This window comes from Bacillus sp. sid0103, assembly GCF_019219025.1.
Genome location: NZ_JAHUWN010000001.1, coordinates 1 through 57,671, shown reverse-complemented (window position 1 = coordinate 57,671; position 57,671 = coordinate 1). Strand labels below are relative to the sequence as shown.

Annotated in this window: 53 protein-coding genes (1 of these 53 running past the window's edge); 47 read left to right on the top strand and 6 right to left on the bottom strand. The window is 39.6% G+C overall.

Features of this window, described 5'->3' with window-relative positions; translation table 11 throughout:
- The 10 genes from recA to KW850_RS00220 form a co-directional block, all read left to right on the top strand.
- Window positions 1-100 carry the end of a recombinase RecA gene (gene recA, locus KW850_RS00265; protein ID WP_218345589.1) on the top strand. It extends 944 nt beyond the left edge of the window, so only the last 100 of its 1,044 coding nucleotides appear in the window; its start codon lies off the left edge, out of view; its stop codon occupies window positions 98-100.
- Between the two features lie 389 nt (window positions 101-489).
- The gene (gene rny / locus KW850_RS00260; RefSeq protein ID WP_218345588.1) at window positions 490-2,049 is read left to right on the top strand and encodes a ribonuclease Y; all 1,560 of its coding nucleotides are present in this window, start codon (window positions 490-492) and stop codon (window positions 2,047-2,049) included.
- Between the two features lie 109 nt (window positions 2,050-2,158).
- Window positions 2,159-2,956, top strand: a complete 798-nt coding sequence (locus KW850_RS00255) for a TIGR00282 family metallophosphoesterase (protein ID WP_218345587.1) — start codon at window positions 2,159-2,161, stop codon at window positions 2,954-2,956.
- A 271-nt stretch (window positions 2,957-3,227) separates the two neighbouring features.
- The gene (gene spoVS, locus KW850_RS00250; protein WP_026566505.1) at window positions 3,228-3,488 is read left to right on the top strand and encodes a stage V sporulation protein SpoVS; all 261 of its coding nucleotides are present in this window, start codon (window positions 3,228-3,230) and stop codon (window positions 3,486-3,488) included.
- A gap of 482 nt (window positions 3,489-3,970) precedes the next feature.
- Window positions 3,971-5,707 carry a 2-oxoacid:acceptor oxidoreductase subunit alpha gene (locus KW850_RS00245; RefSeq protein WP_218345586.1) on the top strand — a complete coding sequence of 579 codons (1,737 nt, stop codon included), beginning with the start codon at window positions 3,971-3,973 and terminating at the stop codon, window positions 5,705-5,707.
- Entirely contained in the window at window positions 5,708-6,574 is an 867-nt protein-coding gene (locus tag KW850_RS00240; RefSeq protein WP_218345585.1) for a 2-oxoacid:ferredoxin oxidoreductase subunit beta, read from the top strand.
- Window positions 6,575-6,756: 182 nt separating this feature from the next.
- Window positions 6,757-8,301 carry a tRNA (N6-isopentenyl adenosine(37)-C2)-methylthiotransferase MiaB gene (gene miaB / locus KW850_RS00235; protein ID WP_218345584.1) on the top strand — a complete coding sequence of 515 codons (1,545 nt, stop codon included), beginning with the start codon at window positions 6,757-6,759 and terminating at the stop codon, window positions 8,299-8,301.
- Window position 8,302: 1 nt separating this feature from the next.
- Window positions 8,303-8,758, top strand: coding sequence for a YlbF/YmcA family competence regulator (locus KW850_RS00230; protein ID WP_218345583.1), 456 nt, complete (start codon window positions 8,303-8,305; stop codon window positions 8,756-8,758).
- A 253-nt stretch (window positions 8,759-9,011) separates the two neighbouring features.
- Window positions 9,012-9,557 carry an outer spore coat protein CotE gene (locus KW850_RS00225; protein WP_218345582.1) on the top strand — a complete coding sequence of 182 codons (546 nt, stop codon included), beginning with the start codon at window positions 9,012-9,014 and terminating at the stop codon, window positions 9,555-9,557.
- A gap of 271 nt (window positions 9,558-9,828) precedes the next feature.
- Window positions 9,829-10,029, top strand: coding sequence for a hypothetical protein (locus tag KW850_RS00220; protein WP_218345581.1), 201 nt, complete (start codon window positions 9,829-9,831; stop codon window positions 10,027-10,029).
- 13 nt (window positions 10,030-10,042) lie between these two features.
- Here KW850_RS00220 and KW850_RS00215 read toward each other — a convergent pair whose 3' ends face one another.
- Window positions 10,043-10,594, bottom strand: coding sequence for a GNAT family N-acetyltransferase (locus KW850_RS00215; RefSeq protein WP_218345580.1), 552 nt, complete (start codon window positions 10,592-10,594; stop codon window positions 10,043-10,045).
- 182 nt (window positions 10,595-10,776) lie between these two features.
- On the opposite strand from KW850_RS00215, the gene KW850_RS00210 reads away from it, so the two are divergent.
- From KW850_RS00210 to KW850_RS00065, 30 genes are all read left to right on the top strand, one after another.
- Window positions 10,777-11,436, top strand: a complete 660-nt coding sequence (locus tag KW850_RS00210) for a protein kinase family protein (RefSeq protein WP_218345579.1) — start codon at window positions 10,777-10,779, stop codon at window positions 11,434-11,436.
- Window positions 11,437-11,546: 110 nt separating this feature from the next.
- On the top strand, window positions 11,547-12,011 hold the full coding sequence (locus KW850_RS00205; RefSeq protein ID WP_218345578.1) for a flavin reductase family protein: 465 nt from the start codon (window positions 11,547-11,549) through the stop codon (window positions 12,009-12,011).
- Window positions 12,012-12,479: 468 nt separating this feature from the next.
- Complete coding sequence (locus KW850_RS00200) at window positions 12,480-13,679, top strand: MFS transporter (RefSeq protein ID WP_218345577.1); 1,200 nt, start codon at window positions 12,480-12,482, stop codon at window positions 13,677-13,679.
- 308 nt (window positions 13,680-13,987) lie between these two features.
- Window positions 13,988-14,833: an alpha/beta fold hydrolase gene (locus tag KW850_RS00195; RefSeq protein WP_218345576.1), complete on the top strand. Its 846-nt coding sequence runs from the start codon at window positions 13,988-13,990 to the stop codon at window positions 14,831-14,833.
- Between the two features lie 132 nt (window positions 14,834-14,965).
- Window positions 14,966-15,619, top strand: a complete 654-nt coding sequence (locus KW850_RS00190) for a GntR family transcriptional regulator (protein ID WP_218345575.1) — start codon at window positions 14,966-14,968, stop codon at window positions 15,617-15,619.
- 36 nt (window positions 15,620-15,655) lie between these two features.
- Window positions 15,656-16,849, top strand: a complete 1,194-nt coding sequence (locus KW850_RS00185; RefSeq protein WP_218345574.1) for an acyl-CoA dehydrogenase family protein — start codon at window positions 15,656-15,658, stop codon at window positions 16,847-16,849.
- A 108-nt stretch (window positions 16,850-16,957) separates the two neighbouring features.
- A complete protein-coding gene (locus tag KW850_RS00180) occupies window positions 16,958-17,911 on the top strand; it encodes a VOC family protein (protein WP_218345573.1) in 954 nt (317 codons plus the stop codon).
- A gap of 55 nt (window positions 17,912-17,966) precedes the next feature.
- Window positions 17,967-18,458 (top strand): flavin reductase family protein, encoded by a 492-nt coding sequence (locus tag KW850_RS00175; RefSeq protein ID WP_218345572.1) that lies wholly within the window; start codon window positions 17,967-17,969, stop codon window positions 18,456-18,458.
- 38 nt (window positions 18,459-18,496) lie between these two features.
- A complete protein-coding gene (locus tag KW850_RS00170; RefSeq protein ID WP_218345571.1) occupies window positions 18,497-19,279 on the top strand; it encodes a 2-keto-4-pentenoate hydratase in 783 nt (260 codons plus the stop codon).
- Window positions 19,280-19,386: 107 nt separating this feature from the next.
- Complete coding sequence (locus KW850_RS00165; RefSeq protein ID WP_218345570.1) at window positions 19,387-20,376, top strand: fumarylacetoacetate hydrolase family protein; 990 nt, start codon at window positions 19,387-19,389, stop codon at window positions 20,374-20,376.
- A gap of 27 nt (window positions 20,377-20,403) precedes the next feature.
- The gene (locus tag KW850_RS00160) at window positions 20,404-22,257 is read left to right on the top strand and encodes a XylR N-terminal domain-containing protein (protein ID WP_218345569.1); all 1,854 of its coding nucleotides are present in this window, start codon (window positions 20,404-20,406) and stop codon (window positions 22,255-22,257) included.
- A gap of 257 nt (window positions 22,258-22,514) precedes the next feature.
- Complete coding sequence (locus KW850_RS00155; protein WP_256358002.1) at window positions 22,515-23,750, top strand: MFS transporter; 1,236 nt, start codon at window positions 22,515-22,517, stop codon at window positions 23,748-23,750.
- 326 nt (window positions 23,751-24,076) lie between these two features.
- Complete coding sequence (locus KW850_RS00150; protein WP_218345568.1) at window positions 24,077-24,916, top strand: alpha/beta fold hydrolase; 840 nt, start codon at window positions 24,077-24,079, stop codon at window positions 24,914-24,916.
- Window positions 24,917-24,932: 16 nt separating this feature from the next.
- Window positions 24,933-25,886 (top strand): VOC family protein, encoded by a 954-nt coding sequence (locus KW850_RS00145; RefSeq protein WP_218345567.1) that lies wholly within the window; start codon window positions 24,933-24,935, stop codon window positions 25,884-25,886.
- Window positions 25,887-25,946: 60 nt separating this feature from the next.
- The gene (gene tcuA / locus KW850_RS00140; protein ID WP_218345566.1) at window positions 25,947-27,452 is read left to right on the top strand and encodes an FAD-dependent tricarballylate dehydrogenase TcuA; all 1,506 of its coding nucleotides are present in this window, start codon (window positions 25,947-25,949) and stop codon (window positions 27,450-27,452) included.
- Window positions 27,452-28,648 carry an acyl-CoA dehydrogenase family protein gene (locus KW850_RS00135; RefSeq protein ID WP_218345565.1) on the top strand — a complete coding sequence of 399 codons (1,197 nt, stop codon included), beginning with the start codon at window positions 27,452-27,454 and terminating at the stop codon, window positions 28,646-28,648. Before tcuA ends, KW850_RS00135 begins: the two co-directional genes overlap by 1 nt.
- 350 nt (window positions 28,649-28,998) lie before the next feature.
- Window positions 28,999-30,198 carry an acyl-CoA dehydrogenase family protein gene (locus KW850_RS00130; protein ID WP_218345564.1) on the top strand — a complete coding sequence of 400 codons (1,200 nt, stop codon included), beginning with the start codon at window positions 28,999-29,001 and terminating at the stop codon, window positions 30,196-30,198.
- A gap of 30 nt (window positions 30,199-30,228) precedes the next feature.
- Window positions 30,229-31,086, top strand: coding sequence for an FAD synthetase family protein (locus tag KW850_RS00125; protein WP_218345563.1), 858 nt, complete (start codon window positions 30,229-30,231; stop codon window positions 31,084-31,086).
- A gap of 28 nt (window positions 31,087-31,114) precedes the next feature.
- A complete protein-coding gene (locus tag KW850_RS00120; protein ID WP_218345562.1) occupies window positions 31,115-32,002 on the top strand; it encodes an isocitrate lyase/PEP mutase family protein in 888 nt (295 codons plus the stop codon).
- 16 nt (window positions 32,003-32,018) lie between these two features.
- Complete coding sequence (locus KW850_RS00115; RefSeq protein ID WP_218345561.1) at window positions 32,019-33,440, top strand: FAD-binding protein; 1,422 nt, start codon at window positions 32,019-32,021, stop codon at window positions 33,438-33,440.
- Window positions 33,441-33,459: 19 nt separating this feature from the next.
- Window positions 33,460-34,188 (top strand): SDR family NAD(P)-dependent oxidoreductase, encoded by a 729-nt coding sequence (locus KW850_RS00110; protein WP_218345560.1) that lies wholly within the window; start codon window positions 33,460-33,462, stop codon window positions 34,186-34,188.
- Window positions 34,189-34,226: 38 nt separating this feature from the next.
- A complete protein-coding gene (locus KW850_RS00105) occupies window positions 34,227-34,664 on the top strand; it encodes a GlcG/HbpS family heme-binding protein (protein WP_218345559.1) in 438 nt (145 codons plus the stop codon).
- A gap of 16 nt (window positions 34,665-34,680) precedes the next feature.
- Window positions 34,681-36,057, top strand: coding sequence for an FAD-dependent oxidoreductase (locus KW850_RS00100; protein ID WP_218345558.1), 1,377 nt, complete (start codon window positions 34,681-34,683; stop codon window positions 36,055-36,057).
- A 348-nt stretch (window positions 36,058-36,405) separates the two neighbouring features.
- Window positions 36,406-37,260, top strand: a complete 855-nt coding sequence (locus tag KW850_RS00095) for an aspartate/glutamate racemase family protein (RefSeq protein WP_218345557.1) — start codon at window positions 36,406-36,408, stop codon at window positions 37,258-37,260.
- A 31-nt stretch (window positions 37,261-37,291) separates the two neighbouring features.
- Window positions 37,292-38,086 carry an electron transfer flavoprotein subunit beta/FixA family protein gene (locus KW850_RS00090; protein WP_256358022.1) on the top strand — a complete coding sequence of 265 codons (795 nt, stop codon included), beginning with the start codon at window positions 37,292-37,294 and terminating at the stop codon, window positions 38,084-38,086.
- A gap of 15 nt (window positions 38,087-38,101) precedes the next feature.
- Window positions 38,102-39,082, top strand: coding sequence for an electron transfer flavoprotein subunit alpha/FixB family protein (locus tag KW850_RS00085; RefSeq protein ID WP_218345555.1), 981 nt, complete (start codon window positions 38,102-38,104; stop codon window positions 39,080-39,082).
- A 92-nt stretch (window positions 39,083-39,174) separates the two neighbouring features.
- Entirely contained in the window at window positions 39,175-39,381 is a 207-nt protein-coding gene (locus tag KW850_RS00080; RefSeq protein WP_218345554.1) for a hypothetical protein, read from the top strand.
- Window positions 39,382-39,383: 2 nt separating this feature from the next.
- Complete coding sequence (locus tag KW850_RS00075; RefSeq protein WP_218345553.1) at window positions 39,384-40,193, top strand: ABC transporter ATP-binding protein; 810 nt, start codon at window positions 39,384-39,386, stop codon at window positions 40,191-40,193.
- A 315-nt stretch (window positions 40,194-40,508) separates the two neighbouring features.
- Entirely contained in the window at window positions 40,509-41,393 is an 885-nt protein-coding gene (locus KW850_RS00070) for an SCO family protein (RefSeq protein ID WP_218345552.1), read from the top strand.
- A gap of 310 nt (window positions 41,394-41,703) precedes the next feature.
- The gene (locus KW850_RS00065) at window positions 41,704-42,621 is read left to right on the top strand and encodes a DMT family transporter (RefSeq protein ID WP_218345551.1); all 918 of its coding nucleotides are present in this window, start codon (window positions 41,704-41,706) and stop codon (window positions 42,619-42,621) included.
- 124 nt (window positions 42,622-42,745) lie between these two features.
- On the opposite strand, the gene KW850_RS00060 is transcribed toward KW850_RS00065, so the two are convergent.
- Entirely contained in the window at window positions 42,746-43,630 is an 885-nt protein-coding gene (locus KW850_RS00060) for a LysR family transcriptional regulator (RefSeq protein ID WP_218345550.1), read from the bottom strand.
- A gap of 170 nt (window positions 43,631-43,800) precedes the next feature.
- On the opposite strand from KW850_RS00060, the gene KW850_RS00055 reads away from it, so the two are divergent.
- The gene (locus KW850_RS00055; protein WP_218345549.1) at window positions 43,801-46,692 is read left to right on the top strand and encodes a 2-oxoglutarate dehydrogenase E1 component; all 2,892 of its coding nucleotides are present in this window, start codon (window positions 43,801-43,803) and stop codon (window positions 46,690-46,692) included.
- Between the two features lie 75 nt (window positions 46,693-46,767).
- A complete protein-coding gene (gene odhB, locus KW850_RS00050; RefSeq protein WP_218345548.1) occupies window positions 46,768-48,042 on the top strand; it encodes a 2-oxoglutarate dehydrogenase complex dihydrolipoyllysine-residue succinyltransferase in 1,275 nt (424 codons plus the stop codon).
- Between the two features lie 126 nt (window positions 48,043-48,168).
- Here the strand turns inward: odhB and KW850_RS00045 are convergent, their stop codons facing one another.
- The 4 genes from KW850_RS00045 to KW850_RS00030 all read right to left on the bottom strand — a co-directional run bounded on the left by KW850_RS00045 (window position 48,169) and on the right by KW850_RS00030 (window position 51,963).
- The gene (locus KW850_RS00045) at window positions 48,169-49,176 is read right to left on the bottom strand and encodes a FecCD family ABC transporter permease (RefSeq protein ID WP_218345547.1); all 1,008 of its coding nucleotides are present in this window, start codon (window positions 49,174-49,176) and stop codon (window positions 48,169-48,171) included.
- Window positions 49,173-50,174 (bottom strand): FecCD family ABC transporter permease, encoded by a 1,002-nt coding sequence (locus KW850_RS00040; protein WP_218345546.1) that lies wholly within the window; start codon window positions 50,172-50,174, stop codon window positions 49,173-49,175. The genes KW850_RS00045 and KW850_RS00040 overlap by 4 nt, the downstream gene beginning before the upstream one ends.
- Before the next feature lie 69 nt (window positions 50,175-50,243).
- The gene (locus KW850_RS00035; RefSeq protein WP_218345545.1) at window positions 50,244-51,167 is read right to left on the bottom strand and encodes an iron-hydroxamate ABC transporter substrate-binding protein; all 924 of its coding nucleotides are present in this window, start codon (window positions 51,165-51,167) and stop codon (window positions 50,244-50,246) included.
- Entirely contained in the window at window positions 51,118-51,963 is an 846-nt protein-coding gene (locus tag KW850_RS00030) for an ABC transporter ATP-binding protein (protein ID WP_218345544.1), read from the bottom strand. The genes KW850_RS00035 and KW850_RS00030 overlap by 50 nt, the downstream gene beginning before the upstream one ends.
- A 297-nt stretch (window positions 51,964-52,260) precedes the next feature.
- Here KW850_RS00030 and KW850_RS00025 point away from each other — a divergent pair, with 297 nt between their 5' ends.
- The 5 genes from KW850_RS00025 (at window position 52,261) to KW850_RS00005 (ending at window position 57,523) form a co-directional block, all read left to right on the top strand.
- Entirely contained in the window at window positions 52,261-53,028 is a 768-nt protein-coding gene (locus KW850_RS00025; protein WP_218345543.1) for a PD-(D/E)XK nuclease family protein, read from the top strand.
- A 30-nt stretch (window positions 53,029-53,058) separates the two neighbouring features.
- Window positions 53,059-54,108, top strand: coding sequence for an NAD(P)/FAD-dependent oxidoreductase (locus KW850_RS00020; RefSeq protein ID WP_218345542.1), 1,050 nt, complete (start codon window positions 53,059-53,061; stop codon window positions 54,106-54,108).
- Between the two features lie 191 nt (window positions 54,109-54,299).
- Window positions 54,300-54,734 (top strand): hypothetical protein, encoded by a 435-nt coding sequence (locus KW850_RS00015; protein ID WP_218345541.1) that lies wholly within the window; start codon window positions 54,300-54,302, stop codon window positions 54,732-54,734.
- A gap of 960 nt (window positions 54,735-55,694) precedes the next feature.
- Window positions 55,695-55,955 (top strand): hypothetical protein, encoded by a 261-nt coding sequence (locus KW850_RS00010; RefSeq protein ID WP_218345540.1) that lies wholly within the window; start codon window positions 55,695-55,697, stop codon window positions 55,953-55,955.
- Between the two features lie 65 nt (window positions 55,956-56,020).
- A complete protein-coding gene (locus tag KW850_RS00005) occupies window positions 56,021-57,523 on the top strand; it encodes a right-handed parallel beta-helix repeat-containing protein (RefSeq protein ID WP_218345539.1) in 1,503 nt (500 codons plus the stop codon).
- Window positions 57,524-57,671 lie beyond the last annotated feature (148 nt).

Here is a 57,671-nt window from a genome sequence, read left to right as displayed (position 1 = left end):
TCTTCAGATTCAAACGAAGATCCGTGAACATTATGGTTTAGACGGTGAAAAATTTGTAACTGAAACAGATGATGATGAACAATTTGAATTAATCGACTAAATGAGATGAAAGAGAGCAAAGCTATTTATGGTTTTGCTCTTTTCTTTACATAGACATTGTGATATTACACTATTACACTATGTGGATTGGAGCGGAAATCAACACAGCCTAAAGTATTTATATACAAGCATATACTCATAAATAGACGATAAAAGTCAGCCATTAGGAACATAAAATGATGTCCTATTCTAAATATTTAAAAAAGCCACTAGGACTAAGCCTTGACAATGAATATTCCCACCTTTACAATTAACATGTATATTTTACATTTTTGGTATTATTACAATCCGAAAAAGCCTTGGTGCTTGCTGTATGTTGAGTCTAAACAATGTACATGCCGACACTTAAAAAAATGTAACAAAAGTTCATAGCAAGAGGAGGTGTAACGATTGGATTTAATTACTATCATCTCCATTTTGCTTGGCCTTATCGTCGGTGCCGTTGTTGGCTATTTTGTTCATAAATCCATTGCTGAAGCAAAAGTAGCTGGTGCAAAGAATGCTGCAGAGCAGATTCTAGAAGATGCGAAACGTGATGCTGATTCATTGAAAAAAGAAGCTTTGCTAGAAGCAAAGGATGAAATTCACAAGCTTCGCACAGAAGCAGAGCGTGAGGTTCGTGAACGAAGAAATGAAATGCAAAAACAAGAAAACCGTTTACTGCAAAGAGAAGAGAATTTAGATCGAAAAGAGGAAACGTTAAATAAGCGTGAAAATCTTTTAGAAAAGAAGGATGATTCTCTAAACCAAAGACAACAGCATATTGAAGAGATGGAAAGCAAAGTGGACGAGTTGGTACGAAAACAACAAACTGAACTCGAACGAATTTCAAGCTTAACGCGCGAGGAAGCAAAAGCCATCATTATCGACAGAATGGAGCAGGAATTAACCCATGACACTGCCATAATGATTAAGGAAAGCGAGAATCGTGCGAAAGAGGAAGCAGACAAGAAAGCGAAGGAAATTCTTTCGCTAGCAATCCAGCGTTGCGCTGCTGACCATGTTGCGGAAACGACTGTCTCTGTCGTCAACCTACCAAATGACGAAATGAAGGGCCGAATTATTGGCCGTGAAGGAAGAAATATTCGGACGCTAGAAACGTTAACAGGAATTGATTTAATAATTGATGATACTCCTGAAGCTGTCATTCTATCAGGTTTTGATCCTATTCGTCGTGAAACGGCGCGCTTAGCCCTTGAGAAATTAGTTCAAGATGGGCGTATCCACCCAGCACGAATAGAGGAAATGGTAGAAAAATCTCGTCGTGAAGTGGATGAGTATATCCGTGAGGTTGGTGAGCAAACCACTTTTGAAGTGGGAGTTCATGGACTTCATCCAGATCTTATCAAAATTCTTGGCCGCTTGAAGTTCCGTACAAGCTATGGTCAAAACGTCTTAAAGCATTCAATGGAAGTAGCACAACTATCTGGATTACTTGCGGCTGAACTAGGCCAAGATGAAACCCTAGCACGTCGTGCAGGCTTACTTCATGATATCGGAAAAGCGATCGACCATGAAGTTGAAGGCAGCCATGTAGAAATTGGTGTTGAACTTGCAACCAAATACAAGGAACACCCGGTAGTAATTAATAGTATTGCATCTCACCATGGGGATACCGAGCCAACATCAATTATTTCTGTTTTAGTTGCAGCTGCTGATGCTTTATCAGCCGCAAGGCCTGGTGCACGTAGTGAGACGCTTGAAAATTATATCCGTCGTCTTGAAAAGTTAGAGGAGATTTCTGAGTCATATGAAGGTGTTGAGAAGTCCTTTGCAATTCAAGCAGGGCGTGAAGTGCGTATTATTGTTAGACCGGATTCGGTTGATGATCTTGCAGCTCACCGCTTAGCACGTGATATTCGGAAGCGCATTGAAGAAGAACTTGATTATCCTGGACACATTAAGGTTACAGTTATCCGTGAAACACGGGCTGTTGAATACGCAAAATAAAAGCGGTGCGCATGCACCGCTTTATTTTTTGGTGTGCTAGTTCGATTAAATCAAGTCTGTATGTGATACAATTTAAACATTAACAATTTTCTTGATGAAAGGAATAAAAATGAATCTACTTTTTATCGGTGATGTTGTCGGCTCTCCAGGCCGAGACATGGTGAAGGAATATCTACCAAAATTAAAAGAAAAATATCGTCCTCATTTTACGATCATTAATGGGGAAAATGCAGCTAGCGGCAAGGGAATTACAGAAAAAATCTACCGCGAATTTTTAGGGTATGGTGCACAGGCAGTAACACTTGGTAATCACTCATGGGATAACCGTGATATCTTTGAATTTATCGGTACTGCTAAAAATATGGTTAGACCCGCAAATTTTCCTGAAGGAACACCCGGGAAAGGAATGGCGTTTTTTAAAGTCAATGATTTAGAAATTGCCGTGATCAATCTACAAGGACGAACTTTTATGGCACCTTTGGATTGTCCTTTTAAAAAGGCAGACGAATTAATTGCCATCGCCAGAGAGAGAACCCCATATATTTTTGTGGATTTTCATGCGGAGGTTACCAGTGAGAAACAGGCAATGGGCTGGTACTTGGATGGCAGAGTATCTGCAGTAGTGGGGACACATACACATGTTCAGACGGCCGATAGCCGAATTTTACCGAATGGCACAGGATATCTAAGCGATGTGGGCATGACAGGGCCGTATGATGGCATTCTAGGCGTTGAGAGAGAAGCTGTCCTTAAAAGGTTCCTAACAAGTCTTCCTGTCCGATTTGAAGTGGCAACAGGTGAAAGAAATCAGCTAAGTGCGGTGGTTATTGAATTGGATCGGAAAACTGGCTTTGCCAAAAAAATTCAGCCGATCTTAATAAATGATGATCATCCGTTTTATTCTTAGCGGAAAGATAAGTGCCGGGAACGGAACTCAACAGGCAAGTTTGACAGTGCCATTTTTTAAAGAGCAAATTAATTTTGCTCTTTTTTATTTTTATCTAGTAACGCTGAACAGTGTCTATTCCAGCGTCTAGGGCTTTTGCTTTACGTATTTTTTTTGTCCAAGCCGGAATATGTTTTTTCACAACTGAATATAGTAGCAGTGGAATGTTATAACCTGATTTGTTCATGAAACTGCTCATGCGGGATCGGGATTTTCTAAGGAGGAGCTAGAAATGGATATATTAAAAGTTTCAGCAAAATCTAATCCTAATTCTGTAGCTGGTGCGCTTGCCGGGGTTCTGCGTGAAAGAGGTGCAGCGGAAATACAGGCAATTGGGGCGGGTGCATTGAATCAAGCCGTTAAGGCAGTAGCGATTGCTCGAGGATTTGTAGCACCTAGCGGAGTTGATTTAATCTGTATCCCTGCGTTTACCGATATTTTGATTGACGGGGAAGAACGCACAGCTATCAAACTCATTGTTGAACCGCGTTGAAAGAGATAGACTATTGACATGAAAAACCAAATTAAATTCATTCTACCTGCTTGTTAAACAAGCAGGTATTTTTTAGGTTAGGGCCTAAAAATGAATGGAGTTGATAATATTATTATTCTAAGATAAACTTTCGTGATTTCTAGAATATAAAAATAAAATATTCGTATGAAGAATAAATGTGAGAAAAACTGCCATAAAATGTGGAAAAACGTTGATTTATTTTGGTTCGACATTATCGGCCGAGAGTGTATTTTAAATAATAAAAAAATATTCATATTTTAGACAATATTTCACTTTAAAGGGTTGCAATTTTTAGTGCATAGGTCTAGAATTGTAAGCGTTTAGTATATATCTTAAGTTACTTTTTTTAGTCTTTTTATAATCATAGGCTAAATTCTAGTGAAATACTCGGAATAGTGCTAAACTAATAAATGGATCAATCTAAACTACTTAATTTTTACATATCCAAAGGGGTGTAAGTCATGATCAATCAACTTTCATGGAAAGTTGGAGGACAACAAGGGGAAGGTATTGAAAGTACTGGGGAAATCTTTGCAATTGCACTGAATCGCCTGGGATATTACTTGTATGGTTATCGTCACTTTTCTTCACGTATTAAAGGCGGTCATACGAACAATAAAATCAGAGTGAGTACGACAGAAGTTCGTTCTATTTCTGATGACCTAGATATCCTGGTAGCTTTCGACCAAGAAACTATTGATTTAAACTACAAAGAACTACACAGTAAGGGTGTAATCCTTGCAGATGCGAAATTCTCTCCAAAGAAACCAGAGGATACTGAAGCATCATTGTATGCGGTACCATTTACTGAAATTGCCACTGAACTTGGAACTTCTTTAATGAAAAACATGGTTGCAATCGGTGCAACATCTGCCGTATTGGACTTAGATATTAATGTATTTGAAGTAGTAGTCCGTGAGATTTTTGGCAAAAAAGGCGATCAAGTAGTTGCAAAAAATATGGAAGCAATCAAAGCTGGCTTTGAAAAAATGAAAGAAAATCTTGCTTCTGGTATCCAAACAATGGAACTTGAAAAGGCTGACGGTAAAAAAAGGATGTTTATGATTGGAAACGACGCAATCGCTCTTGGAGCAATTGCAGGCGGATGCCGTTTTATGGCAGCATACCCAATTACACCAGCATCTGAGATTATGGAATATTTGATTAAAAAGCTGCCTGCATTAGGTGGTACAGTTATTCAAACAGAAGACGAAATTGCTGCTTGTACAATGGCCATTGGCGCTAACTACGGCGGTGTACGTACGATTACTGCTTCTGCTGGACCTGGATTATCCTTAAAAATGGAAGCAATCGGACTTTCTGGTATTACTGAAACACCGCTTGTAATTGTTGATACACAACGTGGCGGTCCTTCAACAGGATTACCAACTAAACAAGAACAATCTGACCTTATGGCAATGATTTATGGAACACATGGTGAAATTCCGAAAATTGTTATGGCTCCAAGTACAGTTGAAGAAGCGTTTTATGATACCGCGGAGGCATTCAATTTAGCTGAAGAGTATCAATGTCCAGTCATTATTTTATCTGACCTTCAATTATCTTTGGGTAAACAAACAGTTGAACCATTAAACTATGGCAAGGTTGAAATCAGACGCGGGAAATTGGTAACAGATGAAATACCTGCTAACGAAAATAATGCATACTTCAAACGATATGAAGTAACAGAAGATGGAGTTTCTCCACGTGTAATCCCTGGTATGAAGAATGGTATTCACCATGTAACAGGTGTTGAGCACGATGAGACTGGTAAACCATCTGAATCTGCTGCAAACCGAATTGCACAAATGGATAAGCGTTTCCGTAAAGTCGAAAATATTCGTTTTGATACACCAGTTTACAAAAATATTAAGCACGAGGATGCAGATGTTTTATTTGTAGGATTTAACTCCACTCGCGGTGTTATTGAAGAAGCAATGACACGTTTAGAGAATGATGGCTTAAAAGTAAATCATGCACACATCCGTTTAATTCATCCATTCCCAACAGACGAAGTTCTTCCACTTGTTCGCTCTGCTAAGAAAGTTGTTGTTGTGGAAAACAATGCAACTGGACAATTAGCGAATATTATGAAAATGAATGTTGGACATGCTGAAAAAATTACGAAGCATCTTAAATATGACGGAAATCCGTTCCTACCACACGAAGTTTATACAAAATGCAAGGAGTTGTTCTAAATGGCCACTTTTAAAGACTTTCGAAACAATGTAAAACCGAACTGGTGCCCTGGCTGTGGCGACTTCTCTGTACAAGCGGCAATGCAACGTGCGGCAGCGAATGTAGGCTTAGAGCCAGAAAACTTAGCTGTTATTTCGGGAATCGGATGTTCTGGACGTATTTCCGGTTATATTAATTCATATGGCTTCCATGGTATTCATGGCCGTTCACTTCCAATCGCACAAGGTGTTAAAATGGCTAATCGTGATTTAACTGTTATCGCTTCTGGTGGTGACGGTGACGGATATGCAATTGGTATGGGTCATACGGTACATGCCATTCGCCGTAATCTCGATATTACTTATATCGTAATGGATAACCAAATATATGGTTTAACAAAAGGTCAAACATCTCCACGTTCTGCAGCAGGATTTAAAACAAAGTCCACGCCGCAAGGTTCGATCGAACAATCGATTTCTCCAATGGAAATGGCTTTGACTGTTGGAGCAACATTTGTAGCTCAAAGTTTCTCTACTGATCTTAAAGATTTAACTGCTTTAATTGAAGCAGGAATCAAACACAAAGGATTTTCTTTAATCAATGTGTTCAGTCCTTGTGTTACTTATAACAAGGTAAACACATATGATTGGTTTAAAGAAAATCTAACAAAACTTAGTGATATTGAAGGTTATGACCCTTCAAATCGTGAAGAAGCCATGCAGACTTTAATGAAGCATAATGGTCTTGTAACGGGACTTATTTATCAAAACACTGAGCGTAAGTCTTATCAAGAACTAATCACTGGCTTCTCAGAAACACCTTTATCCAAAGCTGACCTAAACCTAGATCAAAATTATTTTGATAAATTAGTTTCTGAATTTGTTTAAACTGAAATAGAAAATCCCGTGGCTTTAGCCTACGGGATTTTCTATTGTTTTCAAGTCAGTTAACCTTTATACTATAATAATGTGCGGATACTGTCTGGAATCCCCAACTGTTTGCACAAATGAAAATTTCAAATTTTTAATAGATGAATGGATAAAATGGAAAGAAAGGGGCAATTGAACAAATGAATGAAAAACAACGTTTAGAAGGTACACAAGTCGAATCTGTTAATTCTTCGGACAAAAAATCCGATAAGGATTACAGCAAGTACTTTGAACAAGTGATTACTGCACCATCTTTGAAAGACGCTAAGAAACGTGGAAAAGAAGAAGTAAAGTACCACAATGATTTTGCGATTCCAGAGAAATTCCGTGGAATGGGTGAGGGTCGAAAGTTCTATATCCGTACCTATGGCTGCCAAATGAATGAACATGATACGGAAGTTATGGCAGGGATATTTTTAGCTCTAGGCTATGAACCGACAGACAGAACCGAAGACGCAAATGTCATTCTATTAAATACATGTGCCATTCGGGAAAATGCAGAAAATAAAGTGTTCGGTGAACTAGGTCATTTAAAGTCATTAAAATTGGAAAAGCCTGATTTACTTCTTGGTGTTTGTGGATGTATGTCACAAGAAGAATCGGTCGTTAACAAAATCCTAAAAACCTACAATCAGGTTGACATGATTTTTGGTACCCATAATATTCACCGTTTACCACAAATCTTGAACGAAGCATACATGTCAAAAGAAATGGTTGTCGAAGTTTGGTCTAAAGAAGGGGATGTAATTGAAAACCTTCCTAAAGTCCGCCGCGGGAAAATTAAGGCATGGGTAAACATCATGTACGGCTGTGATAAATTCTGTACCTATTGTATTGTACCATACACCCGTGGGAAAGAAAGAAGCCGCAGACCAGAAGAAATTATTCAAGAAGTACGTCATCTTGCTGCACAGGGGTACCAAGAAGTTACTTTACTTGGTCAAAATGTAAATGCTTATGGAAAAGATTTAGATAACAATTCCTATGGACTTGGTGAATTGATGGATGAATTACGAAAAATAGATATTCCAAGAATCCGCTTTACAACAAGTCATCCGCGAGATTTTGATGACCGGTTAATTAGCGTGCTTGCAAAAGGTGGAAACCTTATGGATCATATCCATCTACCAGTTCAATCGGGTTCAACTGATGTGTTAAAAATTATGGCAAGAAAGTATACAAGAGAACAATATTTAGAACTTGTTAGAAAAATTAAAGCGGCCATTCCTAATGTTGCGTTAACCACTGATATTATTGTAGGTTACCCAAATGAAACAGATGAACAGTTTGAAGAAACAATGTCCCTCTATCGTGAAGTTGGATATGAATTGGCCTATACCTTTATTTATTCACCACGTGAAGGTACTCCAGCTGCAAAAATGGAGGATAACGTTCCAATGGAAGTGAAGAAAGCACGCTTGCAGCGCTTAAATGCTCTTGTTAATGAGCTTTCATTAGAAGCTATGAAAAAACATGAGGGCCAAATCGTCAATGTGCTTGTTGAAGGGGAAAGTAAGAACAATCCAGATGTACTTGCAGGTTATACCTCAAGGAATAAACTTGTAAACTTTGCAGCACCAAAATCAGCGATTGGCAAAATTGTAAAAGTCAAAATTACTGAAGCAAGAACATGGTCATTAAACGGAGAAATGGTCGAAGAACTAGAACCAGCAGAGGTGAAGTAAAGTGGCGAAATATACAAAAGATGATATCGTTGCACGTGCGACAGACTTAGCACGGATGATTGCTGAAACAGAAGAGGTTGACTTTTTTAAGCGGGCAGAAGCACAGTTAAATGAAAACAAGAAAGTTCATACCTTAATTTCTGACATTAAAGGATTACAAAAGCAAGCTGTAAATCTTCAGCATTATGGAAAACCTGAAGCTTTAAAGAAAGTGGAAGATAAAATTGCTTCTATTGAACAAGAGTTAGATGAAATTCCTGTTGTACAAGAATTCAAACAATCACAAATAGACGTGAACGAATTACTGCAAATTATTGCTTCAACCATTTCAAATACGGTTACCGATGAAATCATCATGTCAACGGGCGGCGATGTATTGTTAGGAGAAACTGGTTCAAGCCTGAAAAATGGCGGCGGCTCTTGTGAAGGTCACGACGATTGCGATCACGAACATTAATACTCCAAAGCCAGGCTTATTCCAAAGCCTGGTTTTGTTTTATGTATCCTAACTCCACCTTTATTTTCCCCTGTTTATTAAATCTTATTACTTCCCATTTTTTAAGTACAGGCATAGAAGGCACACACCTACAAATCCCGCATAAAATGAACTATGACTAAACTTTTATCCAGTACTCATCAAAATAAATATCACACTAGTCTAATATCTTGCATACGATGAAATGAAAATGAATGAGGAGGGTTCGCGCGAAATGGGAGAATATAGAGAGATAATTACGAAGGCCGTAGTAGCGAAAGGACGTAAATTCACCCAGTCCAATCATACGATTAGCCCGGCGCATAGTCCAACAAGTATACTTGGCTGTTGGATCATCAACCACAAATACAATGCGAAAAAGGTTGGCAAGACAGTAGAGATACATGGCTCTTACGACATCAACGTTTGGTATTCATTTAATGATAATACCAAAACAGAAGTTGTCACAGAACGTGTACAATATACAGATGTCATTAAGTTAAAGTATCGTGACCATGATTGCCTCGATGACAATGAAATTAGTGCTCGAGTACTTCAGCAGCCAAATTGTGTAGAAGCGGTCATTTCTCCGAATGGCAATCGTATCATCGTCCATGTCGAAAGAGAATTCCTTGTAGAGGTGATTGGCGAAACAAAGGTTTGTGTTCATGTCAGCACTGAGGGATGCAAGGACAGTGACGATGATTGGGGGATGGATGTAGACGATGAAGAATTCGAGGAGTTAAATCCAGATTTCTTAGTCGGCTCAGAAGAAGAATAACCATAACTAGGAGGTTTTTACTTCCTAGTTTTTTTCTTTATTATAGGCTATATTAAAGCTCATTGTTCATTTTGGCACCCTGTTGATTGGAGCCGAAGGCACGATACTCCTGAATGAAAGCGGGTTAAGGGAGACCCCGCAGGCGCTTAGTCCCTGGAGAGGAATTCAACAGGCCAGTTTAACAGTGCTTTTTTAAAAGAAAGGATGGAAAATTATAATTTTAGAATGAATAAATGACAAAATTAGCAAGCTATGATAAGGAGGTGGTAAAATGGAACCCAAACAGCCTGGAAATAAAAATATGCCTGATTTTGACCAATTAAATGACAGAATTATTGCAGAAAGTTCACCCTCACCAATGCTTGTGATCAAAACAAATCTCGACCCAAAAGAGGCAACTGAAAATAATCCGTATTATCATAATACGGAAGTGAATAGCGCTAAAAAAATCAAGGAATATTTTGAGGAATAACAAAGCCAGGCATTTATACCTGGCTTTTTAACCATTCTGGTTTTAATATGGACAAAACAGATGTGTCATGAAATTCCTCATTTTGATGGATATAGCTGCGAAGAATTCCTTCTTTTGTAAAACCCATTTTGATAAGTAGATTTATCGATGCTTCATTCTCAGGATAAACGATAGCTCCGATTCGACATAAATCTAATTGATTAAAGCTAAAGCGGATCACTTCATTTATTGCCTCTGATGCCAACCCTCTTCGCCAATAATCTGGATGGAGTTCATATCCAATCTCTGCTCGCTTATTTTTTAAATGTAAAGCATTAAGCCCGACGGTACCAATGAATTTCTGATTTTCTTTTAATTTGATACCCCAACGAATCCCGCGTTTGTCAACAAGATTCTTATGAAACATATCAATTAATCTTGAGGCTTCGACTGGTAACGTAAAGCGGTTAGTCCCATAATACCGAGTTACTTCTTCTAATGATAAAATTTCATATAGGTAGTCCACATGCTGATGGGTTATTTCAATTAATTTAAGCCTTTTTGTTTCTAGAATTGGAAATGTCATGGCAAACCCTTTCTATTAGCCTCTTGTGCCGCATATTTACATATTTGATATTAAGGAATTTCCAAATGAATTTTTCATCTTTCTATTAATTATTAGTGTATAATGGCATAAAAGAAATTTCCATTCTTTTTAGAAAAAGTCTCATAATTTCGGGATGTTTAATAGATTAGAAGGTGTGCCAGTTGGAAAAAGCAGAATATATACATTTAATAGAAACAGAATTATTACCGAACATACAATTAACGACAATCAGTCCATTTGACCCTATTATTGTGGAAAATCGTTCTCCAATATGGAACACAATCGGGAGCGGTAACTATGCAGGGGTATTTTCGCTTGATGCCCAGCCAGAATGGGTAGTAAAAGTATATGGACGAAATCCAGAGGAGCTTAAAAAGGAAATCGAAGTATATAAAAGACTAGGTAGCCATAAAAGTTATTCTTTTCTTTATGACTATGGGGAAAATTATTTAATCTTAAAAAGGCTTGAAGGGATTACCTTGTTTGATGCAGTGATAAAGGGGGTTCCTATTCCCGAAACTGTTATTAAAGATATTGATTCAGGCTTAGATTATGCGAAGTCGGTTGGATTAAATCCCTATGATGTTCATGGCAAAAATGTCGTTTTGTTTGAGGGGAGAGGGTATATCGTTGATATATCCGATTTTTATAAACAAGGATATTGCAGGAAATGGAAAGACTTGAAAAAGGCCTATTATAAGATTTATCTCCCGTATATTTATAAATATCATCCGCCCATCCCATTTTCTATCGTTGATGGAGTTCGAAAAGGATATCGAATGTTTCGACGTGTGAAAAAGAAAAGCTTGAATGATAAATAACTTTTTATCTCAAAGATTCTTCATAATTAAAAGGATTTTTTAAGGTAATTTGCGTCATTCCTCCTTCATATAATGGTTTTAATGCAATAAGAACTAAGTGAGGTGGAATTATGGATGACCGTCATTTTCGAAACGCAATGGGGAAATTTGCAACAGGCGTAACCGTGGTACTAACAGACGTTTCTGGAGATGTGCACGGAATGACTGCTAACGCCTTCATGTCTGTATCACTTAATCCAAAACTTGTTGTCATTTCAATTGCTGAAACAGCTCAAATGCTTGAAAAAATTAAACAAAGCAGAAACTTTTCGGTCAATATATTAGCCGCGGATCAGCAAGAATTATCAATGATTTTTGCCGGACAAACGAAAAAGCAACAAGAAATCGTGTTTGACCGTCTCGAAGGTTTACCGGTTTTACCAGAAACGGTGGCTCAAATTACATGCGAAGTAACTGCTGAGCATGTTGAAGGTGACCATACACTTTTTATTGGCAAAGTAACGAATATTTATCTCGAGGATTCTGAACCACTAATTTATTTTAGTGGAAAATATCGATTGCTTGCAGAGGAGTAAAGGAAGCTTAAAGAGGATTCGTAAGTTTTATATTATATTTAGGAATCATTTTAAGAAATAATCTCAATTAACACCGTGAATCAGTAAAATTTTACTTAATTAGGTTTTTATAAAAATGCGCTGAAATTTTCAGCGCATTTTTTGTGTGTTTGCACAGAATAATGATTACTAATCTAAAAATAAAAAATATTTTGAATATATTGACAAGTAATTATTACCTATGTAGAATTACAGTTAGTAAAAGTAAGCGCTTTTTTTACGTTTTTATACGTTAAAGAGAAAGAAAATGGATAATTAAAATTTTAGTTCGAGTGAATCTGAAATTTTAATCCTGTTGTTTTTGAGGGCCAACAAAAGCGGCAGAGCTCATTTGTTATTTTTAATTTTTGTGAAAGCGGATATATTTTTTGATCCCAATAAATTAGGTTTTCCTTTCAAATTAGTTTTATATTTAGGGGAGGTTTATCAATGGCAGTAAAAACAATCAGCAGAAATTTTCTTAAGTTTTTGGTTGTTATACTTGCATTCCAAGATGTTGCTGCAGGGGTAGCTGGATCAATCATGGCAGACATTATTAAGGCATTTCCACAATATGACCCCACTATTGTTATGTTAGTTGCGACCTTTCCGGGCTTAATTCAAATTGTTCCTGCACTCTTTTATGGTAAACTTTCCAAAGCGTTCAAGAAAAGAACACTATTATTTGTAGGTTTGAGTCTTTTTATCATCGGTGGAGTCCTTCCAACTTTTATGGATAATTTATGGCTGATTATTGTAATGAGAGGGATATTAGGTCTCGGAGTCGGAATTACAATGCCATTGTCGGTGGACGTGATTACAGATTTCTTTGAGGGTAGAGAAAGAGATTTCTTGATTGGATTTGGAACATCAACCATCGCGTGCATAGGAGCTATTTTCTTCCAATTAGTAGGTGGAATCTTAGCGGATGCGTATGGTTGGCACTATGGCTTCCTGACCTACCTGTTCCCAATCTGGATACTTGCGATAACCATCCTTTATCTGCCTGAACCTGAAAAGAAACAGGCTTCAGAAGCGGTTGGATTTCAATCCAGTCAAAAGGTAAAATTGCCAAAAGCCATCTATTGGGTATGTCTTGGCCAGGTATTTTATTCTGCATTAATTTTTGGTTATGTAACTAATATTTCCGTTGTCATTCAGGCAGATAAATTGGGGAATGCAACTGAAGCAGGTTTAGCCATATCGATTTTCACTTTTGGAACACTTATTGCAGGATTCCTGTTTGGAAAAATAAAACATAGACTTCCAAATGTCTATTTACCACTTGCAGTCTTAGTCACGGGAGCAGGGATGGCTATTTGTTACTTCTCGTCATCCTTAACAATGATCTTTATTGGTAGTATAGTCGGTGGTTTTGCAATGGGAATTGGTCTTCCTGGTGTTTTTACAAGAGTTTCCGAACTTACGCCGGCTGGATCATCTTCAAATGTAGGATTAGTAGTGGCTGGTCAAGGGATAGGCGGAATTTTAGGGCCGTTTGGATTCCAAATGGTACAAACCATATTTAACCAAGACATTGGGAGATTCCCACTAGCAGTTAGTGCGATTGGTTTAGTTTTACTAGCTCTAATTTGGGCATTTTCAGTAATGAAACCAAAAAAGGATATCGAGGCTAATCTTAGTCAATGACAAAAAACAGAAGCTAAAATGATGATAAGAACATTCGTCATTTTAGCTTTTTAAGTTAAAAAACAAAAAATCTTGGAAGTAACCAGGGATATTCGTCTTATGAAAAAATAATAGAAAACGCATCAATTTAAAATATTCAGAATTTGTTGACAAACGGAAATGAACAAGAGTAAAATTATAGTTAGTTAAAGAAAGCGCTTTTATTACTGGAATTATCACTATTTTCGTAGTAAAAACACAAAACTAAAATTTTAGTTCAAAAAGGAAATAACGTTTAACATTATTTTTAACAAAGTGAGGGTCATGAAATGACAGCGATTGAAACCAGGAAAATTCAAACAGGAAACTATCAAACATTTATACTGGAGGGTGGTGCTCACTCCTCTGAAGCGATTATATATCTACATGGGAGTGGGCCAGGGGTAAGTGCAAAATCAAACTGGCAGCATATATTACCACATTTTAGTGAGAAATTTCACGTAGTAGCACCTGATATTTTCGGTTTTGGAATTACGGATCATCCTGAGACCTATCCGAACAATGGAGTGGAGTGGATGAACGAGAGAATGAAGCAAGTCTTAGCATTAATGGATGAATTGGGAATTGAAAAAGCCCATTTAGTAGGAAACTCCCTTGGGGGTGTGATTTCCCTTCACCTATTAATGTACGCACCTGAACGATTTGATCGTGTCGTTCTAATGGGAGCAGGCAGCGGTTTAACAGAACCAACTCCTGAACTAGCCAAACTAGCAAACTTTCATAAAGATCCAGATCCTATATCCTTTAAAAATTTATTAAGCTGGTTTCTATTTGATAAAAGCATTCTTGAGGATGAACTGGATAAAATTGTTGCAGAAAGATTAGAGTTGTTTTTGAAACCGGAAGTGCGCAAGTCTTACGAAGAGAATTTTTCCAAGTCTCACCTATCTGATATGCTTGTCCCGCCATCGGCACTTAAAGGAATGAACCATTCTATCTTACTTATTCATGGTCATGAAGACCGTTTTGTCCCTCTCCAAAGCAGCCTGTACGTATTGGACTATTTGCCAAATGCACAACTGCATATCTTTAAGCGCTGCGGACATTGGGCTCAAGTAGAGCAAAAAGAAAGATTTATCAAACTAACATCGGATTTTTTTAATGGTGAATTATAAGTATCACAAGCTGCACCATTGATACCCCTTATTGAGTGAAAAATCTATTAATTTCGAATCGATGATAGACTTTCGCGAAAGGATTAACATATGATAGGGGTAACAAATCCTAGAAAAATGCAGGTGTATACGATGAAAATTGATAAGGCGTATCGTTATATTAAGAGATTAATTATTGAGGGGAATTTGGAACCCGAAACGGCGATAAATGTGAATGAAATTACTGAAAAACTAAATATGAGTCGAACTCCAGTACACAAGGCATTATCAAAGCTAGAACAGGAAGGCTTTCTATCGATCATTCCTCAGGTAGGTGTGTTTGTGAAAAGGCCGGATCCAGAAGAAGTTCTAGAACGTCTATTGGTTTGTGCCAATTTAGATGCCTTAATGACTGAACAGGCCGCTTTAAATCTGAACGAAGCAGAATTTTGTTCTTTAAAAGATATCTTAATAAAGATGGACGACCCAGGATTAACAGCTGATGAGTACTCAAGCTTAAATATTGATTTTCATCGGATCATTTATCAAGCCTCAAAGCTGACTTATACCTTTAATCTGGCTAAGCAGCTATGGGATTACCTGAATTTTGTTGGAAACCCGGAAGAATTATTCACAATTGAACGGAGAAAACAGTCTCAAAACGAGCATTGGATCATTTTTTATAGTCTTCAAGAAAATGACAGTAAGATGGCTAAACGATTAATGGAAAAACATATGCGCCGAGTTGCTAAGTTGGTAGGAGAAAAATATCAGGCTATTGATTTAAATCAGCATATGTTTAGCTAAAAAGAAACGACCATTTTGATTACTGGAGGTACTAAAATGGAACAAAGCGTCTTGGACACAAAACGAGAACTGGTTGAAAAGGCTCGGTCACTGATTCCAAAATTACGTGAATACGGGGAAGAAATTGAAAATACAAATTCATTACCTAAAACAATAATTGATGATTTGCAAAATGAAGGTACGTTAAAAGTCCTGCGTCCGCATCTATTTGGCGGATATCAAACAAATATGCGGACGTATACCGAGGTTGTCACCGAAATTTCTCGTGGGAACGGTTCGGCAGGCTGGTTTGTTGCACTTAGTAATATCAGGGACTATATGATTTCATACACGTTTGGAGAAAAAGCTTTAAGCGAAATTTACAAACCCGGGGAAGATGTGGTATTAGCCGGAAACTTTAAACCAATTAAATGTGACATCAAAAAGGTAGATGGCGGCTATTATATCGAGGAAGCACAGTGGCCGTTTGTTTCAGGCAGTCCACATGCTGACTGGTGTTACTTTGGTTTCCCAATTTTCGATGAAAACGGCGGAGTAGAAATGGCCATTATGGTTATTCCACGCGGCGAATTAGAGGTGCTTGATGACTGGTATGTAATGGGCTTAAAGGGGTCAGGCAGTAATAGCTGTAAAATTAAAAATGTGTTTGTGCCAGAACACCGTGTGTCACTAGATCGTTTAGCCAGTAAAGGGCATTACCTTATTGAGCCACTTAATGACGTTGCCTTATACAGATCATCGTTTGTTCCTTCTCTAACTTTATCTATTGTTGCACCTGCGCTTGGGCTCGCTAAGGCCGCAATGGATTTGTATATGGAAAGGCTTCCAAATGCAGGTATAGGGAATACATTCTATAACAAGCAAGCCGAAGCACCAGTTACCCATCACCAGGTTGCTCAAGCACAACTAAAAATTGATTCAGCAGAGATGCATCTTTATCGTGCGGTAGACAAAATTGATGCTTATGCTGAACGTGGACAGGTAATGGATAAAAATGAAATTGTTAAGGTAAAAGCGGACTTTGGTTATGTCAATCAATTATGTAAAGAGGCAATTGATCTGCTAGTTGCAGGCGTCGGCTCGATGTTCACATATGATACAAACTCGATTCAAAGAGTCTATCGTGATTTTCTAACGATGCATTTACATGGATTCATTACTCCTTCCAGTTTAATTGAAACTTATGGAAGAGTCTTGTGTGGACAAGAACCAAATACTTATTTTGTATAAACTCAAATTTGCTAATCTATAAAAATAGTCAAAGTGTATACTTAAAAATCTGATAATTAGCAAAAATTTTTCTAGAGGGAATTTTATAAAAATAGGAGGCGGAATAAAATGAGTTTACCTGAAATCGCAAAATTAGGTCACGTGGCGTTAGTATCAACTGATCTTGAAAAATCACTTTGGTTTTTTAAAGAACTGATTGGGCTTGAAGAAACAGAAGTAGTAAACGGAACTCATTATTTACGGGCATGGGGAGATTTTGAACATCATACGCTTTCCATTACAGCTGGCGATAAATCCTATGTCGATCACATTGCTTGGCGGACAAAACGTCCTGAGGATGTCGAGGGATTTGCCCAACTTCTAAAAGAAGCCGGAACAGAGGTAAATTGGATTGAAGCGGGTGTCGAAGCTGGTCAAGGAAGAGCAATCCGCTTTCAATTACCTAGCCAACATCGCTTTGAGATCTATTATGACATGGAAAAAACCTTAGCTGAACCGTCCAAACGTTCAGTATTAAAGAATCAGACCTATAAATCATGGGCACGCGGTGTCTCACCAAGAAGAATTGACCACGTCAATATCCTAACATCCTTGAAGGCTAATTTCATTTCTGATTATTTACAGGAAAAATTAGGCTTTAACATGCGTGAATGCGTGAAAGCACCAGATGAATCATTAATCGGTGCGTGGTTAAGTGTCACACCTTTGGTTCATGATATTGCGGTTAGCCATGATCCATTTTCCCCAACAACACATCAAATTCACCATATAGCTTACTGGTTAGATAATGCTCAAGACCTCCTTCGTGCTGCTGATATACTAGCTGAGCAGGGAATAAAGTTTAAAGGTCCAGGTAAACATGGTATCTCACAAGCGATGTACCTATATGTAGTCGACCCAGGCAGTGGCGTCAGAGTTGAGCTTTTTACAAATGGCTATTTAATCTTTGAACCAGATTGGGAGCCAATCGTATGGACTTTAGATGAAATGGATGTTGGCTTTACCTTCTGGGGCGACCAAACGGACACCATACCAGAAAATAACCCGACAATCGAAGCTTAATAGTTTAATAGATCTTATGCTTACACAATCTGAAAACGAGAAAGGGGTCAAAACGATGGATGATCGATTATTTCGAACAGCAATGGGAAAATTCGCCACAGGTGTAACCGTTATTGTAACGGACGTAGAAGGTGATGTGCATGGGATGACAGCTAATGCCTTCATGTCCGTGTCACTTAGTCCAAAGTTAGTAGTTATCTCTATTGCTGAAAAAGCTCGCATCATGGAGAAAATAAAACAAAGTCAAACATTTTCAGTCAATATTTTAGCTGCGGACCAACAGGAAATTTCGATGATTTTTGCTGGACAGATAAAAGAGCCACGGGAGGTTATTTTTGATCATCTTGATGGGAAACCAGTTCTGGCAGGGGCCGTTGCCCAAATTGCCTGTGTAGTATCTGCAGAACATGTGGAAGGAGATCATACCCTGTTTATTGGCAGAGTCACTGATATTAAGCTGGAAGATGCTGATCCTCTCCTATTTTATAGCGGCCGCTACCGTACCTTATTAGCGGAAACACACATTACATCCCCATTAAAAAATTAACCAAAGCATTTAAATTATGATATAAAGGAGCAATGGTAATGGATATTCAAAAAGCTGCTGCAGCACTAATGGAAGCAGAAAATGAGAAAAAGCCGATTGCTCCATTAACTTCATCAATAGAAGAAATTTCTGTTGATGAAGCCTATCAAATTCAATTACTTCAGATTCAAAACAAAGTGGACAACGGTGCCGTAATCGTCGGGAAAAAGATTGGCCTAACTAGTAAAGTAATGCAGGAAATGTTTAATGTGAATGAGCCAGACTACGGACACATTCTTAATGACATGGTTTATCATGACGGTGACACCATTTCACTGGACCGTTTCATTCAGCCTAAGATTGAATTTGAAATTGCCTTTGTCTTGAAAAAAGAGTTAAAGGGTCCAGGTGTAACATTGAATGATGTAATTGAAGCTACAGATTACATCGTTCCAGCACTTGAAATTATTGATAGCCGAATCAGAGACTGGCAAATTAATTTTGAAGATACGGTCGTCGACAATGGATCTTCAGCAGGAGCGATCATCGGCAAAAAAACTGCCAAGATAGATGAACTTGACCTGGCCATAATAGGAATGAATGTTTATAAGAACAATGAATTCTTGGATTCAGGTGTTGGTGCAGCTGTAATGGGGCACCCTGCTCAAGCTGTTGCCTGGCTAGCTAATGCACTTGGTAATTATGGAATATCACTAAATGCGGGGGAAGTTATTCTTTCAGGAGCACTTTCAAAGGCGATAGTAATAGAAGATGGGGATTCATTCACAGCAGAATTTGAGCAGCTAGGTGCCGTATCCGCGACTTTCAAAAATGGCAGATAAAATACACTTATATACGTAGTTTGAAGACTCCTTGTATGCGTTATGTGAGGAGTTTTTATGTTAATTTAGTCATTTATGCTTTATCTATTTGAAAGGGGTCATAAAAAATGGGAATACAAGTGGTTAGAGTTGAAAAGGATCAAAAGGAGCAATGGGGAGTGGTATCAGGTAATCAGATCCACCTCTTAACAGGTACATATAAAAATTTGGCTGATTTTTTGGAAAATGGGAAAGAAGAAGCCCGAGCTATTAAAGAACAAGAAAACGCAGAATGTGTCTCATTACATGAAGTGACTTTATTGAGCCCGGTTACAAAGCCAGCACGAATTATTTGTCAGGGAGTAAATTATTCTGCCCATCGATCCGAGACGGGAATGGGAGCAGAAAGACCCCCCTTTAATATGATTTTTAGCAAAACTGATAGTTCCCTCTGTGGAGCCAATTCCGAAATCATAAGACCGCGTGGTGTAAAATTATTGGATTATGAATTAGAGCTTGGGCTCGTAATCGGGAAGGATATCTCAGAGGCCGTTGAACTTACGGAAGAAAATCTTTATCAATACATTGCTGGTCTGGTTATAGCAAATGATGTTTCTGCACGAGATGTGCAACTTTCAGAGGGACAATGGTTAAAAGGGAAGAGTTACCGGACTTTTTGTCCAGTAGGTCCGTATCTATACTTGCTGGACAAGGAAGAACTTCCATTGATCAATGATTTACAATTAAAGCTTTGGGTGAATGAAGAATTAAGGCAATCTGCCAACTCGAGTCAATTGCTCTACAAGCCTGCCGAAACCATTACAGAGCTTTCGGAAATTATGGATTTATCGATAGGGGACGTTATCCTGACAGGTACGGCGGGCGGAGTCGCTTTAAACCTAACTCTAGAAGTAATGGAACAACTCTCAAACATGTCTGTTCCACATCATCAAAAGCTAAACTTACTAGAAGAAAAACAATTGAAAAGTGGAAAATACCTCAATGATGGCGATATCATTCGCTGCCAGATTCACAGTGCTAATGGATTAATCGACCTAGGCGAACAAATCAATAAGGTTGTCCCAAGTAAAGGAAGAAGCCTTGTAAACTCCCAATAACCGTTAGTTAGGAAGGGGTAAATAAAGTTGAGTAACTTGCTGAAATCATCCGATCTTGGTTCCACAGTAGATGGGAATAAAAAAATTCTATCAACATCTGCTGCTTTTGGGCTGCTAAGGAAAGGATTAATCGAAAATTTAGGTACAAGAAGAGCAAAAGGATTTCTGCTCCGTTATGGTTGGAATTTAGGTGTTAGTGACGCTGAGGAAGCAATGAAAACAACTTCATCCATCAATGACCTTCTCAATCAAGCGTCGATTCTCCATTTAAGTACTGGGCATATTAGAGACATCCAGTCTGAAAGAATCATTGAAATGAGTGATGGGGAAACGATAAAATCCATTCTTGGAAAGGGAAAATGGATTGATTCCTTTGAGGCTAATGAACATTTAAAGCATCATGGCCAATCAGAGATTCCCATCTGCCATACATTGACTGGTTATGCAAGCGGTTATATGTCAACCGTTTGTCGTAAGAGTGTCATTGTTAAGGAAATTAGCTGTATAGGCACGGGTGATGCTGAGTGCTGCTTTGAAGCAAGGATGCAGGCGGATTGGGGAATTGAAATCCAAGAGGAACTCAAGTTCTATTATGAGTCTAATATTATTGAAGAACTTGAGTTTACTTATGAGCAATTGCTAGAACAGCGGAATTATATCGAAACCGTATCAAAATTTCATAAGAAATTAACGGAAAGCGTCTCAAATGGAAGCAATCTCCAAGATATCGCTGACAGTTCATTTAAATTGCTAAATATACCAATTTCAATCGAAGATTTGGGTTTTCAAAAAATTGTCTTTTCCGGCATCAAGGAAGAGGAATATAGTAGACTAAATAAAAATCTAAAGGAGAATTTAATTCGTAAAAACAGGAAAAATCATAACTTACTGCCATTATTTAATGAGACGACAAAAATAAAAACTGAAAATCAGGAACGTCTCATTACGCCCATTGTTGTCCAAAAAAAAGTAATCGGGTACTGCACATTTCTTTATTTTAATAAAACAGCGAAAAGTGCTGAGAATGATATTATGTTTATTGAGAGGGTAGCTAATGCTGCCTCATTGTACCTCTTAAATGAAAAAACGAGTTTTGAAGCCCTTGAAAAAATGAAGGGGTATTTTTTGGAACAAATCCTGAAGGGGCAATATTCTTCCAAGGAGGAAATAATAAAACGAGGCCGGCATATGGGTTTCAATCTTGAGAATCCTTTTTATGTAGTGGCAATTGATTATAAAGAGAAGGGAAAGGCCACACAGAATAGCTTTGACCATTATGATCAAATGGTAGAGACCATTGCTAAGTATCTCGATATTCAAGGTTACAAAGCCTTGATTGGACAATATGAGGGCCAGATTATCATGCTGACTCCTGATACGGCAAACCTAGTAGCAAATATGGGGAAAATCCTTAAACATATGGAAACAACATATCCTTCCAACAAATATAAAATTGGGATTAGTGAAAAATCGGAAGAAATTGAACGTTTAGTTGATTGTTTAGAAGAATCATTAATGGCTCTTAGGATGTCAACAGAGAAAAGAATAACGGAGTTTAAAGATTTAGGAATTGTGGGTGCTTTGATTAATTCTAAAAATGTGAGTGGTATAAAGAAAATTGCCAAAGAGGAATTAGGACCGTTATATAAATTAAGCGAGGCCAAACAAAAAGAGTTACTAAGAACACTCTATGTTTTTTTGGCCAATGGCGGGAAACTACAGCAAACGATGGATGATCTTTCCTTATCTATGAGCGGCCTCATGTATCGAATTAATAAGATTGAAATGCTAATAAAGAAAGATTTGCGGGATTCTTCTCAAAGCTATCAACTCTTGCTTATTCTTGATTCGCTGTTGGCATTGGGAGAACTGGAAATATAGGCATCTTAGAGCAGTCCAATCGGATTGCTCTTTTTTATGGGGAAATCAAACGATAACCAACAAAAACCATTTGAAAATAGTGTAAATTTCAATGTTTTTTACTCTAGATACAGTATACGGAATTTTCTAAAATATAAAAATGTAAGCACTTTCAAATTAATTTTTAGGGAGGGATTTATTTGAATGAAACACAATCTGTCCATCTGATTGAAAAAAGTACTATTAAGAAAACCATGAAGTGAATTTTACCATTTATTTTGCTATTGTATGTGGTTGCCTTCTTAGATCGTGTCAATATGGGATATGCTGCCTTACAAATGAATGCCGATTTATCATTGACAGCTGAAGTGTTTGGTTTGTTGTCTGGTCTATTTTTTATCAGTTATTTCCTCTTTGAAGTTCCTAGCAACATGATTTTGCATAAAGTGGGGGCAAGGTTGTGGATTGCCCGTATTATGATTACTTGGGGAATAGTCGTTATTTTTCAGGGATTTATCCAATCAGCGACCCACTTATATATATTACGTTTTTTACTCGGTGCTGCTGAAGCGGGTTTTGTTCCGGGAATTGTTCTATATTTAACCTATTGGTTCAGGGCTCGAGAACGTGGCAAGGCTACATCTCTCTTTTTTGTTGCTTTACCATTAAGTGCGTTGATAGGAGCACCGCTGTCTACTTGGATCATGGATACAATCTCATGGAACGCTTTAGCTGGCTGGAGATGGATGTTTATCTTAGAAGGATTTCCAGCTGTGCTTTTAGGGATTGTGGTTTTGTTTTACTTAACTGATAAACCTGCCAATGCAATATGGTTGACTGCTGAGGAAAAAACATGGCTTGAAGGTGAATTAGACAAGGAACGAAAATTAAGTGCAAAATTAAATAAAACTTCTCATTTAGGTATGTTGAAAGAGTCAAAAGTATGGAAATTAGCTTTATTTAATATCGCTGGCTTTATTGCCGTCAATGCACTATCTTACTGGATGCCAACGATTATCAAGTCCTTAACTTCCTCATCAACAACTAACCTACAGATTGGCTGGCTGGCGATGATTCCTTCGATCATTGCAATCCCGTCGATTCTTTTTACTGGCTGGAATGCAGATCGAACTAACTCCCATAAAATGCATTTAGGCACATGTGTGTTTATTGCCATGGTCGGATTTATTGGTTGTGCATTAGTCTCGAGTGTTCCATTAATGGTCTTAATGCTATCCATTACTTCTGCCGGCTTATATGGAATCTCAGGTACTTTCTATGCCTATATCACCTTCTTCTTTTCAGAATCGACCGCACCTGTTGGGATTGCGCTAGTTAGCACCCTCTCCTCACTAGGCGGTTTCATTGGACCGTATATCATGGGTGTCTTCAATTTTACACAAGCGATGTACATCATTGCTGGTTTCTTGCTTATCAGTTTAATCACACTTACAACCCTTAAACTAGGGAAGAAGGAAATGGGAGATGAAATCGTCATAGAATTACAGAATTAAAACAGGAGGTTCAGAAAGAAATGAACAGATCCTTATCAGAAGGATCTAACTTTCTAATTATTTGTTAAGTGACCGGGCAATGCCCCGGTTTTCTTATGAAGAAAATGATGATAATAGCCGCAAATACAATCTAGAAATGGAGTTATTGGCTATAAAACCAATAAAAATCACCTAAAAATAGCCCGAAATCAGATGTTTTTTTCTCTAGAATTAAAATATCGAATTTTCTAAAATTTATATATATTTACCAATCTATAAAATGTAAAGGTTTTCATTTGGTTGATAATTGTAAGAAAGTTTTACTTTTAGAAGGAGGAAACGTTAAAATGGCATCCATTACTCAACAATTAGTTAAAACGGATCACTTTGAAACCTTTGTAAACCGGGCTGGGGAGGAACATACAGAGGCAATATTATTCTTGCATGGGTCGGGACCAGGCGTGTTCGCTTGGGCTAACTGGCGGTACGCATTGAATTCATGCGGTGAACAGTATGACTGTATTGCACCTGACCTTCATGGCTTTGGACAGAGTAGTCATCCTGAGTCCCTACCAAAGAATAGACAAGGATGGATGGATCTTTGGGTCAATCAGATGATTGAACTGCTCGATACCCTTGGTATTCAAAAGGCCCACGTGGTGGGGAACTCGTTAGGCTGTTCCATTGCCTTGGAATTATTACTTGAATATCCTGAACGATTTGACCGTGTTGTCTTAATGGGACCTGGCGGGACACCTAATACAAAGGTAAGTTTAGAGCTCGGTCGTGCGAAAGGCTTTTACGATAATCCATCCGAAAAGAAAATGCGTCAAATCATGGGCTGGTTTGTGTATGATGCGGAAAAATTAGCACCTGAAATCGACTCACTTGCTCAAACTAGATATGAGACAGCGATGCAACCTGATATTAATCGCTCCAACGAATCTATTTTTGCAACAGCCGCTGTGCCAGTGCCAGTAACTGCTTTACGACGAATCAAGAATCCTATTCTCCTGGTGCATGGTCGAGATGATTTGGTTTGCACAGTAGAATCTAGTTTCTATCTACTCTCGCATCTCCAAAATGTCCAATTACATGTATACGGTCAATGTGGTCACTGGACACAAATTGAGAATAAAGAAAGTTTTAATAATTTAATTCAAAACTATTTTTCTAGTTCGATTTAATAAAGGAGGCAGGATGATGACTTTACCAGAGATCGCAAAATTAGGACATGTGGCGCTAGTCACACCCAATTTGGAAAAATCACTTTGGTTTTTCCGTGATGTAATCGGTTTAGAAGTAACGGAAGAAAAGAACGGGACGTATTACTTACGGGCCTGGGGCGACTTTGAACATCATTCCCTTTCCTTAACTGCAGGTGAGAAAGGATATGTCGATCATATCGGATGGAGAACGAAACGTCCCGAAGATGTAGAAGGATTTGCTAAATTGCTTGAAAAAGCAGGAACAGAAGTCAACTGGATGGAAGCGGGAGAAGAGGCAGGCCAAGGTCGTTCGATTCGTTTTAAACTGCCCAGCCAGCATTCCTTTGAAATCTACTATGATATTGAAAAACCAAAAGCAGATGAAAAAAGACGTTCTGTTTTGAAGAATCAAACCTACAAATCATGGGCACGTGGTTGCTCGCCGCGAAGGTTTGATCATGTTAATATTGCCACCTCCATGGATGTTGGTGAAATCCTCGACTATTTAGGCAGTCAATTAGGGTTTAAGCTGCGCGAATATGTAAGATACCATAAAAAAACGACTGTCGCGGGCTGGATGAGTGTGACCCCGTTAGTTCACGATATTGCGGTTATTTCAAGACCACAAGCAGAAACACCGAATCAGCTTCACCATATTTCGTATTGGCTCGATAACGCCCAAGATATCTTGAGGGCAGCCGATATTTTAGCTGAAGAAAGAATTAAGTTTATTGGACCAGGTAAACATGGTGTTTCGCAAGCATTTTATCTTTATGTTATCGATCCAGGCAGCGGATGCCGGGTTGAGTTATTTAGTAATTCCTATTTAATTTTTGAACCAGACTGGGAGCCTGTCGAGTGGACGGAAGAAGAACATTCAATTGGAAACACCTATTGGGGAGATTCTGTGATGGATAAGGAAATGAATAAACCAACTATCGAAGCATGATTTAATAAAGCTGACTCAATGGTAGTTTGAGTCAGCTTTTTTGAAAGGAGGGACAATCTTGTGACGGAAAACAGAATCTATGAAACGGATGTTGTTATAGTTGGGGCAGGTAATGCTGCCATATGTGCGGCAATAGCTGCACGGGAGAATGGAGCCCAAGTCATGGTACTTGAAAAATCTCCTGAGGCTGAAAAAGGTGGTAATAGCACGTTTACGCACGGATCGATTCGCTTTGCTTATAACGGAGTAGAAGATCTAAAACAAATTATGCCCGACCTTACATCTGAAGATTTCGCAGTTACCGATTTTGGTACCTATACGGAGGAAGATTTTTATGATGATATGTGCCGGATTACTGATTATCGTACCGACCCGGAACTGGCATCCCTCTTAACGAGTAAAAGCTATGAAACAATGAAATGGATGCATTGTCATAAGGTAAGATGGGTCCCCATTTATGGCCGTCAAGCCTTTAAAGTAGATGGAAAATTCAAATTTTGGGGCGGAATGATTGTTGAATCTGTTGGCGGAGGAGCAGGGTTAGTCGGGGCACTACATGAAGAAGCAAAACAGTTGGGAGTACAAGTTTTATTTAATGCAATGGCAACCGATCTTATTCACGACGATGAAGGAGTACATGGGGTCATTTTTAAACAGAATGGAAAATCAACCAAAGTTCATGCCAAAGCAGTTATTTTGGCCTCTGGAGGCTTTCATGCAAACCCGGAAATGAGGACCCGCTATTTAGGTCCTAAGTGGGATTTAGCTAAAGCAAGAGGAAGCCGCTTTAATACTGGCGAGGGAATTCAAATGGCGCTAAATATTGGTGCTCAAGCAGCTGGAAATTGGTCAGGCTGCCATTCGGTTGGTGGAGATCGCTATCTCCCAGAATTTACAGAAGGATTTCAAAAACTCAGTTATCCGTTTGGAATCTTAGTCAATGCAGAAGGAAAGCGTTTTATCGATGAAGGAGCTGACTTTCGAAATTATACCTATGCGAAATATGGAAAATTAATCCTCGAGCAGCCAGGACAATTTGCTTGGCAGGTTTTCGATGCTAAAGTAGCCGGACTTTTACGTGACGAATATCGGGGAAGAAAGGTCACAAAGGTAAAGGCCAATACCATAGAAGAACTGGCGGAAAAGCTTGAGGGAGTAGATGGGGCAGGGTTTTTAAAAACGGTAAGAGACTACAATGAGGCTGTTCGAAAAGATATACCATTCAATCCAAATATAAAGGACGGTCGATGTACAGATGGGATTACGGTGCGGAAATCCAATTGGGCTAATACATTGGATGAAGGTCCATTTGAAGCATATGCCGTAACCTGTGGAATCACGTTTACATTTGGCGGCTTAAAAATAAACTCGAATACGGAAGTTCAAAACATTTTATCCCAATCCATTCCTGGATTATATGCGGCCGGTGAGATGGTGGGCGGGTTATTCTACTTTAACTATCCTGGTGGTGCTGGATTGATGGCAGGGGCAGTGTACGGGAAGATTGCGGGTGAAAATGCCGCACAATTTATTACTAGATTAAAAGAAAAAGAGGAGATGTTTTGATGACGAAAATAAAAGATTTTGACCGTACACTTGTAGAAAAAGCAAAATCGTTGATCCGAAAATTACGTGAAAGAGCAAAAGAAACAGAAGAAATCCGACGGATTCCAGAAGCAACAATGAAAGAACTTAAAGAAGCTGGCATGTTTACGCTATTGCGGCCGAAGCGATATGGCGGCCTGCAAACCAATATCAAGACCTATGCGGATTGTATTGTCGAGATTTCACGAGGATGTGCATCCACTGGCTGGATTGTAGCGCTGTGTGCGATTCGGGAACTGATGGTTGCTGAATCATTCACAGAAAAAACTCATTTAGAGATTTTTGGGGAAAAGGAAGAAAATGTCCTGTTTGCGGGAGTTTACGAACCTAGGAAATGTATTGCAAAAAAAGTGGATGGTGGATATTTAATTGAAGAAGGGTTATGGATGTTTTGTTCTGGCTCACTGCATGCAACTTGGGGATATTTTGGAATGGCGATTACAGATGATGACGGAAAGCTAGTAGATCAAGCATTAATGACGCTGCCATTTGATGAACTCGACATTATGGATGACTGGTATACGATGGGCTTAAAGGGCACAGGCTCTAACAGTGTTAAAATGAACAATGTTTTTATTCCAGAACATCGTTGTGTATCATTTTCTGAAGTGTTGAACGGAAATTTTAATTCTCAACATTTTCGTGATATCCCCTTATATAATACGGCACTCTTTCCTAGTCTAATTTTATCATTAGGACTACCTGGTTTAGGGTTGGTGAAAGCAGCTATGGATTTCTTCCAGGAATTCTTGCCAAATCGACGAGCTAGCCATATAGGGGTTGAATATTCAAAAGATGCAACCAGTACCCATCTCTTACTGGCAGATGCTACTTTAAAAATTGATACCGCTGAAATGCATTATTATCGTGTGGTGGATGATCTTGATACGTGGGCGTCAAGCGGGAAACACATGGACCGTCATGCAAGGGTCAAGACCTTGGCGGATATAGGGTACGCTAATCAGATGTGTAAAGAGGCTCTTGATATCTTGATGCTGGCCAGTGGCTCAGGTTTTGTTTATGAAGGTCACCCCTTGCAAAGAATTTTCCGTGATTTTTGGACTTTGTATTCGCACCGCTCCCTCTCACCAACCATTACAAAAGAAAACTACGGTCGAGTTCTAGCCGGTTTAGAGTCGAATGCACTTAGATACTAAGGTCAGGAGGCTTTTCGAGAGTAAAGGAATGCTATCCGAGAGTAAAGGAATGCTATCCAAGAGTATAGGGAAGTTATCCGAGAGTAAAGACTAGTCTATCCGTAAGTCCTGACACCTAAAGCGATTTAGGTGTTTTTTTATGGATAAATGCCGAAAAATGAAAGACAAGATTCCATTCAAAACTTTATAGGCACGAAAAAACCAATAAAAACTATCTAAAATCTACGTTAACTCAAACGATTTTTACTCTAGATTGAAGTTACCGAATTTTCTAATATTTATGTAAGAAATCAACATTCACTATATAAGCAGATATATAAATAAAATCAAATTGGAAGGGAAGAGATGGAATGGTGACAAGTGCAATTTTAGATGTCCAAACAGAACTTGTTGAAAAGGCACGAGCTATGGTCCCAAGATTACGTGAACGAGCAAAAGAAACAGAGGAGATTCAGAGAATTCCAGAAGCGACAATTAAAGAATTAAAAGAGTCTGGTCTATTCTATATTCTTCGGTCCCAAAAATATGGTGGTTATCAAACTAATATGAGAACGTATACGGATATTGTGACGGAAATTTCACGAGGCTGTGGTTCAACCGGCTGGATCGTTGCTCTATGTTGTCTTCGTGAGTTAATGATCTCTGAATCCTTTTCTGAAAAAACACATGATGAAATTTACGGTTCTAGTGATGATATTGTTTTTTCAGGTGTATTTGAACCAAGAAAAATTAAGGTGAAAAAGGTTAAAGGCGGTTACTTCATTGAAGAAGGTTATTGGCCATTTTGCTCTGGTTCCCTCCATGCAACCTGGGGATATTTCGGAATGCCGATTGTTGATGAAGATGGAAACATCGTGGACCAAGGCTTAATCACTTTACCAATGAGTGAAGTGGATATTGCTGACGATTGGCATGTAATGGGACTCCGCGGTACAGGAAGCAACAGTATTAACATGAAAGATGTGTTTGTTCCTCACCACAGAGTTGTGTCCTTCACAGGCGCCATTGACGGGAAATTCCAATCTAATCATTTTCGTGATATTCCCCTTTATAATACAGCACTCTTTCCGGCATTAGCGATGTCTATCGGTGTCCCTGGACTAGGAATGGCAAAGGCAGCTTTAGAATTTTTCATGGAAAAATTACCAAACCGGAGAGCGGCAAATTTAGGAGTGGAATTCCTAAGCGATGCCGTTACTACACATCATCAAGCAGCGAATGCAGCGCTAAAAATTGAAACCGCTGCCATGCACTTTTATCAAGTAGCGGATCGGCTTGACTCCTGTGCTGCAAGTGGAGAGTATATGAGTAAATTTGAAAGAGTAAAGGCATTGGCGAATATCGGATATGCGGTTCAATCCTGTAAAGAAGCGATTGATATATTAATTCTTGCAACAGGATCCGCCTATGTAGGAAATGGGAATCCGATGCAGAGAATTGGCCGTGATTTTTCAGCACTTTATACGCACAGAACAGTATCACCTATTACTTCAAAAGAAAACTTCGGACGTGTATTATGCGGTCTTTCCAGTAATACGAAAAATATTTAATAAAAAATAGGCGATAAAGGAGGGAGCTGCATGGAGACATTTTATTTGAATCCTGAAAATCTAGCGGACTTTCAACAAAATGCTACACCCAGTGTAATGGCCCTAGGATTTTTTGATGGTATTCATAATGGACACCGTGAAGTGATTAAAACCGCTTTTCAGAAAGCAAGTGAAATGAATATACCATTATCTGTGATGAGTTTCTTTCCACATCCGAAATCGGTTTTATCCAATGGAAAAACACAGATTGACTATTTAATGCCGCTTTCTGATAAGGAAAGAATCTTTAGTGAACTGGGTGTCGACATTTTCTATATTGTCGAATTTGACAAAGAATTCGCGGCGCTTTCCCCTGAAAAGTTTACTGCTAAATATTTAGTTGCACTAGGTGTAGTCCATGCAGTGGCCGGTTTTGATTATACCTATGGTTTTCGTGGTGAAGGCCGTATGGACCGCTTGAAAAACGATTCAGGCAGTGTCCTGGGGGTAACGAAAGTCAATAAAGTGGAATATCAAGGGGAGAAAATAAGTTCGACTTGTATACGAGAAAAATTAGCCAGTGGGAATGTCGAGGAGTTACCAGCATTTTTAGGGCGCCCCTACGAAATGGCATGTGATTGGGATGGAAGCACACTTAAAGTAAGGCCTCACTATACATTACCTGCTCCTGGGAGGTATGTCGTCACAGTAAAAGGGGCTTTTCAATCACATGTGATGGAAATGAAAGTAACGAAAGAAAAACATTTAATACCTCAAAGATCTGATTTAGAATTTGCAGCTATGCATAATGAAATTCTTTCAATAGTATGGCACGAGCGAATCCACGGGAATAGGAATGATTCTTTGTATAAAGATAATTGGTTTCAAGGATTTGTTCATATCGGATGAACCGTATGTTAAGAGGAGGCTGTAAAAAGTGAATAAAACGAAGGAATTTCAAAATCTATTGCATCAACCCGGGGCGTTTATTTTACCCGGTGCCTTCGATGCCATGTCTGCAAGATTAATAGAAGAAATCGGTTTTCACGCAATCTACGCAACTGGTGCCGGAATATCGAATGCCCAATTAGGCTGGGCAGACGTAGGCCTGACCTCCTTAAAAGAAGTCGTTGATATTGTAACTCGTATGGCCGATGTTACGACGATTCCGATTGTCGTCGATGCCGATACTGGCTTTGGCAACGCAATCAACGTTATCCGGACCGTTCGTGAGTTTGAACGAGCTGGTGTAGCTGCGATCCAACTGGAGGACCAGGTTTCACCTAAAAAGTGCGGTCATTTCAATGGGAAAGATGTGATTTCCAAGGAAGAAATGGTCGGGAAAATCAAAGCAGCAGTGGATACCAGGAAAGATGAAAATTTAGCCATAATCGCCCGTACGGATGCATTGGCCCTAAATGGGATGGAAGATGCATTGGAAAGGGCAAATGCCTATGCGGAAGCAGGTGCGGATATTATTTTTGTTGAAGCGCCGACTACCATCGAGCAATTAAAACAAATTACCAGTTCCTTAACAGGAATCCCACAGGTAATTAATCTCGTGGAAGGTGGTAAAACTCCACTTATTACATTAAAAGAAGCAGAAGAAATGGGCTTTAAGATTATGCTTTGCGCAAATACGGTTCTTCGCTCAGCTATCAAGGGAATCACCGAGTCTTTAAAAATATTAAAAACAGAAGGATCACAAGAACATGTTCACAATTTGATCTGTACTTGGGAAGAGCGGCAATCACTCTTTAAACTTAACCAGATTAAAGAATGGGAAAAGAAGTATTCAGAAAATCAGTCATTAATAAACAAGTAAAGAGGGGGACATAGAAGTGGGAAGAGAAGTAGATTATGACATTGTAGTAATTGGTTGTGGAGTTGCCGGCACCACAGCAGCATTATCTGCCGCCGAAAGTGCAAAAAAATCAAATAAAAAGTTAAAAATCGGCATTTTAGAACGTGCAGATTACGACCATCGGGGTGGAAATTCCCGTTGGACCGCCTCCTATATGAGGATGAAAAATCTCGATGAAGTTGCTGATAACTTTGTAGAGGACATGATTGCCTTTTCAGACAACTATTCCGATCGGGAGTACATAGAAACTCTCGCCAAAGATGCAGGGAACACACTTCGCTGGGTACAGGAAAAAGGAGTAGATTTTGATTACCTGCCTACGATGTTTTTAACAGCATCAAGGCCCCGATTGCTGCCAGTGGGCGGGGGGCGTGCCATTGTTGACACACTAGCGCGCCGTGCAGGTGGGCTTGGCGTAGAGATTATTTACGAGGCAACAGCTTGGAAATTACTTCTTGATGATGAGGGAGCAGTCGATGGATTATTGGTGCGAGTCAAAGGTGGAACCTCTCTGCAATTAAAGGTTGGAGCGGTGGTGTTAGCCTCGGGCGGATTCCAGGGGAATCAAGAAATGATGGCCCAGTATATTGGCAGGGATGCACATAAGATCCGGACGGTTGCAGAGGGTGGTTTATTTAATAAAGGTGAAGGAATTCGAATGGCGATGGAGATCGGGGCAAAGACAGCAGGACAGTTCGACTCATTCCATGCGGAACCGGTCGATCCAAGAAGTAAGCGAGAAGAAGCTGCTGTTATGACCTATCCATATTTTATTTTAGTCGATCAAGATGGCAAACGGTTTGTTGATGAGGGAAAAACAACAGTCGACGAACAATATGAAGAAGTTGCCAGGACAATATTCCACGATCTCCCTGGTCATATTGCGTACATGATTGGTGATCAAAAGATGTATGAAATTCCAAACTATGAACGGGCTGTGGAGACGGATAAACCAGCTATTGTTGCCGATACGCTCGAGGAATTGGCAGAGAAGATTGGTGTCCCTGTGGAACCATTAAAAGCCACAGTAGAATCCTTTAATGCGGCTGTTCAGCCTGGTGAATTCCAGTGGGATAAAAAGGATGGTAAACAGGCAATCGGAATTACACCGCCAAAGTCCAATTGGGCCATTCCAATTGATAAGGCCCCGTTTATTGCCTATCCAATTGTCTGCTCCAATGTGTTCACGAATGGCGGATTAGCGACTGACATCAATGGGCGAGTTTTATCCCAAGATCATGATCCGATTCCGGGCTTGTATGCAGTCGGTGAAACAGCTGGTCTATATTACGGGAAATATCCAGGCGGGACATCTGTGCTAAGGGGGCTAGTTTTTGGCCGCCGAGCAGGCGATCATGCTGTAGCTTTCGTAACCGATTCTAAGAAACTAAAAGTTTAGATGGAAAGGAAGAGAGGACTTGGAGTTAAAAAACAAAGTAGCCCTAGTGACTGGGGGCGGCAGGGGGATAGGCAGAGAAACCAGTATCCTCTTGGCGAAACAAGGTGCTAAAGTAGCCGTTTTTTCTGACAATGAATTGGAAAGCAGGGAAACAGCTCTTTATATAAATGATCAACTCGGAGGTAAGGCGATTGCTTTTTCCGGAGATGTTCGCTCAGAAGATGACGTCAATCGAGTGGTTCAAGGAACCCAGGAAACTTTAGGCCAGGTTGATATTTTAATCAATAATGCCGGTGTGATGCTCCTTAAACCGTTTAGTGAAACAACGGTTAAGGAATGGGACTTTGTCCAAGATGTAAACATTCGTGGTGTCTATTTATGTACTCGTGCTGTGGTCCCGCAAATGCTGGACAAGAAAAACGGTATAATTATTAATTTGTCTTCGATTTGGGGAACGAAGGGCGGTCCTGACCGCAGTGCATACATTACTTCAAAATATGCAGTCATCGGATTTTCTAAAGCATTAGGGGAAGAATTAAAGCCTTACAAAATTAGAGTGAACGCAGTTTGTCCTGGTCCTGTTGTAACAAAGATGATGAACGATCTAGCCCCAGATGTAAATAAAGACAATTGGTTACATCCACGAGATCTTGCGAATGTTATTGTCGATTTATGTTTGCCAAAAAGTGTCGCAGTGACTGCTACCGCAATTGAAGCATTTGGAAGCGGCCGACCAGTAAATTTATAAGAAATCCATTATTCGAAAAGTTGAAAGGGGATACTTACATGACAAAATTTATTCCAGCTATTGAATCAAAAAATATTAGTCTAGCACTTGCTGATAAAATGCTTGAGGCCGCCTTAGTAAAGGGAGGAGAATTAGGAATGCCGTTTAGCATTACAATTGTCGACCGTGTTGGGAATTTAAAAGCATTTGCTGCTATGGATGGTGCACCTGTATTAAGTCTGGAAATCTCACAAAATAAAGCATTTTCTGCGGCTACCTATAATAGGGCAACTCACGAATGGTACGACAGACTAAAGGATGATCCACCATTGCTGCATGGTATTGTTCACACGCCAAGACTGATTATTTTTGGCGGGGGCTATCCAATTAAAATCAATAACGAACTGATTGGCGGTGTAGGGGTAAGCGGTGGACATTATACCCATGATATGCAAGTTTGCCAGGCTGCATTAGAAGTGTTAAATAACCTCGAGTAAAAGGGTGTGATAATCAATGAAAACCTATGATTTGGTTATTTTAGGCGGCGGATTGGCAGGTATGTGTGCAGCCGTGGAGGCAGGTGAAGCGGGTGCACACGTCTTGCTCCTTGAAAAGCAGGATGAACTGGGCGGCAGTACAGTCCTTAGCTCAGGGTATATGGCATTCGCTGGAACAGACATACAAGAAAAGGCGGGAATAATCGATTCGATTGAATCGCTAATGGATGACATGAACGAGGTTGGCGGTGGTGTTAACGATCCGGCACTTGTCACGGCGTATGGTCAGCGTCAATTTGAGACATATAAATGGCTGATTGAATACGGGGTAGAATTTCGCTCCCTCGAAGCGGTTAGCGGTCACAGTGTTCCCCGGGGACACATTATTGACCCACATCAAGCAATTCAGACACTGTACAGACGGTTGAAGCAGTTGCCAAACGTGAAAATCCTTTTTAATGCCCCTGCAAGACGGCTTTTTAAAAATAAGGAGGGATGGATTGATCGTGTTTTATATGAGGTTGATGGAAAAGAACTTTTTGTACAGGCAACAAAGGGAATCGTTATTGCTTCAGGTGGGTTCGCCAAAAGTGAGGGACTTCTAGAGGAGTTTGCACCCCAGTTAAAGGGAGCGTTAAGAATTGGAGGACGTGGTAATCATGGAGACGGAATCCGAATGGCATGTGAACATGGGGCCTGGCTAAAGGATTTACCTTACTTGAACGGGACGTACGGTTTTCATCCGAGTGCTGCAGGACCTGTTAAGTCGCAAGGGTTAGCCTTCTATAAGGGAGCGATCATGGTCAACCAATTTGGTAAAAGATTCGTTAACGAGTCGATCTCCTATAAATTATTGGGAAAGGCCGCTTTCGAGCAGCCAGATTGTGTGACCTTTCAGGTTTGGGACCAAACCGTTATGGGCAAGAGCGTCCATGATGACCCTCTTTATGATTTTGAATTACTTAAACGCCGCCGTCTACTCTATCAGGCCGACACATTGGAGGAATTGGCTGACTGTATTGATGTACCACTGGAAGTCTTGGAAGAAACGATTTCCACATACAATCAAGGGGTTCAGGATGGAATAGATCCTGACTTCGGCAGGAAGACATTAACCCATAACTATGGAAAACCAACGCCGATCGAAAAAGCTCCATTTTATGCATTTGAGTCAACTGTTGCTATGCTTGGAACATATGCAGGAGTGTCAGTGAACTCAGCCGCACAGGTGGTCAATTCTTTCGGCGAGCCTATTTTAGGATTGTATGCTGCCGGGGAAGTAACAGGCGGATTTCACGGGGCAGGGTATATGACCGGGAGTTCTTTAGGAAAGTGTGCAGTATTCGGGCGGATTGCCGTCCAAGAGGCTTTGAAAGAGGTAAAAGTCAAATAATTGGTGGATTGCGAGAGTGCTTGGAATAGGATTCGCTCATAGAATTGTAGAATTCGCTCATTGAAAGGGTGGATGCGCTCGTAAAATCGGAGAATTCGCCCGTAATATTGAAGAATTCGCCCGTAAAATTTGGATTCGCCGATAGAACTAGAGAATTCGCTGATAGAACCAGAAAATCCGCTGATAGAACACAAAAATTCGCCGATTAAACTTAAAAAAATTACCGAAAGACCAGAAAAATCCACCGAACTACCCGGAAAACGTGATGATAAGCTAGTAAAATTCATCAATTCATCGCGTATATTAATAGTTTCTCTATAAAAAATACAAAAAAAGGAGGTAACTGTAATGAAAATCTGGCATCAAAGCTTAACCACGATTGACAGGGTACCCCAATATAGGGATGCCATCATGAACCACTTGAAAAAAATAGCACGCCCAGACGTGGAGGTCGTTTTGCATGGGATGTCGGAAGAGACGTATCCCACCCATTATCCCGGTCATTTTATTACTCACTCCTACTTGCAAAATCTGCACCGTGAGCAGTTCGTTCGCGCTGCCCTGATGGCTGAAGCGGCAGGATATGATGCGATGTTTATCGGGACTATTCCAGATGTGGGTCTATTGGAGGCCCGGACGTTAGTCGATATACCAGTGGTGGGTTATGGGCAAGCCTCCTTCCATATGGCTTCGATGCTCGGAGACCGAATCGGAGTGGTTAACTTTTTGACACCTTTGGCAGATGAACTTAGACAAAACGCTGCACGCTATGGTCTCGGTGAGAAACTTGGACCAATTGTTCCGCTTGAGTCAGGCTTTGATGATGTGCTTGCAGGCTTTCATAACCCTGAACAGGTCATGGCTGCTTTTCAAAGAGCTGCCGAGACAGCGATTGCCCAAGGTGCGGATGTGATTGTCCCAGGTGAAGGACCGATGAACGTATTCCTCGCCACATTTGGGATTTCTAGGATTGGGGACGTACCTGTGGTAGACTCTTTTGGCGCTGGGATTAAGATGTGTGAATCATTGGCGGATCTCAAGCGGGTATCCGGAGTTTATATGACCCGCCGCGGCTACTACAATTCAAAACCCCCAGCCGAAGCCGTTGCAAGACTGCGCGAGATGTATGGACTTGAGCCCTTCCCTAATCCGCAAAAGGAACGAGGATTGGCAGTACGAGCAGGTGCAGAAGTAAAAGGGTAAACAAATAAAAAAAACTAGAGGTGAACTAGTGATGCATATCGTCGTATGCCTAAAGCATGTGCTTGATCCGGAAATTACACCACGTTACTTTCAAATTGACCCTGAGACTAATCGTCCGGTGAGCGGAGACAACGACATGGTAGTAGACTCCTTTGCCGAAAATGCGCTTGAATTGGCTATTCAACTTCGTGATAAAACACCAGGTGCTACGGTGACTGCCGTCTGCCTGGGGGATGAATCATCTGAGGTGGTACTCAGAAAAGCCCTTTCGTTCACGGCAAATGCTGCCGTACGTGTCTGGGATGAGGAGTGGGAAAATCTCGATGGTCAGGCAGTTGGCCATATCCTTGCGCAAACAATCAAAACCCTTGGTGGTGCAGAGCTTGTACTGACAGGCTATCAAGCAAGCGATATTGAAGAGGGGCTGGTTGGGCCGGTTCTCGCCGAAGAACTCGGCATCCCCTGTTTGACACTCGTCTCTGAACTTGAATTAGATGACAAAATTGTGAAATCTACTTGTGAAGCAGAAGGCGGATATACGATAATGAGCGTTCCCTATCCAGCCGTTTTCACCATAATTAGTTCAGAGACAAACGTTCCTCGCCTCCCAAAGGTCAAGGATATTCGCCTTGCGAGGAGCAAGCCAATCACGGAATTTGAAGCAGACGATCTTGACTTAGATAATGAGCGGTGCCAACCCGGGGTAATATTAGAACGGGCCTACGTCCTTAATAGAGAGGTCAATTGTGAGATCGTCGAGGGCAGTGATGGTGCAGAGCTAGCAGCTGAATTGACTGACAAACTCTTGGCACTCAAGATTTTATAGGAGGTACGTAATCTTATGTCCAAAATACTTATCTTTGCAAATCAACATCAAGAATCGCTCACCTCGGGTACCAAGGAAGCACTGGCATTCGGCAGTCGATTGGCAAATGCCACCGCTGGGAGTGTCGAAGCTGTCATGGTTGGACCTTCGAGTACGCCTGGTGCTATGGAAGCAATTGCCTGTGGGGCTAGCAAAGTATATACCATTACAAATCCGCTCTTTGCAGAGTATCAGGTTGACTTGTTTGTGGATAGTCTATTAACGGTATTCCAACAATCTGATGCCGATATGCTGATCCTTTCCTTTGATCGAATGGGGAAAGATCTTGTTGGTCGACTAGCCACGAGCATTGGTGCATCTGCGATAACAGAAGTAACTGACTTTAGGACCGAGTCCACAATGCTTACTTGGGTCCGGCCTATTTATGGTGATAAGGCATATGGGGAGTATTCAACCACACGACCAAAGGTGGTTGTTGGTATTCGTCAAAAGAGTCAGGAACTAGCTATCCCTGATTCAACACGAACAGGTGAAATCATTTCAGTTGATTACTCTATTCCAGAGGAAATTATTTTATCGAAGTTGGTGGTAAAGATTCAATCAGCTTTGTCCGACATCCGTCTTGAGGATGCAGCTATTATTGTCGCTGGCGGGCGTGGTCTGGGCGGACCGGATGGTTTTCAAGATCTGCAGTCCCTTGTAGAATTATTAGGTGGGACTGTCGGTGCCTCAAGGGCCGCATGTGACGCTGGCTGGGTTCCCTCTAACCTGCAGGTAGGTCAAACGGGGGCCGTTGTTGCGCCAGACCTTTATATCGCAGTAGGAATTTCTGGTGCCAGTCAACATCTGGCAGGCATTACCAATGCGAAGACCGTTGTTGCAATCAATACAGATTCAGAGGCACCTATTTTTAAACGAGCTAATCTCGGCGTAATTGCTGATTACAAGTCGGTAATCCCAGCGCTTACGGAAAAATTGAAAAAAGTATTAGTTTAAGAAAAACGATGTAAGTCCTCCAGGTAGGACTTATTTTTTTATTTTCTGAAAATTTGTTACAATAGAAATACTAAATATTTATTTAAAAGGCTATGTTAAAGCTTATTTTTGATTTTGGTACCCTGTTGATCTACGTTCCAGGTGCGAAGACTCCTGCGGGAGGACGGCGAAGGGGAGACCCCGCAGGAGAGCAGCGCCGAGGAAGCTCAACGTACCGCCCGCGAACCGCACGCGCCTGGAGGGGAAATCAACAGGCAAGTTTAACAGAGCCTTACAAAAAAAGAGATAAGGAGTATTAATAATGGTATTACAACTTGAAAATGTTTCATTATTACGGGAAGGAAATTGGATTTTACAAGATGTGAATTGGAAGATTAATAGAGGCGAACATTGGGTATTATTTGGCTTAAATGGTTCAGGGAAAACCGCCATCTTAAATCTATTAAATGCTTATTATTTTCCTACAAAAGGGAAAGTTACTGTTCTTGGCATGGAATTTGGGAAGACTTATCTAAGTGAGAAATTGCGTAAAAAGATCGGATTTGTATCATCCTCACTACAAGAAAAATTCCATCAAGACGACAATGCATTTGAGGTTGTCTTGAGCGGGGCCTTCGCCTCTATTGGTCTGTATGAAGAACCGACAGATGCCATGAGAGAAAAGGCCGTAAAACTTTTGGAGACACTTGGTTGCCTTCATTATGCAAACCGAAATTACGTTAAATTATCACAAGGGGAAAAGCAGCGCGTCTTAATTGCACGTGCACTTATGGCTGACCCGGCTTTGCTCATTCTTGATGAGCCGACAAACGGATTAGATTTTATCGCGCGCGAACAACTGTTAGAATCGATTGAAACAATCGCAGAAAATCCAGATGGTCCGACATTGATCTATGTAACACATCATGTTGAAGAAATCCTGCCTGTTTTCACCAAAACCTTATTATTAAAAAAGGGAAAAGTTTTTGCAGATGGTGAGACAAAGAAATTGATATCTAGTCAGAAACTTACAGAATTTTTCAATCTCCAAGTACATGTCGATCGGCGGAACGACAGACCGATACTATCTAAGGTAGAAGTGGTTGAAAAAGAAAGACTAAAAATCTATTAATTTTGAAAATATATCCAAAGTTATCACCGAAAATAAATGAATTATTGTACCTTGTATTTATAAAAAGAGACCCATTCATTCCTACTATTCATGAATCTGATTTTTCCTCAATCGTACATAACTTGATAGTTGAAACAAAGGAAGACCAAATTCGCCACGTAATGATTGACGGCAAATGGGTTTTATTTGTTCGGAAATTGGTAACCATCGAAGAAGAAGTGATAATGTATAAAACTTCACAGATATAAAGTTGAATGTAGTATATAGTGGAAGGGAGTTGAGATATAAAAACATCTAGCTGAGAGGTTGGGTAAAATGAAAAGAATTTCTGTCTTCATAATTAGTCTTTTGATGTTATTTATTGCGGGCTGTGGGACATCCAATAATATGAAGGTGAAACTTACCACACCAAAAACATTTACTCTGAGCAAAATATATGCGATGCAATTTACGGTAGAAGATAAACAGGGAAATCCGGTCGAAGGTGCCAAGGTGAGTGCCGAATTAAATATGAAAAATATGGATCATGGAACAACTCCAGTTACAGTGGAAGAAATAGGCGCTGGCAAATATATTGGAACCGCTAGTTTAGCGATGAACGGTGAGTGGGTTGCTTCTATTAAAGTAGAAAACGATGAGCAAACGGTTGTGGACGAAAAGCCATTTACTGTCGATGCAAAGACATTGGAGAATGCCCATAAAGTAACAAAAGAGGTAACCTTACCTGATTTTAGGTTAATCGACGAGAATGGACGCTCTGTCACAAAACAGGATTTTATTGGAAAAACTGTTATAATGACGTTTACGTATATAAATTGTCTTGATCCGAATGCTTGTCCAATTTTATTAGCGAATTTCAGCAACTTGCAGCAGGATCTAAAATTGAAAGGAAACAAAACAGATCATATTTTACTTGTTTCTGTTTCGCTCGACCCCAAAAATGATACACCTGAAGCCATGAAAGAACACGCAATGAAGATGAATTTCGATCTGTCTTACCTGAAAATGTTGACAGGAGATAAGAAGCAGATTCAAAACATGGCAGACTCACTAGGTGAACATTTCAAAAACAACGGCTCCGAAGTGGTACATGACAACAAAACGTTTATTTTTAATGAGTATGGGAGGTTGACCCATGAATTTACTGGCAGCAACATTGACCGCAATGAATTATATCAAGTAATAACGTTAGAAAAATAAACAAAAGACCGCTATTTCAAATGATAGCGGTCTTTCAATATTGATTAATAATGGTGTTTATCCTAGCACCTATCCTGAAAATCAATTCATGGAATCTTATATCTACGCGGGTAAACATAAATTAGTAAAAAGAAAATTCTAATATGCGATATTAAAGGGGTGATGAACACTGCATATGTGTTCGTTGCCCCTTTTTACTTAAGATAAATCCAGGGAAATTCCAATAGATAATTCTTTCGATAAGCGAAATACCATGCTATACTATTTAAAGTTGCCAACAAAAACATCCTAGAAGGGTTGTCTAAGTAAAATGTCTAGTAGTATGTTAAAAGCTTTTATTAGTCTCTTTTTGGTTTCTGTTTTGTGGGGTTTTAATTATCCGATTAGTGCCTATTTGCTACAAGACTTTTCACCTGTTTTTTTATCAACCGTTCGAATTTGTTTTACCTCACTTTTTTTGATTATCGTTGCCTTGATTCATAAAGGAATGAAGCGTCCAACCATTTCAGAGTGGAAAATCTTAGTTTGTGTTGGAATATTTGGAACCCTGTTAAATCAAACCTTTTACTTTACTGGTCTCCATCATACAACACCGGCTAACGCTTCATTAATTATTTCCTTGGCACCAATAGCCACAATTTTATTGGAACGAATCATCTTTAAGGTAAAGTTTACGATTAAAAAATCGGCAGGAGCCATTATTAGTTTAATCGGTGTTTTTTCCATTATTGGAGTTGCAAATGGCGGTTTGGGAATATCATGGGGAGATTTAAATATACTAATCGCCATGCTGTGCCTCTCGATTAGTATATTATTTATCCGGGGTTTAGCGAGAACCATGAACACATTTAATATTACCGTTTACTCGACCGTGCTAGGAAGTGTACTGATGATTCCTGCTGCCGGAGTAGAAAATTTGGTGAGCGGCTCTGTGATCAGCCATTCTCTTTTCATGTGGATATTGTTAATTTCTGCTGGGATTTGCGCTCAAGGAGTTGCCGGCTTTTGGTGGAATAAAGGCGTAGCTAAAGTTGGCGCGGGTACAGCTTCGATGTTCATGAATATCCAGCCATTTGTTGCCATCCTTGCCTCCCATTTTATTTTAGGAAATCATATCTCACATAATCAAATCATCGGTGGTATTTTGGTATTACTCGGCGTATTTATTGCAAATATGCCATCGGTTAAAACTGTCGTTTCTACAGGGTCAAATAAAGCTGCAATGTAAAGAGTCATCCCACTTTAGGATTTCCAAATATACAAAGTAAACTCCCTTAATCGTCAGCGGGAGCAGCATAGAAAAGGGTAACGTCTAAGTGACTACGTTACCCTTTTCCTCTTCAGTGTTAAATTTAATTATCTTTCCAATCGAATTTTTCGATAAAATTTACAAACGCCTTAACAACATTCCATTCCAGAGCTTCTTTATGGTAATACATCCACGTTCTCCGCAAAATTGGATTTCCTTCTTGATCTTTTAAGTGGATTTTGTATAAGTCTTCTATCCCTTTGAGTACTCTGCTAGACAAAATGCCATAGCCTAAACCATTTATAACCATTTCCTTACAAGGGTCTACTTGATCTACTTCTATACTTATAAAAGGGGCTTGTGCATAATTTTCAGCCCACCAATGATCAATGACTGATTTTAATAAATAATCCCCTCTATATTCGATTCTAGGAAGACGAGGAAGATCCTTAATATCAAACTCATTTTTTGAAGCAATGCAGATGGTTTCCTCAAATAATTGATGTTTCGATAATCCCCGCCAGCCATAATCTCCCCGCACAAAGCCGATATGGACGTCCTTATTGTGAATAAGTTGAGTTACGTCTCTGCTCCATCCCGTAGTTACTTTGAATTCCACATGTGGATATTGCATTTTAAATAGTTTCAAAACGAAGGGAAGTTCATAATTAGCGAAAAAATTAGAAACCCCCAATTTCAACGTACCTACCACTTCATCGCTTTCGTTATTACTCATATTTTGGACACTTTCTTTAATCCTTTCATAATGAGCAAGGGCCTCTTCAGCACAATGAACAAGATATTCTCCTTGTGGGGTAAAATGCACTCCCCTGCTTTCACGGGTTACGATTTTAACACCCAGTTCTTCCTGCATATGCTTTAATCGAGTCGTTAATGCGGGTTGAGTAAGAAATAAGAGGCGAGCTGTTTTTGTTAGATTCTTTTGATGATAAAGCACCTTTAGTATTTCCCAGTCACGGTAATCCATTTTTCCTCCCATCTATCTGATATAAATATTTTTTATAGGTTAATATAATTTTTTAGCATTTTATTTATTTCAATTATTACATTATCCTTAACCTTAAGCAATTAATTATAACTTCACTAAATAATCCGAATCAAGACATATAAAGTAACACAACAATGGGGGAATTGTGAATGGGAGTACAGAAAAACCAACCAAATCCGTGGAGAAAATTCAATGGTCCAAACCTTGGCTATGTAATCGAACAATATGAACGGTACACGAACGGAGAAGACTCCATTGATCCAAAATTAAAAGAACTTTTTATTAAATGGGGTTCACCTTTGTCTTTTGAGTCAAGAGATACCGAAGAAACCTTCAATAAAGAATCTATCAAACCTAATGATTCCGTAAATATACAGAAAGTACTCAAAGTGGTAAAACTGCTTGAAGACATTCGTTCAAATGGTCATTTAGCGGCAAACATGAACCCATTAGAGGTGAATCACCAAAATCAAGAGTTGTTTCATCCAGAAAAACATGGGGTAAGTGAACAAGATTTGAAAGCGATTCCAGCTAAACTTGTTTGGGAGGAGGCACCTGATGACATTCAAACCGCATCGGATGCGATCAACCATTTAAAGAGTATCTATACCTCCACACTAGCCTATGAATTTAACCACGTCCAACATATGGATGAACGAGTATGGCTCACTCAAATGGTGGAGACCGGTTCCTTGCATCGCTCTTTATCTAAAGAAGAACAAACGAACTTGTTACAGTCTTTGACTGAGGTTGAGGGTTTTGAACAATTTTTGCATAAAACATTTGTTGGTCAAAAGCGATTTTCTGTTGAAGGGGTTGACATGCTTGTTCCCATGCTGAATGAAGCGGTGCATGAAGGTGTCGGGGAAGGAGCACATAATGTCGTGATTGGAATGGCTCATCGCGGCCGTTTAAGTGTCCTTGCACATGTATTAAACAAACCTTACAGTAAGATGTTCTCTGAATTTCAGCATTCATCCGCCAAACAACAGGGTCCGTCAGAAGATTTAGTCGACATTAGTGAGGGCTGGACTGGTGATGTGAAATACCATTTAGGACGCAATCGATTCATGGAAGGTCCTGGTAACGTTCGCGCACGTATTACTTTAGCCAATAATCCGAGTCATCTTGAATTTGTCGATCCGGTTGTCGAAGGTTTTGCAAGAGCAGCCCAAGAAGAACGAAGGAATGCCGGCTACCCTAAGCAGGATGTTAAGAGGGCGTTTGCGATTTTGGTCCATGGCGATGCAGCCTTTCCGGGCCAGGGAATTGTAGCGGAGACCTTAAATTTAAGTGGGTTAAAGGGCTATCGAACAGGTGGAACCATCCATATCATTGCCAACAACATGGTCGGATTTACAACAGATAGCCACGATTCTCGTTCGACGAGATATTCGAGTGACTTAGCAAAAGGATTTGAGATTCCGATTGTCCATGTCAATGCGGACGATCCTGAAGCATGTTTGTCAGCAGTTCGTCTTGCTTATCAATACCGAGCTCTATTTCAAAAGGACTTTTTAATTGATCTGGTTGGATACCGTCGATTTGGCCACAATGAAATGGATGACCCAGCTGTGACTCAGCCAAAAGTATACAAAAAAATTGTGAACCATCCAACTGTAAGAGCGTTGTATTCCAATCAATTGCAAAATAGAGGAATTCTCAATCAAAAAGAAGTTGAGCAAATCAATCGCAGCGTGCAAGAAATGTTGCAAGCTGAGTATGAAAAAGTGTCAGAGAAGAAGCAGAGTGAACCCTTTGCAGAAGTAGAGGTTCCGAGGGTGATCTCCAAAGGAATTCCACCGATGGAAACAAGCGTGCCACTTGATACCCTTCGTGAATTAAACCATGATTTGCTAAAATGGCCGGAAGGTTTTCATGTTTATCCAAAATTAAAGCGAATTCTGGAGCGCCGTGACAAGGCACTAGAAGAGAACGGTAAAGTAGAATGGGCGGTAGCAGAAGTGCTGGCATTTGCATCGATGTTAAAAGATGGTACACCGATTCGTCTCACTGGCCAAGATTCTGAGCGTGGAACGTTTGCGCAGCGACACATTGTGCTCCACGACTCGGAAACAAATGAAACCTATTCACCACTGCATCATCTTCCGCAAGCTCGAGCATCGTTTGCGGTTCATAATAGCCCGCTTTCGGAAGCGGCTGTTGTGGGTTTTGAATATGGATATAATGTATTTGCACCAGAAACACTTGTCATGTGGGAAGCACAATATGGCGACTTTGCCAACACAGCCCAGCCCCTCTATGATCAATTTGTTTCATCTGCAAGAGCAAAATGGGGGCAAAAATCAGGGCTTATCCTTCTGTTGCCTCACGGGTATGAAGGTCAAGGTCCGGAGCATTCCAGTGCCCGTCCTGAACGTTTTTTACAGTTAGCAGCTGAAAACAACTGGACAGTTGCCAACCTGACAAGTGCGGCCCAATATTTTCATATTTTACGTCGTCAAGCATCCATCTTAGGATCAGAGTTTGTTCGGCCATTGGTGATTATGACACCAAAGAGTCTGCTTCGTCACCCGTTAGTCGCTTCTCCTGGTACTGCTCTAAGCGAAGGTCATTTCCAAACGGTTTTGGAACAGCCAGACCTTGGAAAAGAGACAGATAAGGTAAAGCGTTTAGTGCTAACAACAGGTAAGATGGCCATCGATCTGGCCGTAGAAATCGACTCAATGAAAGAAAATCGAAACTTAGAAGAGATACACATCGTTCGAATTGAACAATTGTATCCATTCCCTAAGGAAAAAGTAGAAGCCATCATAAAGCGTTACCCAAATTTGAAGGAAATCGTATGGGTACAGGAAGAACCGAAAAATATGGGTGCGTGGCATTATATTGCCCCTACTCTATTTGATCTTGCATCCGGTAGCCTGACAGTTGGTTACATTGGGCGTCAGGAGCGTTCAAGCACGGCAGGCGGCGATCCAAGCGTTCATAAGAATGAGCAAGAACGCATTATCCAACAGGCTTTGTACTATGTAGAGTCTAGTAGATACTCAGAAACAAGAAATCGAGTAAATTACTAACAAACCATCATCAGACAAAATAATATTATCTAACATAATTGCAGACTTAACATCATACCTAGGAGGATACAGCAGATGATTGAAATCAAAGTACCAGAACTGGCAGAATCCATTACAGAAGGAACCATTGCACAATGGCTCATTAATATTGGTGATAGAGTAAACAAAGGAGATAGTGTGGTTGAGCTGGAAACCGATAAAGTTAATATTGAATTAAATGCCGAATACTCAGGTGTTATCACAAAGGTTTTAAAAGAGCCTGGTGATATTGTCGAGGTAGGCGATGTAATTGCTATTATCGAGGAGAATACGGCTGCGGGAGTCACTCAGGAAGCTCCAGCAGCTCCAGCAGCTCCAGCAGCTCCAGAAAAAACAGCAAAAGTAGAAACCTTAAATCAACAGAGTAAGAGTACCCAGCCTGAACCAGAACTTCCAAAAGCCACAAGCCCTATTGCTTCACCAGCGGCAAGAAAATTGGCAAGAGAGCTAGGAATTGATTTAAACCAAGTAAGCAGCCGAGATCCACTTGGCAGAATTAGACCAGATGATGTAAAAGCCTATACACCTTCACCTGCGGTAAAAGAAGAACCAAAGTTGGAAAAGTCCAGCCCAAAACCGGCAGTAAAACAAATAGATGAAGAGTTTGACAAACCAGTAGAACGTGTGAAAATGTCCCGCCGGCGTCAAACTATTGCTAAACGACTAGTAGAAGTCCAGCATACAGCTGCGATGTTAACCACATTTAACGAAGTCGATATGTCGGCTGTTATGGATTTACGCAATAAACGGAAAGATGCCTTTTATGAAAAACATGGTGTTCGTCTAGGGTTCATGTCTTTCTTTACAAAGGCCGTAGTCTCAGCTTTAAAGCAATTCCCGCTTTTAAATGCTGAAATTCAAGGCGATGAATTGATTATCAAGAAGTTTTATGATATCGGTATTGCCGTTGCAGCACCAGAGGGGCTGGTTGTACCGGTTGTACGCGGTGCGAACCAGAAAAACTTTGCCGAAATTGAACAAGATATCAGTAATCTTGGTAAAAAAGCTCGTGATAATGCCCTTACTTTAAATGATTTGCAGGGTGGAACATTTACGATTACAAACGGTGGCGTTTTCGGTTCGTTAATGTCAACACCGATCTTGAATAGCCCGCAAGTGGGGATTCTCGGTATGCATAAAATCCAAACAAGACCAATTGCGATTGATAGTGAACGAATGGAAAACCGCCCGATGATGTACATTGCCCTTTCTTACGATCATCGAATTGTGGACGGAAAAGAGGCCGTTAGCTTCCTAGCCACCGTAAAAGAATTATTAGAAGATCCACATTCGTTATTATTAGAGGGGTAAGAGTTTCAAATATATTGATTCATAAAATGAGAAACAGACCTTTTAGGTCTGTTTTTGTTTGTTTTATCAGAAATATACAGATTGGGCAGGTATGAAGATCACCTAAATATCTGGATTCATTGTTTCTTATTTTTTTAATAACAAATACATAAAGTACGGAGCACCGATTAAGGCAACCATTATACCGGCTGGAATACCATTGGGCTCTATCAAATTCCGTCCAATTGTATCTGCGATGAGTAAGAGCCAACCGCCTATTAGAATCGCTAGGGGAATAAATAGTTGATTTCTAGGTCCTACCAATGCTTTTGCTATATGGGGAGCCAGTAAGCCGATAAAGGAAATTCCTCCAGTAACTGAAACGGCAGAAGCAGCTAGGGCCACGGCTGTTACTAGTAAAACGATCCGTTCCTTTTCAATCGAAACTCCAACACCGATGGCTACAGGCTCACTTAGTCCGAGAAGATTCAATCGATTAGCTTTGAATAATGTGTAGGGAATTAGAATCAATAACCAAGGTAAGAATGCCCAAATAAAAGGCCAATCGGTACCCCAAATATTCCCTGCTAACCATTTAGCAATAAAATCAACTTTTTCACGTTCGGCAGATGAAATCAGGACAATCATGACCCCAGAAAGTGCCATCGAAAAACCAATTCCGACCAGAACTAATCTAACCGGCTGCATGCCAGTATTTCTTTTATATGAAAATAGATAGATAAGTGCGGCAGTTAGTATCGCACCGAAAAAAGCAACAAGGGGAAGCACATAAACAAATGAACCTGCTTCGATTGGAAAAAACAAAAAGAAAATGGTAATAGCAACACCTGCTCCAGAGTTTATCCCAATAATACCAGGGTCAGCTAGATCATTTCTTGTGATTCCTTGTAAAATAGAACCAGATAAGGCCAAGGCCATCCCTGCTAACAATGTAATAATCATTCTTGGTAAGCGGATAGAAAATAATACAAAATCCTCTTTAAACGTTCCATGTCCGAGAAGACTTGGAATGAGTCTGTCATAGGATAGGGAGGAGTATCCTATACCCATGCTTATAATACTTGAAATCAATATGAGTCCTAGTAAAATACATAAAAGCAATCGCTGTTTTTTTAATAAAGTAGGCTGAATCATGAAAATACTCTTCCTCCTTTACGGACAATAACAAGGAAGAAGGGCAAACCCATTACAGCCATTATTGCAACGATTGGTGTTTCGTAAGGAGCATTAATTGTTCGGCCAAGGGTATCAGCAAAAAGCATAAAAGTGGCTCCAGAAATAGCGGACATTGGAATGATGAAACGGTAATCCGTTCCGACGATTGCGCGAATCAAATGGGGTACCATTAATCCGATGAAGGCCATATTCCCGACAAGTGCCACAGATGCACCAGCTAATAGAATGATCACTATAAATAGAATTGTCTTAATTTGAGTTGTTTTTTGCCCTAATCCTACGGCAACTTCTTCATTTAAACTAAGAATAGTCAGTTGTCTGGAGAGAAGCAGTGAAACTAGTATCCCAATAATAATAAATGGGACGATGATTTGAAGCTGTTTCCAAGACGTCCCAATCATCCCTCCTGAATTCCACATGGAAACATTTTTGGAAACTTTGAAATAAATCCCAATTCCTTCTGCAACTGCATAAAGGAAGGCAGAGACCGCTGCTCCAGCTAAAACAATTCTAAGCGGAGAAAAGCCGCCTTTCTTTATGGAACCGATACCAAAAACCATCAATGTTCCAACAGCAGCTCCCACAAAACAAGCGATCGTCAAGCTGAAATAATTGGCAGAAGGGATAAACGCAATGGTTATGGCAAGTGCCGCATTCGCACCAGCTGTTAATCCAAGTAAACCAGGATCTGCTAGTGGATTTCTCGTCAGTCCTTGCATGATCGCTCCTGAAACAGCGAGTGCGGCACCAACAAAAATGGCTGCTACCGCTCTTGGAAATCGGATTTCAAGGAGCATTAACGTGGCATTGTTGGACACGTTTGAAGTAAGCGCCAGCCAGACATCCTTGATAGTCGTATCTGCCGCTCCAAAAACGCAGGCAGCAATCGTCATACCGATAAATACAAGAAGACCGGCAATGATTTTATATACAAAGGGGAAATTTTCTTTTGTCATCAGTCTCTCATCTTTTCTTTCCTAGAATAAGGGAAGAGGGAATTCTTCATAAGAATCCCTCATAGGTTATTAGTTTCCGAGAAATGACTTCTTAAAAAAGTCTAATTGCTTATCTAATGTAACTGGGTCACTAAAGGAGGCACCGTTTCCATTTAATTCAAAGACACGATTGTTTTTAACCGCTGGAATATTTTTGTACGTTTCTGTTTCTTGGAATGAGTGATCCGCATTAGCATATTTACTAAGTATCACATAGTCCCCGGCATACTCAGGAAGTACCTCTGCTGAAATCGTATAGTAGCCAGATTTCAATGCCATTTCCTTCACCTTATCAGGCATTTTCAAATTCATGGCTTGATATAAGATTTCCGTTCCTCTTGCCCAGTTATTACCGAATACATATAGATCCTTATCATAAGCTTCGATGACTGAAACCGTTGCATCTTCACCAATTTTTGAACGAATTTCGTCTCCAACGGTTTTTGCACGTGTTTTGAAGTCATCAACCCAAGCTTGGGCTTCTTTCTCTTTATTTAACAGCTTTCCGATTTCTATGTGTTGGGTTAAATAATCGGCTTTCCCCCATGTATAAGTTACAGTTGGAGCAATTTCTTTTAATTTATCAAGGTTTTTAATATTGGATAACCCAATAATTAAATCCGGTTCTAATTCAATAATTTTTTCTAAGTTTTCATCAGATACTTCAGCAACATCTTTTAATTCTTCTTTAAAAGTGGGGTTATTTTTAGACCAAACATCAACTCCAACGATATTTACACCTAAATCGATGACATTACCCGTGAATCCTGACAGCAAAATGACACGTTTTGGGTTGGACGGGACTTCGATTGGACCATTTTCTGATTGATATGTAATGGTTTTTGATTGCTCTTCTTTTTTAGGTTTACTTTCTTCTTTTCCTGAAGTCTGGCTACTGCAGGCACTAATAATTAACACTAAGAGCAGGATAAACGGGTATAGCAGTTTTTTCATTTTGATTTTCTCCCTTTAATAAGTTATAGGTAATACACATTAGTTTATTTGTACGTGGATCTCTTCCAATTTGGGCATCAATTTGAAACACCCTTTTTAAAACCTCGTGAGTCATTACCTCCTCACAATTTCCAGCCTTAATGATGTAGCCCTCTTTCAGAGCAATCATATAGTCAGAGAAACGCGCAGCATGATTTAAATCGTGAAGGACCATGACAATCGTTCGATCCTGTTCGATGTTCAACTTTTGCAGGAGTTCTAGTACTTCCAGTTGATGGGCCATATCTAAATAGGTGGTTGGTTCATCCAGAAAAATGATGTCCGTTTCTTGAGCAAGAGCCATGGCAATCCAAACTCGTTGGCGTTGGCCTCCAGATAAGGAATCGACTGAACGAAACTTAAAGTCTAGTAAACCTGTGACTTCAAGTGCCCAGTCAATAACTTCATAATCTTTTTTCGTTAAGCGTCCAAAGCCTTTTTGATAGGGGAAGCGGCCATAGGAAACGAGTTCACCCACTGACATCCCACCAGCACTTTCAGGTGATTGGGGGAGAATGGCCATTTTTTTTGCAAGAATCTTTGTATTTTCTTTTGAGATATCTTTCCCATCCAACAAAACGCTTCCAGATTGCTGCGAAATTATCCGTGTGATTGCTTTCAATAATGTAGACTTCCCGCAGCCATTAGACCCGACGATAGTTGTAATTTTTCGATCGGGTATTTTCACACTGAGATTTTTAACAATCAACTGTTCACCATAGCTAATGTTTAAATCATCTGTATATAACCGAACCATTATTGGCCTCCTTTTATACAAGAGTAAGTAAATGATAATGATTATCATTTTCATAAATAACTATATTCGGTTGATTTAGTTGTTGTCAATAACTAATTTTTTAGTTTTTTAGAGGATCCATGTGGAAAGGATAGGGAAATCGTTGATATGACTGAAAGATACAGAGAATTTAATAAAAAAATTCTAAAAAATAAAAAAAACATTTGATATTGATAATCGTTATCAATTAAAATAGAGTTAAGTGATAATATTTATCAATTAGCGGAGTTGGATTTATGATATAGGAGGGGTTTTGACATGAAGAGCCATATGAAAGCAATGAAATATATGACGGAGGAAAATTTAAGAGGTTTCATTACTTGTCCGTATAAATTTTATTATGAATATATTGAGAAGAAAAAACTCCCAAAGGACTGGAGACATATGGTTCAACAGGTTGTAAATCATGTCGTCTTTTCTTATTTTCGACTCCCGATCGAACAGCGATCAGCAGCAAAGATTCTTTCATTGGTAGACCGATATTGGATCAACATATCTCCTCAAATATTTGAATCTAGAATTCAGTATTATACGGTAACAGCTAAAATTACCGATTACTTAATGCAAAATTTGACCATAGAAACAGATTCAACCCCACCTTTATTTTTATTTGAAAAATTTAAATCCAATATACAAGAACTAGATATGGATATCTCTTTAACGATTGATGTGGCGGAATGGTCCAATTCCTCCATTGTTGTAAAAAAGTACTTAGTCGAGGCAGAACCAGACATGCTAATGCTTTATAACCATTTAATCGCAGTATTTTCGAAGAAGGTGTTAAATAAAATCCCTGACAGAATTGAAGTGACAACTTTATTGGACGGAAAAAAGCATACATTTTTTCCTACATCTGAAAAAATTGAAGAAAGCATTCGTTATTTGCAGGCGATGAATCATTTTCTAGGTAATTCTTCAAGTTTTAATGAGGTATACAACGAAGATGATTGTGGAACTTGTCCTTTTGAACATGTCTGTAAACGTGATGCTCGAAATGTGAATGAATCGACTACATATTTTTCATAAAAAGATTTTCTTGGCAGGGAGTGTGCAAAGATGGAGCAGCAGGAAGTATTTGATGTGACCGTAATTGGCGGGGGACCAGCAGGGCTTTACTCGACTTTTTATAGCGGACTTAGAGAAATGAAAACAAAGTTGATAGAATTCCAGCCGCAATTAGGTGGGAAAATTCATGTTTATCCAGAGAAAATGATCTGGGATGTTGGCGGGCAAACGCCCATTCCAGGAGCAAAATTGATTGAACAGCTAATTGCTCAGGGATTAACGTTTAATCCAACAGTAGTCTTAAACGAAAAGGTTGAGTCGATTACACGTAATGAGGCAGGAATTTTTGTCTTAGAGACTTCCTCCGGACAGAAGCATTATTCAAAAACAGTCATTGTAGCAATCGGAAGTGGAATCTTGACCCCTCAAAAGCTGGAGATAGAAGGCGCGGAGAGATTTGAGGTATCAAATTTAAACTACACAGTGAAGTCGTTAAAACATTTTAAAGATAAAACCGTCATCATCTCAGGGGGTGGTAATACGGCCATTGATTGGGCTAATGAGTTAGAGTCGATTGCCAAAAAGATTTATGTGACGTATAGAAAAGAGGCATTAAAAGGTCACGAGGCACAAGCAACACAGTTAATGAAAAGTTCTGCTGTTTGTTTATTTCACACCTCAATTACCAAACTGATTGCCAGCAGCAATCATGATTCTATTGAAATGGTAGAACTGACAAACCATGTTTCAGGAGAGGTTTCTTATTTGCCGATTGATGAAGTAATTATTAATCATGGGTATGAACAAGATGCCACATTAATAGAAAACAGCAGTTTAAATATTAAGCTAGCAGACAATTATTATATTGCTGGTAATTCTGTAAGTGAATCATCCGTAGAGGGGCTTTATGCTGCTGGTGACATCCTTATGTATGATGGTAAGGTTAATTTAATAACAGGTGCATTCCAAGATGCAGCAAACGCAGTAAATAAAGCGAAACAATTTATTCAGCCAGACGCAAGTAAAATCGGGATGGTCTCTTCTCACAATGATCTCTTTAAGAAGCGCAATAGGGAATTAGTGAAACAAATGATGAAATAAGCAAATCTAAACTCTTTGTTGCAAAAGTCCGTCTTCTGATATGCCCTTCAAAAAATGATACAAGGGGAAAGGTATTTTATGTTACATCTATTTGGTTCGATATATCTCTTCCATGATCACGTCAACTTGACGTGATTCTTTTTTGCTTCCATTTTATTGCTATAATACAATGAAGTTAAGGGGTGATAAAATTGAAAGAAATAATTCTTATGCTTACTGACCTTTTAAATAATATCCATGATTTTATTCAAATATATGCAAGTAATTATTTAAATCTTGGTTTAAATGATAAAGACTTACACTTTTGGATTATGGGTATTATCGGCATCTTTGTGTTTCTTATTGTACTTATTTTGTCTAAATTAATATCAAAAATGCCTTTTGGAATCACAATTCTATCTTTTCTCTATACTTTTACATTCATGGTAGTTTTAGTATTTGCAATAGAAATACAACAAGCAATTACTAATAGAGGTAACATGGAATTCCAAGATGCTATCGTGGGATTATGGGGATACGTTGTATTTTTCTTAGGCTTCACAATAATTTCATCAGTCAACATAATATCTAAAAGATTTTTAAATCGACTTCTTAAAAATAGCGCTAGTAAAAAAGATAATTTATAAACATTCCACCTTAGAGCCCCTTTTTGGGAAGGGCTTTTTCCAAGCTTTAGGTCCTCGTTCTACAATGCGGTGTTCTTTATTTCCATTTAACCAAGCCTTACAGTCAGACAAAAAAACACTGATATTAAGTATCTCTTACCGGAAAGTAATATCCGACAGAAATGCAATAATATCAGTGTTTTAAAGGTTTTACGTCCCAGAGAGGATTCGAACCTCCGACCTACAGTTTAGGAAACTTTACGTTATGTCTTCGTTAATGTCATCGCATTGTCATTGCGTTAATTGAGCGCATGATTGACCGACAGTGTGATCGTTGGTCCTACGGCTTAAAATTTAATAACCAACATACGCTATTTTGCCGAATAGTCAGCGGATTGTCAAACGATGTAAAAATTCCGTGTTTAAATAACGTAAACCATTGCGTCACCTTAACGGGTGGCGTTTTATTAATATATACCCATGCGAAAAGGGATACCATAACCACCAATAGGTATTGACGGACTTATTTGTTGTAAAGGGAATTGGATTCCTCCCATAACAATTTGATGAGGGTATGGTCCATTTATTATTTGATGCCAGGGTCCGTAAATCGTAGTTGGGTGTCCATGATAGATAACACCGTCTATTCCAGTTATTATTGTTATCAATTAATCATCACCATACTTAAGTGAATTTTATATAACATACTTTTTAAAGAAATAGGGGAGTTTGTCTTCCTTAAAATTAGGCTTAAACAGGATTTGTCAACGCGGCACAAGGTATCGGTAGTTGGATAGATAGTATCCGGAATGACAAAGGGTTTCAGGCTAAGACGACTTTATTCGGACAGGTGAAGTGGGTTATCCATGACATTTTCGATAAGTTCATCGAATGGCTAGACGGAGGCGGCAGTAAACAAATTGCCAAAACCGTCGACAAATTATTTCAGTCGCTGACTGCGGTGTAAAAAAGGCAATAGAGATGATCAAGGATAAGAAGGGCGCTGCGCACGCTAGCGGTTTAACACGTGTACCATACTACGGCTATCAAGCGACACTCCATAAAGACGAACGAGTTTTGACTCCCGAAGAATCGAAAGTGTACAACGAAGGAAAAGGCGGAAACGTATTTAATTTCGGAGGCATTCATATTAACGGATCCGGATCGTCGGAGAAAGATGCGAAAAATGTACTCGAATTAATCGTTAAACAAATAGAATCAGCTGGCTTAGCTGGCGCGTAAGGGATAGTAGCCGGTACCTCGTGGCTGGCTTGTCCATATTATATAAAAAAGGGGGGATTTACGTAATGGCGACAAATAAAACGGATTTTTTAAAGTTGAACGATTGGGTTGGGACTGACCCATTTAGACCTGAAGAACTTAACGCGAATTTTCGCACATTAGACGCAAAAGCAAAGGATCATAATGACAGAATCGATGGTCTTTCAGTAACACTCCAGGATGTAGACGGAAAAGTGGACAAGGTTTCGGCCGATTTAACGGGTAAAGCAGACAAGTCCGAAGTCACTAATCTAACGACGCAATTGGCAGGTGTAGCGATAAAACTAGACACAAAAGAGATTAACGTATTAGCTCCTCCTGCTCCATTTGTGGCTGCAAAAGGGGATGGGGTAACGAATGATTCTGCTGCCATACAAAACATTATTGACTCGCTATCTAATAAGGGAATGAGATTATACTTTCCTTTAGGAACATATCTCATCGGCAACCAACTAAATTTGGTGAGTAAATTGCACTTAATCGGGGCAAAAGGAGCCGTTTTCAAGCTAGGAACCACTTCAGGCATGGTAGACATTACTTCCCGAAGCGATATTGTCTTTGAAAACATTATTTTTGATGGAAATAATCTAGCTTTAACAATTGAATTACTTGGTTTCTTTACCTCTAATAATATTGTACTGGACAAGTGTACCTTCAGAAACGTGAAACACCATGCGATTGTGTCCTATGAAACGAGTCTGCTTATGCGGGATTGCGTATTAACAGACATCACAAAAGAAGCCATCCGTTTAGATTCTACGAAACCCGCAACGATTGAACGAACAACGATTACTAATGCCACAAATGCAGGGATTGAAGTCGCAAATGGCGGCTCCGTAAAATACGTGAGTAATATTTTCCGTCATAATGTCATTTCCAATATTACATCAACAGGTGGTACAGGTGAAAATGGGAACGGGATTGTTGTTGACAAGGTGAACGGCGCATTAATCACACACAACGTCATCAGTCAAACGGCACGGTCGGGTATACGACTCAATAACAGTGGCGATACAGTGGTCAGTTCTAATAGGGTCAACAATGCAGGAGATTGGGCCATTTATGCGGAGTTTGGTGGGAACAACGTGGTCATTAGTGACAACCTCATTCTCGACTCGAACGGAGGAATTAGCTGCACGAATTCCAATGTAGGCGGAAAAGTAATGACGGTATCTGGCAACATCTTGAGAAACATTACAGATACAGCGATTGATATAGAGGACAGTACCGTTGTTACGTGCAATAACATCGACGGAGCCGTATGGGGAATCCGCATGGGTTGGGGCGCTTATGGAAAGAAACTAATTGTCACTTCAAACATAATTGCCGACACTCGGACAATACCTCTGTTAAAAGTGGGGATTGTCGTGAACAAAAACGTCCTGAATACCGATTTCATCATCGCTCAAAACATCATCAGAAACTTTATCAATTATGGTATTTGTGGGGCAGATTTATCCGTTAGTCCAATCTTAACAAATACACCTGCGTTCGCCATAACAGCGAATAACATTCCTGCTCCATACTAAAAAGAAGAGGTCCTTCGTGGGGAGGGCACTGAAAAAGTCCAATATCTAAATTAGGCAGTTGAAAGTTTCAATTGAATTGAACTTTCAACTGCCTTTTTAATTTATAATTAATGATATTAAATGTATGTAGGTGATTTCCAAAATGATC

Excerpts from the sequence above, each read along its gene's own strand:
- KW850_RS00065 (WP_218345551.1), top strand. The coding sequence starts at position 41,704 with ATGTCTAGTAGTATGTTAAAAGCTTTTATTAGTCTCTTTTTGGTTTCT.
- KW850_RS00055 (WP_218345549.1), top strand. The coding sequence starts at position 43,801 with ATGGGAGTACAGAAAAACCAACCAAATCCGTGGAGAAAATTCAATGGT.
- KW850_RS00170 (WP_218345571.1), top strand. The coding sequence starts at position 18,497 with ATGGATATTCAAAAAGCTGCTGCAGCACTAATGGAAGCAGAAAATGAG.
- miaB (WP_218345584.1), top strand. The coding sequence starts at position 6,757 with ATGAATGAAAAACAACGTTTAGAAGGTACACAAGTCGAATCTGTTAAT.
- KW850_RS00005 (WP_218345539.1), top strand. The coding sequence starts at position 56,021 with ATGGCGACAAATAAAACGGATTTTTTAAAGTTGAACGATTGGGTTGGG.
- KW850_RS00175 (WP_218345572.1), top strand. The coding sequence starts at position 17,967 with ATGGATGATCGATTATTTCGAACAGCAATGGGAAAATTCGCCACAGGT.
- KW850_RS00025 (WP_218345543.1), top strand. The coding sequence starts at position 52,261 with ATGAAGAGCCATATGAAAGCAATGAAATATATGACGGAGGAAAATTTA.
- KW850_RS00195 (WP_218345576.1), top strand. The coding sequence starts at position 13,988 with ATGACAGCGATTGAAACCAGGAAAATTCAAACAGGAAACTATCAAACA.
- KW850_RS00085 (WP_218345555.1), top strand. The coding sequence starts at position 38,102 with ATGTCCAAAATACTTATCTTTGCAAATCAACATCAAGAATCGCTCACC.
- KW850_RS00080 (WP_218345554.1), top strand. The coding sequence starts at position 39,175 with ATGTTAAAGCTTATTTTTGATTTTGGTACCCTGTTGATCTACGTTCCA.
- KW850_RS00035 (WP_218345545.1), bottom strand. The coding sequence starts at position 51,167 with ATGAAAAAACTGCTATACCCGTTTATCCTGCTCTTAGTGTTAATTATT.
- KW850_RS00255 (WP_218345587.1), top strand. The coding sequence starts at position 2,159 with ATGAATCTACTTTTTATCGGTGATGTTGTCGGCTCTCCAGGCCGAGAC.
- KW850_RS00135 (WP_218345565.1), top strand. The coding sequence starts at position 27,452 with ATGACGAAAATAAAAGATTTTGACCGTACACTTGTAGAAAAAGCAAAA.
- KW850_RS00020 (WP_218345542.1), top strand. The coding sequence starts at position 53,059 with ATGGAGCAGCAGGAAGTATTTGATGTGACCGTAATTGGCGGGGGACCA.
- KW850_RS00165 (WP_218345570.1), top strand. The coding sequence starts at position 19,387 with ATGGGAATACAAGTGGTTAGAGTTGAAAAGGATCAAAAGGAGCAATGG.
- KW850_RS00220 (WP_218345581.1), top strand. The coding sequence starts at position 9,829 with ATGGAACCCAAACAGCCTGGAAATAAAAATATGCCTGATTTTGACCAA.
- KW850_RS00125 (WP_218345563.1), top strand. The coding sequence starts at position 30,229 with ATGGAGACATTTTATTTGAATCCTGAAAATCTAGCGGACTTTCAACAA.
- KW850_RS00040 (WP_218345546.1), bottom strand. The coding sequence starts at position 50,174 with ATGACAAAAGAAAATTTCCCCTTTGTATATAAAATCATTGCCGGTCTT.
- KW850_RS00100 (WP_218345558.1), top strand. The coding sequence starts at position 34,681 with ATGAAAACCTATGATTTGGTTATTTTAGGCGGCGGATTGGCAGGTATG.
- KW850_RS00215 (WP_218345580.1), bottom strand. The coding sequence starts at position 10,594 with ATGACATTTCCAATTCTAGAAACAAAAAGGCTTAAATTAATTGAAATA.
- KW850_RS00095 (WP_218345557.1), top strand. The coding sequence starts at position 36,406 with ATGAAAATCTGGCATCAAAGCTTAACCACGATTGACAGGGTACCCCAA.
- KW850_RS00070 (WP_218345552.1), top strand. The coding sequence starts at position 40,509 with ATGAAAAGAATTTCTGTCTTCATAATTAGTCTTTTGATGTTATTTATT.
- KW850_RS00150 (WP_218345568.1), top strand. The coding sequence starts at position 24,077 with ATGGCATCCATTACTCAACAATTAGTTAAAACGGATCACTTTGAAACC.
- KW850_RS00185 (WP_218345574.1), top strand. The coding sequence starts at position 15,656 with ATGGAACAAAGCGTCTTGGACACAAAACGAGAACTGGTTGAAAAGGCT.
- KW850_RS00045 (WP_218345547.1), bottom strand. The coding sequence starts at position 49,176 with ATGATTCAGCCTACTTTATTAAAAAAACAGCGATTGCTTTTATGTATT.
- KW850_RS00180 (WP_218345573.1), top strand. The coding sequence starts at position 16,958 with ATGAGTTTACCTGAAATCGCAAAATTAGGTCACGTGGCGTTAGTATCA.
- KW850_RS00245 (WP_218345586.1), top strand. The coding sequence starts at position 3,971 with ATGATCAATCAACTTTCATGGAAAGTTGGAGGACAACAAGGGGAAGGT.
- KW850_RS00190 (WP_218345575.1), top strand. The coding sequence starts at position 14,966 with ATGAAAATTGATAAGGCGTATCGTTATATTAAGAGATTAATTATTGAG.
- KW850_RS00105 (WP_218345559.1), top strand. The coding sequence starts at position 34,227 with ATGACAAAATTTATTCCAGCTATTGAATCAAAAAATATTAGTCTAGCA.
- KW850_RS00130 (WP_218345564.1), top strand. The coding sequence starts at position 28,999 with ATGGTGACAAGTGCAATTTTAGATGTCCAAACAGAACTTGTTGAAAAG.
- KW850_RS00205 (WP_218345578.1), top strand. The coding sequence starts at position 11,547 with ATGGATGACCGTCATTTTCGAAACGCAATGGGGAAATTTGCAACAGGC.
- KW850_RS00075 (WP_218345553.1), top strand. The coding sequence starts at position 39,384 with ATGGTATTACAACTTGAAAATGTTTCATTATTACGGGAAGGAAATTGG.
- KW850_RS00145 (WP_218345567.1), top strand. The coding sequence starts at position 24,933 with ATGACTTTACCAGAGATCGCAAAATTAGGACATGTGGCGCTAGTCACA.
- odhB (WP_218345548.1), top strand. The coding sequence starts at position 46,768 with ATGATTGAAATCAAAGTACCAGAACTGGCAGAATCCATTACAGAAGGA.
- KW850_RS00030 (WP_218345544.1), bottom strand. The coding sequence starts at position 51,963 with ATGGTTCGGTTATATACAGATGATTTAAACATTAGCTATGGTGAACAG.
- KW850_RS00240 (WP_218345585.1), top strand. The coding sequence starts at position 5,708 with ATGGCCACTTTTAAAGACTTTCGAAACAATGTAAAACCGAACTGGTGC.
- spoVS (WP_026566505.1), top strand. The coding sequence starts at position 3,228 with ATGGATATATTAAAAGTTTCAGCAAAATCTAATCCTAATTCTGTAGCT.
- KW850_RS00060 (WP_218345550.1), bottom strand. The coding sequence starts at position 43,630 with ATGGATTACCGTGACTGGGAAATACTAAAGGTGCTTTATCATCAAAAG.
- KW850_RS00010 (WP_218345540.1), top strand. The coding sequence starts at position 55,695 with ATGATCAAGGATAAGAAGGGCGCTGCGCACGCTAGCGGTTTAACACGT.
- KW850_RS00090 (WP_256358022.1), top strand. The coding sequence starts at position 37,292 with ATGCATATCGTCGTATGCCTAAAGCATGTGCTTGATCCGGAAATTACA.
- KW850_RS00225 (WP_218345582.1), top strand. The coding sequence starts at position 9,012 with ATGGGAGAATATAGAGAGATAATTACGAAGGCCGTAGTAGCGAAAGGA.
- KW850_RS00200 (WP_218345577.1), top strand. The coding sequence starts at position 12,480 with ATGGCAGTAAAAACAATCAGCAGAAATTTTCTTAAGTTTTTGGTTGTT.